The organism is Bacillus sp. 5w2 (genome assembly GCF_054353775.1).
On sequence record NZ_JBTIWT010000013.1, the window covers coordinates 1 to 57,671 of the forward strand.

The window sequence follows — 57,671 nt, forward strand, 5'->3', positions numbered from 1 at the left end:
ACAGATCCGAAAGATCCAAGCACAGATCCAAAAGATTCAAGTACAGATCCGAAAGATCCAAGTACAGATCCGAAAAATCCAAACACAAATACAGGCAACAATAGCGATTCAAAAGTTCCACCTACTACAGAAAATGATAAGCCAACATTACTTCCTAACACAGGAGGAACATCAGCAGGAATGAGTTCAATTCTTGGAGGTATGGTATTGTTCCTTTTAGGTGGAATCCTACTCGCTCGTCAGCGAATTAAATAATAAAAAAGCTTTAGATTATTGATTACACTGTAAACTGAGTAGCTGACAAATTAAAAAATTACTATTGATATTGCTCCCTTTAGGTAAGTATTCAAAAACACTTCACAATAAGGTGAAGGGAAGAATGCAGCCTGAAGGGTTTTTTTTATAGAAAAAAGGGAACAATTTCAAGGTGGACTCAATCAGTGGCTCTAAAACGATAACAAAACCGTTTTTAAGAAGCCCATTATCATTGGACCATAAGCTTAGAGCGTGGTATCTCATGTAATTTAAGGTCAATGCTATGTTTCATTAAGTTTTTGATGAATGCATAGCCATTTTTATGGCTAATTTAGAAATAGCATATTGTAAAGCTTTGTTCTTGAGTAGCTGATGCAACGTTTATTTTAGGAATGAAGGCATTAGTTCCTAAAGTTCAAGTTAACACAACTGCAAGAGCACCTTTTTATAATTGAAAAACCTTCTCATTAGATGTAATCAATAGTATTTAAATTTTTTATTCTACATAATGCTATGTGATTGATATCTTTTATTTATATATTACGATTTTAATTATACACCATAATACCATGTAATGAATATGCTTTTATGCATATTTATTTTTTCTTAATAAACAGCCACCGATTAATCGGTGGCTTGAAATAGTATTAAGCGGCTTTCTCTCCTGTTTTTACGGTGGAATGAAGGCTATTATAGATGCCTGTACCAATAACCTCTAATGCCATTTTCATACGTTCAGGTGAAATGTTCTCAAATACGTTATCTTGAGGTGTGTGATATACCTTCTCGATATGATAGATTAATGGATTCCAGCTATCGACACCCATCCAAATAAATAGAGCGGCAGGAATACCAACTTCAGCAAATGGTACGTGATCACTAGAGCCGAATTTTCCTTGCAGTACGAGGTCATTATTTAACTGTTTACCTGCTTGCAAGGCTGCGTCTGTTACAAGGTTTGGAGAACCGTTAGGCGTCATAACATATAAATTCTTTGCCTTATCGTAATTTGTTGCAACCATGTCTGCGTTAAAGACACCTAAAATTCGATCGCGTTCTTTTTGGGATAGACTATTAACGTAATAATCGGAGCCAAGTAAGCCAGTCTCTTCAGAACCAAAAGCAATAAAACGAATTTCTTTATCAGTTTCTACATTTTGAAAAGCACGAGCTAACTCTAATACTAATCCTGTACCAGAAGCATTATCGTTTGCTCCAGGTGCTCCAACTACACTATCATAGTGCGAACTTACAACGACAGCTTTTTCATTACCTGTACTGTTTTTTGGTTTCTTTTTAGCGATGACGTTTAAGGATTTTAAATTAGATTCATGTCTCGCTTTTAGGGAAAGAATTGTTGTCCCTTTTTTAGCGATTTCTTCTTTAAATGCATTTCCTTGCGCATAAGCAAGACCAAAGACAGGAATAGATTGCTTTTTCGTTAGGCGGGGATTGAAGGTTTGTCCATAATTTCCGCGTCCACCAATTAAACTGTATAAAAGAACACCTTTTGCTCCTTTGCTAACAGCATTTTCAACTTGTTTATTGTAGTCTGCTACTGTTGTTCCCCTTTCAAATAGAACAATCTTTCCATTTACTTCATTTGGAATATCCTCTAATTTTGTCCCACCTTGAACAAAGATAAGAGGAGCTGTAACAGCTTCTGTAGAAATTAGTGCGTTAGGAGCAGCGCCAGCTTGCCAATTACGCTTTGTGGATAATGGGGATTCAATAAAGCCAACGTACTGATCTGGCACTTGAAATGGTTGATAGTCTACTTCATAGCCCATTGATTTAAGTTGCATACCAACGTAGCGAGAAGCCCATTCTTCTGATTTTGTCCCACCAGGGCGAGGACCAATTGTTTCGGATAAGAAACGGATGTGTTCGATGGCGCGGCTTGCATCAACTTGTTTTGTGATAGGTGAAGTCTGTGTGATTTCTGACGTGGAATCAGCTTTGGCTTGTCCAATTGGAGCCAAGCTAACAGCGAGTGATACAGCAAGCAAAGAGCTTACTATTTTTTGTTTTAAAGATTTTTTCATTTTTTCCTCTCCTATTCTTCTATTCTCTCTGACTGACAAAAGAAGACGGATAACGACTTTATTTTACCTTTACATTTTTTATTTTTCAATATTCTGACATTGAGAAATAAAAAATACTATATGCATATTTGCATATTTTTGGTGGAGATATGTATGCTATCATTTTAAATGAAGGTTCGCTTTCTGCTTGGAAAGCTCCTACATTGCATGAATCTAGTGTACCCAAACTTTAGATTATGTAGAGAAAAGAATCCACTGTAGGGTTTCTTTTCTCGTGTTTGAATCATGTGATGATAAATATGTTTCCGCATTTCATAATTATCATCAGTGATATATGTAAGGCATCCATATGAAAATAAGAGGCTGTTCAATGGTTTTCCGTACTTTTGGGCAGCCTCACCCCGTTAAAAAGGTGGTGCCTTGATGCACCACCTTTTATTTATATAAATTTTTGCATACCTAAAAGTAATAAAAAATAGCCGTTTGGTAGGTTTCTGCTACCAAACGGCTATTTTTTATATTTCTGTTAAAATAATCGGTTCGCCGCGTGTTACGACAACCGTATGTTCACATTGTGCAACAAGGCTTTTATCAGGTGTAACGAATGTCCAACCATCATCGCCGCGCTCAATAATGTGATCAGCTTTCATAGAAATGAATGGCTCTACAGCGATAACAAGACCGTCTTTTAGAAGTGCATTATCCATTGGGTCAAAGTAGCTTAAAATGTGGTTTGGTGCTTCATGTAAGCTAAGGCCAATACCGTGACCAGTTAAGTTTTGAATCACATTGTATCCATTTTTATGTGCGAAGTTTGAAACAGCACGACCAATTTGATTTTGCTTTGAACCAGCTTTAACCTTTTTCATTGCTGCCCAAAATGCATCAACAGCTGCTTGGCAAAGCTTTTCTTTTGCTTCATCTTCTCCAAGTACAAATGAAATACCTGTATCTGCATAATAGCCATCAAGTGCAGCAGATACGTCGACGTTTACTAAGTCGCCGTCTTTTAATACACGCTCTCCTGGAATACCGTGAGCAACTTCTTCGTTTACACTGATGCAAGTTACGCCAGGGAAATCATATTCTTTTTCAGGTGCAGAAATAGCACCATGCTCATCTAATACTTTTTTACCGATCAAATCTAGCTCTTTCGTTGTCATGCCTGGCTTTGCTTGTTTTTTCATTTCTTCACGTGCAAGCGCAACGATGCGGCCGATTTTTCGTAAGCCTTCTAAGTCTTGTTCATTACGAATAATCATGAAAACCACTGTCCTTCCTCGAATATATATCTTATCCGATTGTATCATGTTTATTTTCGTCCTGCTACTCGCTTGCGGTATGCGGATTGATTCCTCTCACAAAGAATACATGACAATTGTCATATCGATGTTATGACGCATCATACTGTTTCCTAACTTTTCCAACACATACAATGTAAATATAAGAAACAGCGGGGGTGGAGAGATGGAAAAGATTATTGAAGTAAATGGTGTTTCTAAAACATTTAAACATAAAAGTGCAGTAAATAATGTTTCATTTCATGTAAATAAGGGGGAAATCGTAGCACTACTTGGACCGAATGGTGCAGGGAAAACGACGACGATGTCGATGATGCTTGGATTAAAGGATCCGACGGAAGGAACTGTTTCTATATTTGGAAAGAGTCCCAAACATAGAGATGTTCGTAATAGCCTCGGTGCGATGTTACAAGAAGTAAGTGTCATTGATAGCATTACAGTGGAAGAGGCAATTGAGTTATTCCGTAGTTATTATACAAATCCGGTAGCGAAAGAAACGTTGCTACAGTTATCAAATTTAGAATCGGAGCGAAAGCAAAGGTGTGAGAAATTATCAGGTGGGCAAAAAAGAAGGTTAAACTTTGCACTCGCACTTGCAGGTAATCCAGATTTGTTATTTTTAGATGAGCCGACAGTTGGAATGGATATTACGTCTCGAAGAACGTTTTGGGAAACAATTCGAAAGTTAGCAAGTGAAGGGAAAACAATTATTTTAACGACACACTATTTAGAAGAAGCGGATGCGTTGGCGGATCGTATTTTATTGTTTGCAAACGGAAAGATTATCGCAGATGGTACACCAGATGCGATGAAGGCGACGATTTCGCGAAAAACTATTACGTTTTATTCGAAGGAAAGTATTCCTGCAAAATTACTAAAAGAATTACCAAACGTAACAGAAGTACAGTCAAACGAAGGGCACTTCACTTTAACAACTGAAGATACAGATGCAACTTTAAAAGCAATTTATCAAAAGAACTTACCTGTAACAGATGTTTCGGTCGAACGTGGAAGCCTTGATGAAGCATTTGAACAGTTTGTCGCAAATCAGAAGGGGGAAATCGCATGATAGCGTTTTTGATGCAATGTAAGATGGAGATATTACGTACGTTTCGCAATAAATTATTTATCTTTTTCTCATTACTAATGCCAGTTATGTTTTACTACATTTTCACAAATGTTGTTCAAGTGCCACAGAACGGGAATGAATGGAAAGCTCACTATTTAATTTCTATGACTTCATTCAGTATTATTGGAACAGCACTTTTTAGCTTTGGTGTTCGTCTTTCTGAGGAAAGACAAAAAGGTTGGGCACAACTGTTGAGAATTACACCTTTGCCAGAAGGGGCATATATTTCTGCGAAAATTGTTTCACAAACAGTAGTAAATGTGTTTTCAATCGTAGTTATTTTTATAGCAGGTATTTTAATTAATGATGTTCAGTTAACGTTTGGTCAATGGATAGGCGCTGGTTTATGGCTATTACTAGGTGTAACACCATTTTTAGCGCTTGGATCGATAGTCGGTTCTATTAAAAAGGTTGATGCAGCAGCGGGTTTAGCAAATATTTTAAATATGTGTTTAGCAATTCTTGGTGGTCTATGGATGCCGATCGAAGTATTCCCGAAAATATTAAGATCTATCGGTGAATGGACGCCAACATACCACTTCGGAAGCGGTGCATGGGACATTGTAGCTGGAAAATCAGTTGGTTGGGAAAATATCGCGGTATTAGGAGGTTATTTCCTTATATTTGTTGTAATATCAATATATATAAGAAAAAGACAGGAAGCGGTATAAATGATAGAGAAGAAGAGGATTGAGATTTTTCCGAAACATATGGGTTTCTTCCCGTATATGTGGTTCGTTTATCTGTTATTTCCAATTTACCATTTAGTGCAGTCGTCAGGGTGGAAGCTTGTAATTGGAAGCGGTATGTTGATAGTTTTTATCATCACATACCGTCAGCTTTATTTTGTACAGAGGACGTTTGTTTTTTGGGCATGTGTTCAAATGGTACTCATCTTTTTATTTGCTTTATTTTACAATCCTTTCATGATATTCTTTGGCTTTTTCACGGCAAGTGCGATGGGATTTACGCCAAATAAGAAAGTGTTTCGAGTGCTATTATGTTTGTTGGTTATTATGCTTGGGGCATTTTTATTTATAAATATGAATCAACTAACGACTACAAGTTTAGTAAATATCGTTCCGATGTTTATTTTAATGCTCCTTACGCCATTTGGAATGCGTAATTTTAATCAGAAAAAGATGTTAAGAAATCAATTAAACGAAGCGAATGAGCAAATTAAAGACTTAGTAAAACGTGAAGAACGTCAGCGGATTGCAAGGGATCTTCATGATACGTTAGGGCACACGTTATCACTCATTACTTTAAAAAGTCAGCTTGTGGAGAAGTTAATTGTAAAAAATCCGGAGCGTGCAAGTGTGGAAGCGAAGGAAATTACACAAACATCTCGTACCGCTTTAAAGCAGTTAAGGGAATTAATTTCTGATATGCGCATGATTACAGTAGAAGAAGAGCTTGAGCAAATAAAAGCGATCTTACAAGCTGCTACTATTGAATTAGAAATAAAACAAGAAACAAGTGCAAGTTCGTTATCACCGATTGAACAAAATATTTTAGGAATGTGTTTACGTGAGGCTGTGACGAATGTTGTAAAGCATAGTAAGGCGACGCATTGTACAGTTTCTGTACTAGAATCACAAGGTGAATTAATTTTGACGGTAGAAGATAATGGAGTTGGCTTAACGGATCAAAACCATGATGGAAATGGCATTCGTGGTATGAAAGAGCGTATCGCTCTTATTGATGGATTTGTTGAACTGGGTACGATTAATCCAGGGACACTATTAACAGTAAAAGTTCCAGTTGTTATTCGAACAGGAAAAGATGAGGTGAGGGCATGATTCGAATTATTATTGCAGAAGATCAGCGGATGCTTCGTGGTGCATTAGGGGCCCTGCTTGATCTAGAAGATGATATTGAAGTAATTGGGCAAGCTGCGAACGGGGAAGAGGCGCTAAAATTAATTGAATCGTTAAAACCGGATGTAAGCATTATGGATATCGAAATGCCGATTCAAAGCGGATTAGATGTTGCGGAAACGTTAAAGAAAGAACAATCAGCATGTAAAGTAATGATTTTAACAACATTTGCACGCCCTGGATATTTTGAACGGGCAATGAAAGCTGGCGTGCACGGATATTTATTAAAAGATAGCCCAAGTGAAGATTTAGCTGCAGCGATTCGTAATGTGATGAAAGGAAAACGAGAGATCTCTCAAGATTTAATGTTCGGCTTATGGCAGGAGCAAAATCCATTATCGGATCGCGAAAAAGAAGTATTGTTACTTGCGAAAGAAGGAAAGACGGCAAATGAAATTGCGAAGGCACTTTATCTTTCACCTGGTACAGTACGTAATTATATTTCTGAAGTATTAACGAAGCTTGATGCGAAAAATAGAATTGAGGCAATTACAATTGCGGAGGAAAAGGGATGGATATGAAAAGAAGTTTACCTACGAGTGGTAAACTTCTTTTTTTTATAAATAAGTATTTCAATAGAGAGTTTCGTCGCAGTCGCATCGCTTAGAATTTGAAGTATATCGCGTAATTTAGATTTTACTTCATTTTTCGACAAAAAATTTGTTATAGTAAGATTAGGTTGTTGGTCTAAATTTTGGACAACTTTACCACTAACAGTTGTAATTACTCCATTTTTATCTACTTTTACAATAAAATCTGGGCAATATACTTTGTAATTTTTGTAAGTTTGTGCAAGGTGAACTTCGGTTTGATTTTCTTTTGTTTCTTTATTTGTAGGTTGGGAATCTACATTCATTTCAGTTGTCACTCACTCTTGTTGAGCTTTAGCCTCGTTTATCTCACCCTTTAAATACTTTTTCGCCATATAGTTTTGTATCATTTTGAGGTTGTGTTAATTTTTAAATCATTAAACTAGGCTGAGTGATTTCAACTTTTACTTCATTTCTATTTAGTTCTTGGGTGTGAATAGCTTCTGCTGATAAAGGATAAAGAAGACCGAATGTAACGAAAGCATGGGCAAATTTTCTATAATTTATCTATAAAATTACTAGTCTATTATATTATGTGAGATGGATTGTATGAAAAATTTGCCGAATTTTATATATATTATGCATTATTTCATATCAAAAATTGTCGAATTCACATTATTGTAGTGGTATGACAACTTAAAAAATTAGATTGTTATAATGGGATGGTGAGTAAGTATGCACGCAGAAAAACTAGGAAGTGAAATTAAGAAAATTAGGGTGATGAGAGGATTAACACAAAAGCAGTTATCCGAGAACATATGTCATCAATCGGAAGTGAGTCGAATTGAATCGGGCACGGTATACCCAAGTATGGATATATTGCAAGGCATTGCAGCGAAGTTACAAGTTCCCATTATTCATTTTTATGAGGTACTCATTTATTCTGATATTGAGAGGAATAAGCAGTTAAAAGATCGAATTATTATGCTTTGTAAGCAAAAGAAATATAAAGAAATTTATAATAAAGTATGGAATGAGTTGAAAAAGGAAGAATATCATCCTGAGCTGCAGCAATTTCTTCAATGGCAATATTATGTAGCTGCTTACATATTGAAAAAAATCGATTACGAATATTGTATTTTAGAATTAAAGAAATTGCTCAATCAACAATTGGCAGGAATAGATGTATATCAGAACCTTTATATTGAAAACGCAATTGCAAACATTTACGCTGAAAATGGCTATTTTAAGAAGAGTATTGAGTTATTTGAAAATATATTAAAACAATTAGAGGCATTACATGATAATAAAGAGTTTGATGTGAAGGTGAGACATAATCATGCAAAAGCATTATACTTAGACAATCAATACGAAGAAGCGCTTTGTCACGCAAATAAAGCCATTGAACTATCGTGTCGAATTAATAGTATGACATTGATTGGACAGTTATATTATCGAAAAGGTGAATGCCTAGAAAAGCTCGAGTGTGATAGAGCAGAAATTGAAGATGCTTACGAAAAAGCGTGCTTCTTTTTCGATATATTAGGAAACCATACGTTAAAGGAATCAATTATAAAAAAAATGAATAAATAAAAAAACAAATATGCATAATTGCATAAGATGTGGATAAATTTTCATGATATATTTAAAGAAAAAATGCGGGTGATGGAATATGAAGAAACTACTTATTGGTAGTCTATTAACGTTAGCGATGGCATGGGGTATTTCATTAGGAGATACAGTTTTAGAGAAAAATCAAGTAATTTCTTATAATGATCAAGAGATACAAGTAGCTTCAGATGTACCTTTTGAGTATTAAAAAACAACCGTCTTACTTAGACGGTTGTTTTTTTGTGGAGTAACATCCAAACATCCTTACTAGAAACAGGTTTGCTAATAAAGAATCCTTGAATGTGGTCACAGTTTTGTTCATATAAAAACTTCCATTGTTCTTCCGTCTCTACACCTTCTGCAATAACTTCTAAATTTAATTCTTTTGATAGTGTAATGATGGAAGAGATAATCGCTTCCTCTAAAGGGCTAGTTGTAATGCCGCAAATAAACTCTCGAGCAATTTTTAATGTGTTGATTGGATATTTTGTTAAATAAGCTAAAGAACTATAACCAGTTCCAAAGTCATCGATTGAAATTTGAATACCGAGATTTTGAAGCTGTTCTAACTTTGCCACTACAGATTGATTTTGATTAATTGCGATACTTTCTGTAATTTCAATATCTAATGCTTCTGGTTTTAGCTCTGTTTCTTCTAATACTTTTGAAATGGTTGGGATTAAATCTGCATGGTTAAATTGAACAACAGATAAATTCACACCAACTTTCAAGTGAGAAAAACCTTGATTATGCCATCTTTTTGCCTCTAAGCAAGCGGTACGTAAAATCCAATTTCCAAGTTCAATAATAAATCCTGTTTCCTCCGCTAGCGGAATGAACTGGGCAGGAGATACGATTCCGAGTTTTGGATGCTTCCAACGAATTAATGCTTCAAAACCGATAATTTGTTTTGTTTTTGTGCTTACTTGTGGTTGGTATTCAAGGAAAAATTCATTTTGTTGTAGTGCTTTTGAAAGTTCTCCTTCTAAGAAGTTACTCTCATTTTGAGCAATACTCATTTCTTTTGAGAAGAAAACGAATCTGTTTTTTCCATTTGCTTTTGCGCGATACATAGCCATATCAGCATTTTTCATTAATTCTGTTACATCTGTTCCATAATCAGGGTACATTGCAATTCCGATACTCGGTGTAATAGACAGTTCTTCATCTTTAATGAAGAACGGTTTGTTTAAAATGGTTAAAATCTGTTCAGCTATAAATATTGCACTCTTTTCTGAGTACATATCTGGTAATAGAATTGTAAATTCATCTCCGCCTTGGCGAGCAACGACATCCTTTGAACGCAAGCAACTGCGTAATCTTTTTGCTACTTCAATTAATAATAAATCACCGACGTCGTGACCAAGTCTATCGTTAATTTTTTTGAATCGATCTAAATCAAGGAACATGACGGCAACATCATTTGCGCTAGTTTGAGTTGTATTTAAAATATTTTTTAAGTCTTTTTCAAACTTTCGGCGATTTGGTAATCCAGTAAGTGAATCATGAAAGGCTAAATGTTCTACTTGTTTTTGTTTTTCATATAAAGTTGTAATATCACGTGCTATGCCGAACATCCCAACAACTTCTTTGTTTATGAAAGTAGGGATGAGTGTAATGTGAAGGTAATAGTAATAGCTTTCTTTTTCTTTTGTGCGAACTTCTAAAGTTTGTGGTCTACCTTCTGTTGTCATTTGTAAAGCTTTCTTTAGTAGATCATGGTCTTTTGAGTCAATAAAGTGTAGAAGAGAATAGCTTTCTACTTCACAATAGTAGGCAGTAAATAAGCTTTCACATGCTGTATTGGATTGTTGGAAAATACCATTCATATTTAAAGAAAAAACGGCATCAGGATGATCTTCGAATAAAGATTTATAGCGTTGTTCACTCTTTGATAACGCAGATGCACCTTCTTCTACTTTACCTTCTAGTTGTGTAGTCAACTGTTCGTATGTATCGATTAGTGCTTGATTATCTTTCCACATGTAAAGTTGTCGTAGGAATAATAAGATGAGTGATAATACGAGACCGATTAACATGAACTTATCATCCCAAGGTTGAAAGACAATGAAAGAAAAAGTAATGATTATACTAAAGTAAGGTAATATAAAGCGCACATAGTCAAATCGATAATACTTCGTTTTCGTTTCATGCTGCATTGGTTTATCCACAATGTATAGTATGGACGACAAACCAATTAATAAAATTGAAGCAGTATGTATTAAGTAAGAGACTTCAGAAGAAGTTTCTATCCCTGCGTTTAATTGGAACAGATGTATATATCCGTACACAAGTATGATAGTAAAGCCGATAATTAATGAGATTCTGCTAGAAGAATATTGTTCTCGTCTATATAGGCTAATAACGGCGTAAATTACTAATGCTTGTGCAATAAAGTATCCAATTAAAACCCAGTGATCGGTTGTTAACATACGAAAGCTTGAAAGGTCCAAAATAAAAGTTAAGGTAAAATAAATATTCATGATAACAATAAAGATGCTATCGAATGAAAATTGAGCAAGACCTCTAATAGAGTAATGTTTTATGAATTTGATAGCAAACCCAGAAAAGAGCAAAATATATTGTATGATGAAAAAAGGTAGTGCCTTATATGAGAATATGACTTGATCATATATAGAAAGTGAATGAAGAAATAAAGTTATCTCCATAGTTAGTCCGCATATGCAAGTGCATAGTAATAAAACCCAAAATAATTTATCAGTATGCTTCATTTTCTTAATAGCTTTATATAAGCAATAGCAAGAAAAGAGCGCGGCAAAACAAAATAAGAAGAGAATTCCAATTTCTTTTATATTCAAGTCCTTAGGGATCAGAAATATCCAAAGAGAAAATATAACTATATACATTATGACAAATTGTACATATTTTTTTTGATTAATCATATTATGACTCCGTTTCAATAAATTTGAATCGCAGGTGGAAAATGCTAACTCCAATCATAGCATATAAAATAGGGTGTTTTTTACTATAAAAATTACTTTTTTTGAAAAAAATAGCGCAAGATTACAATTTACCATTGTAATGTTGCGCCATGTATTCTTTTTATCCCTCTTATAGAGGATAGTTCACGTATTAATTGCAGCATTGCTAAATCTTTCTGTTTACTTTCAATCATAATATCGAAATTGTGATTGTTTTTTTTTGCAATGTGTAAGAAAGGTTTAATAAAATCTAAATCAATATATTCAGCATGAGCCCTAAATTCTTTTTCTGATTTAGGGGAGGAAATGTGAACTTTAGGAGGGATATTTGTATGTGACCAAGTTTCAAAAATTGCAGGAAGTAACTCTTCTAGCGGTTCCTCGCAAGGGTTTGCCATGTGATGGTGATAATCAAATACGAATGGGACCTTTTCTTTTTGACAAATAGATAGAGTTTCAGCAGTTGTATATGTTTTATCATCATTTTCAAGTGTCATTTGTTTTTTTATATGTGCAGGAAGTTTTTTTATGTTTTCATGGAAACGTCCAATGGCTTTTTCTTTATTTCCATAGGCACCCCCTACATGGATGTTAATATAAGAAGTATCTGCAACTCCTATTGCATCTAATACTTTATAATGATAGATCATATCTATAATAGCGTTAGTTGTAATATGTGGTTTATCACTTGTAAATAGCGTAAATTGATTTGGATGAAAACTTACTCGTAAATTGTGTTCTTTAATTAATGCCCCAATTTTACGCCAAAGCGGTATAAATGCCCCGATATAATCAAATTCAACTTCGGGATGTGTTGCAAGTGGGACAATGGAAGATGACAAGCGATATAACGGAATTTCATGCGCTATATTGTAATGAAGAATACGTATTGTATGCTCAAGATTTTGCTTTGTAACATCGTATAGTTTATCTTCTCGCTCTTGTTTACTGAGCTTTTGAAAGCTTGTAAATGTCATCGTTTTAGCCGGAGAGCAATCCCAGAGTGCCATTGCATGTGAGACATATCCGAACCGCATAATCATAATGAACGCATCTCCTTTATTCATTATCTTTCCTATAGGAAGAAAGCAAGTATCGTTCCTACCCATTCTTTTCCTCTATCAATAAGAGAATGCGGGCTAACATCTTTAAAGGAAAGTAATGACGCGTTTTCTAGATCTTCATGGAATTTGTTTTTTACTGTTTGTATAAAAGGTTTATCATATAAAAGACAGTTGATTTCATGGTTAATATATAAACTTCTCATATCAAAGTTTGCAGTTCCGATATCACAAATATAATCGTCCGCTATAATAACTTTAGCGTGAAAAAAACCTTGTTGAAATGCGTAAATATTACACCCGGCTTGTATTAACTTTCGGCAATACGGGAATTTCGCTTCTCGAACAAGGGCGTGATCAGCTTTTTCTGGAACGAGAATCGTTATTTGAACCCCACGTTTTCGTGCTTGTAATAATGCGTTCATAATTTTTTTTCCAGGAATGAAATATGGTGTACCGATAAAGAGTTCTTCTTTCGTATTTTCAATTAAGTCTAAAAAAGTATGTTGTAAATATGCCCCATCGGTTGGAATAAATTGATGTAGAATGATTCCTGGTTGTTGCTTAGGAAAATAAATAGGTGAATCTAATAAATTTTGACCCGTATCGTCGAGCCAATCATGTAAAAATTGCTTTTGTAAATCTTGTACTCCTTCGCCTGTAAGACGTAAATGATAATCGCGCCATAATCCTAATTTTTGATTATGCCCTAAATATTCTTCTCCAATATTAAATCCGCCAATATAACCAATTTTCCCGTCAATAACTGTAATTTTTCTATGGTTTCTTTGATTTGCAGAAAAGAAAGGAAAAGGAAATTTCACTTTGTGACAAAATGAAAAAGAGACACCATGTTTTTGTAGGGAGCGAATGTCCTCGTTTGATAAATGATGGCTCCCAAATCGATCGAGTAAAAGTCTTACTTCAATTCCTTCCTGTGCCTTAACGATAAGTAGCTTTAAAAATTCCCGACTAATCTTATCGTTTTTTACAATGAAGAACAAAACGTGCACATGGTGTTTCGCTTGTTTTATATCAGTAAATAGGGCGTCATACAAATCTTTTCCGTATGTATAAAGGTGAAAATCACTTTGGCGTAAAGGGAAAGTACGAGAGCGCACACGTTTTAAATGAAGAAGCCTCCCATATAAAAGGTCAATTGTGATCCAAAGAGTAACGCATATTAACAAGAGAGATACGAAGAACATGAGTGAATTCCCTCCTTTGCATTCTTTTCACCTTCACTTTTCCGGCTAATTAAAGTTTCACTTTATAGTTTCACCGAAATAAACAGCTTTATGAAAAAATATGTTGTTGTATAACAAAAAACTGTTGACTGAATGCTCACTCATTATATAATGAAGGTAGGGGATAAAATTCAGAAAATTATATGTTTTTGAAGATTCTAAAAAAGAAAGAGGGCTTACAAAGAGAGGGGTAGCATAAAAATGAATAGCTTACTGATCATGAATTGGCTGGCTGCCATTGCTGTTATTGCTTATGCGGGATATTTGTTTGTATATCTTATACGAACGAGAATGGCCTACATACAGTTAGGAAAAAAGATTGAATTTGACCGTCGTTTTAAAGAGCGTTGGGATCTTCTTAAGGTAAATGTTTTCGGTCAGAAAAAGCTGCTGAAAGATAAGAAAAGCGGCATTATTCACGTTATGTTCTTTTACGGATTTATTCTTGTCCAATTTGGAGCAATTGACTTCGTTTGGAAAGGACTCGCACCAGGATCACATCTTCCACTTGGACCACTATACCCTGCATTTACATTCTTCCAGGAAATTGTCACACTTGTTATTTTAATTGCAGTCTTTTGGGCTTTTCATAGACGTTATGTCGAGAAGCTAGTTCGTTTAAAACGTAATTTCAAATCAGGCCTTGTCCTTATCTTTATTGGTGGCTTAATGATTTCTGTGCTACTCGGTAATGGAATGGGGATTATATGGCACGGCGAGGAGCTTTCATGGAGTGAACCAATCGCTTCTGTAATCGCTTACGTTTTCTCGGGTATAAATGAAACCGTAGCCATTTCTGTGTTCTATTTCTCTTGGTGGGTGCATCTACTAATTTTGTTAACGTTTTTAGTGTATGTACCACAATCAAAACACGCGCATTTAATTGCAGGACCAGCTAATGTATTCTTCGGTCGTCTTTCAAACCCAGGGAAACTTGAAAAGATCGATTTTGAAGATGAAACACAAGAAACATTTGGTGTTGGTAAAATTGAAGACTTTAGACAAAATCAGCTTATCGATTTATACGCTTGCGTAGAGTGTGGTCGCTGTACAAATATGTGCCCGGCAACCGGAACAGGGAAAATGTTATCGCCGATGGATTTAATTTTAAAACTTCGCGATCATTTAACTGATAAAGGAGCGGCTGTAACATCAAAAGCACCGTGGGTTCCAGTAGTTGCTTTTAATAATACACAAGGAAATCAGTTAGCGATGATGGCAGCTGGGAAAGGGCAACAAGAATCAGCAGCTACAACACTCGCTTACGATCCGAGTTTAATCGGAGACGTTATTACAGAAGAAGAGATTTGGGCTTGTACAACGTGCCGTAACTGTGAAGACCAGTGTCCAGTTATGAATGAGCATGTTGACAAAATTATTGATTTACGCCGCTATCTTGTTTTAACAGAAGGAAAGATGGACGCGGAAGCGCAGCGTGCGATGACGAACATCGAGCGTCAAGGGAATCCGTGGGGTCTAAACCGTAAAGAGCGTGAAACATGGCGCCAAGGTGATGATGAAGTAACAGTTCCAACTGTAAAAGAAAAATCGAAAGCTGGCGAGGAGTTTGAATATTTATTCTGGGTTGGTTCGATGGGATCATACGACAATCGTAGTCAGAAGATTGCGATATCGTTTGCGAAGTTAATGAACGAGGCAGGCATTTCATTCGCGATTCTCGGTAATAAAGAAAAGAACTCTGGAGATACACCGCGCCGCCTTGGAAATGAATTCATCTTCCAAGAAATGGCAACAAAGAATATCGAAGAATTTGAAAAAGCAGGAGTGAAGAAAATCGTTACGATTGATCCTCATGCTTATAACACATTTAAAAATGAGTATCCAGACTTTGGCTTGCAAGCAGAAGTCTATCATCATACAGAATTGTTAGCTCAGTGGGTGAAAGAAGGACGCTTAAAACCTGTTCACGCAATTGAGGAAACAGTTACGTACCATGATTCCTGTTACTTAGGAAGATACAACGAAGTATACGAAGCACCACGCGATATTTTGAAAGCAATTCCTGGTGTGAATCTTGTAGAAATGGCACGTAACCGTGAAACCGGAATGTGCTGTGGCGCAGGTGGTGGCTTAATGTGGATGGAGGAAACAGCAGGTTCTCGTATTAACGTTGCTCGTACAGAACAAGCACTAGCTGTGCAGCCATCCATTATCGGTACAGGTTGTCCATATTGCTTAACGATGATTAGTGATGGGACGAAAGCGAAAGAAGTAGAAGAGAAGGTTCAAACTCTTGATGTAACAGAGATTTTAGAACGCTCTGTTATCGGACAGAAGAAAGAAGCGATGTAATCTGCAAGCATGTATACAACTTTAGAGAGAGGTGCAATGGTTGCACCTCTTCTCAACGTAAGAATACCGAGCGAGCGCTCAGTGCTAAAAAATGAAATGGGGGAAAGAAACATGAGTAAAACAGTTATTTTAAGTGCTGCAAGAACACCGGTTGGGAAATTTGGAGGATCTTTAAAAGACGTAAAAGCAACAGAACTTGGAGGAATTGCAATTAAAGCCGCGCTTGAAAGAGCAAATGTTTCTGCTAATGATGTTGAGGAAGTTATATTTGGAACGGTTATTCAAGGTGGACAGGGACAAATTCCATCGCGCCAAGCTGCGAGGGCTGCTGGAATCCCTTGGGAAGTCCAGACGGAAACAGTGAATAAAGTTTGTGCATCAGGGCTTCGTGCGGTTACGTTAGCGGATCAAATTATTCGTACTGGTGATCAATCACTGATTGTAGCTGGCGGTATGGAGTCGATGAGTAACAGTCCTTACATTTTACGCGGAGCAAGATGGGGATACAGAATGGGCAACAACGAAGTTATTGATTTAAACGTAGCTGACGGTTTAACATGCGCATTTTCAGGTATACACATGGGTGTTTATGGCGGAGAAGTTGCGAAGGAAGATGGAATCTCTCGCGAAGCGCAAGATGAATGGGCATATCGTAGCCATCAGCGTGCGGTTTCAGCGCATAAAGAAGGACGTTTTGAAGAGGAAATTGTGCCAGTAACGATTCCGCAAAGAAAAGGCGATCCTATTGTCGTTGCAAAGGATGAGGCACCACGCGAGGATACAACAATTGAAAAATTAGCGAAATTAAAACCTGTATTTGATAAGACAGCGGCGGTGACAGCTGGTAATGCGCCAGGACTAAACGATGGTGGTGCTGCACTTGTACTAATGAGCGAAGACAGAGCGAAGCAAGAAGGAAGAAAGCCATTAGCAACGATTTTGGCGCACGCGGCAATCGCGGTAGAATCAAAAGATTTCCCAAGAACGCCAGGTTATGCAATTAACGAATTGTTGAAAAAAACAGGCAAGACAATTGAAGATATCGATTTATTCGAGATTAATGAAGCCTTTGCGGCGGTAGCAATTGCAAGTACAGAGATTGCAGGAATTGACCCAGAAAAATTGAATGTAAATGGCGGCGCAGTGGCGATGGGACATCCGATTGGAGCAAGCGGAGCGCGCATTATTGTTACACTTATCCACGCCCTGAAGCAGCGCGGAGGCGGAATTGGAATTGCTTCGATTTGTAGCGGTGGCGGTCAAGGTGATGCAGTGATGATTGAGGTTCATTAATTTACGGCGAGAAAACGATTCATTTATTACAGACTTATATTAAGGGGGAAGAAAGAATGGGTGTACAAAAAATAGTTGTAATTGGTGCGGGACAAATGGGATCGGGAATTGCGCAAGTATGTGCAATGGCAGGATATGATGTGAAGGTACAAGATTTAAAACAAGAGCAATTAGACAGAGGATTGGCTATTATTACGAAAAACTTAGCGCGCCAAGTAGAAAAAGGACGCATGAAGGAAGAAGAGAAGGAAGCAACGTTAAATCGTCTTACAGTAACGCTTGATTTAGATTGTGTGAAGGAAGCGGACCTTATTATTGAAGCGGCTGTTGAGAAAATGGATATTAAAAAGAAAATCTTTGCGAATCTAGATGAAATTGCTCCAGAACACGCAATTTTAGCGACGAATACGTCATCTCTGCCAATTACAGAAATTGCAGCGGTAACGAAACGTCCAGAAAAAGTAATCGGTATGCACTTTATGAATCCCGTTCCAGTTATGAAACTTGTTGAAATCATTCGTGGTTTGGCTACAGATGATGCAGTATATGAAACGATTGAAGACATCACGAAAAAGATCGGGAAAGTCCCAGTTGAAGTAAATGATTTCCCTGGATTTGTATCGAACCGTATTTTATTACCGATGATTAACGAAGCAATTTATACGTTATATGAAGGTGTAGCGACGAAAGAAGCCATTGATGAAGTAATGAAACTTGGTATGAATCATCCGATGGGGCCGCTTACGCTAGCTGATTTTATCGGTTTAGATACATGTTTATACATTATGGAAGTGTTACATGAAGGCTTAGGTGATAGTAAATATCGCCCGTGTCCATTACTACGTAAGTACGTAAATGCAGGATGGTTAGGACGTAAAACAGGTCGTGGTTTCTACGTTTACGAATAAATTCCCCTTTGTTACAAAACAGTGGTCTTACCAAATTATTAAAAGGGTATATAGCAAATGGAGGCGGAGTATATGAACTTTCGTTTTAATGAAGAGCAGCAAATGATGAGGAAAATGGTTCGAGATTTTGCACAGAAGGAAATAGCTCCCTTTGTTCCTAGTATGGAACAAGGGGTGTTCCCGAAAGAGATTTTGCAGAAGATGGGTGAGCTTGGACTAATGGGTATTCCAGCGCCTGCAAAATACGGCGGCGCAGAAATGGATTTTATTTCTTACATTTTAGCAATTGAAGAAATTTCAAAGGTAAGCGCAACAGTTGGTGTAATTTTAGCTGTACATACGTCAGTTGGAATGAACCCAATTTTATATTTCGGAACAGAAGAACAGAAAGAGAAATATGTTTCTAAACTTGCGACTGGTGAATATTTAGGCGCATTTGCATTAACAGAACCCAATGCAGGATCAGATGCAGGGAGTTTGAAATCAAGAGCTGTGAAGAAGGGTGATCATTACATTATTAATGGATCGAAAGTGTTCATTACAAATGGCGGTGAAGCAAGTACATACATTGTATTCGCTTCTACAAACCCAGAGGCAGGAAAAAGTGGGATTTCTGCATTTATAGTAGAAAAAGATACACCGGGCTTAATTATCGGCAAAGATGAGCATAAAATGGGCCTTCTCGGTTCTCGTACAGTACAACTTACGTTCGAAGATATGAAAGTGCCAGCTGAGAATTTACTTGGTGAAGAAGGACAAGGATTTAAGGTAGCGATGGCGAATTTAGATGTTGGACGAATTGGAATCGGTGCACAGGCGTTAGGGATCGCTGAAGCGGCGCTTGCATGTGCAATTGATTATGCGAAAGAACGTGAGCAATTCGGAAAGCCAATTGCGGCGCAGCAAGGAATCGGATTCAAACTTGCGGATATGGCAACTAGTGTAGAAGCAGCGCGATTACTCGTATATAGAGCGGCATCGCTAAGAGCACAAGGATTACCATGCGGTAAAGAAGCTTCTATTGCGAAATTATTCGCTTCTAAGACGGCTGTTGAAGTTGCGATTGAAGCGGTGCAAGTATTTGGTGGTTACGGTTATACGAAAGACTATCCAGTAGAACGATTTTTCCGTGATGCAAAGATCACGCAAATATATGAAGGAACGAGTGAGATACAGAAACTTGTTATTAGTCGATCTTTATAAAAGGATAAGGGGGAGACGGGAATGCATTTTAAACTATCAGAAGAACATGAAATGATAAGAAAGATGGTTCGGGATTTTGCTAAGAACGAAGTAGCACCGACGGCAGCTGAGCGTGATGAAGAAGAGAGATTTGATCGTGCACTATTTGATCAAATGGCAGAGCTTGGTTTAACCGGTATTCCGTGGCCTGAAGAATACGGCGGAATTGGAAGCGATTACTTGGCGTATGTAATCGCTGTCGAAGAATTATCTCGCGTTTGTGCTTCAACAGGTGTAACACTGTCTGCACATACTTCGCTTGCTGGTTGGCCGATTTTTAAATTTGGAACGGAAGAGCAAAAACAAAAGTTTTTGCGCCCAATGGCTGAAGGGAAGAAAATTGGTGCATATGGCTTAACAGAACCAAGCTCTGGATCAGATGCTGGTGGAATGAGGACGACTGCAAAACGAGATGGAGACCATTACATTTTAAATGGTTCGAAAATCTTTATTACAAATGGTGGCATTGCCGATATTTATGTTGTTTTTGCATTAACAGATCCTGATTCGAAGCAGCGCGGCACGAGTGCATTTATTGTGGAGAGTGATACGCTAGGATTTTCGGTTGGGAAGAAGGAAAGCAAGTTAGGGATTCGCTCTTCACCAACAACTGAAATTATGTTCGAAGATTGTCGTATTCCTGTAGAGAATTTACTTGGTGAAGAAGGACAAGGGTTTAAGGTAGCGATGCAAACATTAGATGGTGGTCGTAATGGTATTGCGGCGCAAGCGGTTGGTATTGCACAGGGGGCTTTAGATGCTTCTGTAGAATATGCAAGAGAGCGTCATCAGTTTGGGAAACCAATTGCAGCGCAGCAAGGAATTGGCTTTAAACTTGCAGATATGGCAACGGATGTGGAGGCGGCGCGTCTTCTAACATACCAAGCGGCTTGGCTTGAATCGGAAGGGCTTCCGTATGGGAAAGAGTCAGCGATGTCAAAAGTATTTGCTGGCGATACAGCGATGAAGGTGACGACTGAAGCGGTACAAGTATTTGGTGGTTACGGTTATACGAAAGATTATCCAGTAGAGCGTTATATGCGAGATGCAAAGATTACACAGATCTATGAAGGAACACAAGAGATTCAAAGGCTCGTAATTTCTCGTATGTTAACGAAGTAGGAGCAAAAGCGTAGGTATTTTCCTACGCTTTTTCCTTCCAAAAAATAATAGAGAGAGGTGAAGGGGATGGTTAAACATAATGTACATGCGTCCGTGAAAGATGAAAAATTAGTCGCGTTAAGGCGTGAACAAATGATTAAAGGTGCGGTGCAATTGTTTAAGCAAAAAGGATTTCCACGTACAACAACGAGAGAGATTGCAAAGGCAGCTGGATTTAGTATAGGGACGCTTTATGAGTACATTCGTACGAAAGATGATGTTTTGTATTTAGTTTGTGATAGTATTTATGAACATGTAAAAGAAAGATTAGAGGAAGTAGTGTGTACAGAGAAGGGAAGTATAGAAAGCTTAAAGATAGCGATAACGAATTACTTTAAAGTGATGGATGAATTGCAAGAAGAAGTATTAATTATGTATCAAGAGGTACGTTTTTTACCGAAAGAATCACTCCCGTATGTATTAGAAAAGGAGTTTCAAATGGTAGGAATGTTTGAGAATATTTTAGAACAGTGTACGGAAAATGGTACATTTACATTAAATAAAAAGGAAATACAGCTTCTTGCACATAACATTTTCATACAAGGACAAATGTGGGGATTTAGACGTTGGGCCCTGCAAAAACTGTATACGCTTGAAGAATATACAGAAATGCAAATTAGGTATGTACTGCAAGGAGCGCATATGTTTCCGAAATAAGGAATAGACAAATTATAATTTTATTACCATATTAAAGTTTCCCGTTTTTTTTGTAGCATATTTGTGCGACTTTTGTTTATAATGAATAGTATGGATTTTTTTAAGCAGACCGTTATATATAAGGTTATATTTGAAGAAAGGAAGTGCCGCATAAGTGAATTTTAAGCAATATTCACCAGAAGAGCTAAAAGAATGTTCAATGATTGAAGTTGTACATAGCGTTTTAGGGGATAAAAGACAAGCAACGACATTCAACGAGTTGGTTCGAGAAATCGCTCAAGTGCTGGGACTATCTCAAGAGCAAGTTAATGCGAAACTCGCACAATTTTATACAGATTTAAACATCGATGGACGTTTCATTAATTTAGGAGAAAATCGTTGGGGGCTACGCAGCTGGTACCCATATGAGCAAATTGATGAAGAAATCTTACCTCAGCCAAAACCGAAGAAGAAACGTAAAGTTGAAGAGGACGGTTTTGACGACTACATCGAAGAAGATGAAGACTTCGACGATGCAGACGGAAATGAAGAAGAGGTAGAAGATTTGGACAAGGTTCTTGAAGAAGAAGACGGAGATGACGATGATCTTGATGATTTAGATGAAGATGATGAAGATGACTTCGCCGAAGAAGAACTTGAGTACGATGAAACTGAAGAAGAAGAAGAGGAAGAACTGTAGTTCTTGACTTTTCATTATCGTCCATGTAGAATCATTTTTGGGCTCTTTAAAAAAGGACGATAATACTTTTAAAGTGTAAATATAAAAGAAAATTGCTCCCTACTTATTACTTTATGTGATGAGGGGAGCAATTTTCTTTTTTGTTTTTTGTTTAGAAAATAAAAAGAGTCTAACAATAAGATGGATACAGTGTTATCTACATACGTTGCGCTTTGCAACGGTGATTATATAACAGCAAAATAGGAGGGAGCTTTTTCATGACTAAGTATATTTTTGTAACAGGCGGTGTAGTATCGTCTTTAGGAAAAGGTATTACAGCAGCATCTCTTGGAAGACTTTTAAAAAATCGTGGTTTAAACGTAACGATTCAAAAGTTTGATCCATACATTAACGTAGACCCAGGGACTATGAGCCCATACCAACACGGTGAGGTATTCGTAACAGACGATGGTGCAGAAACTGACTTAGACCTTGGTCACTATGAGCGTTTCATCGACATCAACTTAAACAAATATAGCAACGTAACAACAGGTAAAATTTACTCTTCAGTTCTTCAAAAAGAGCGTCGTGGTGAATACCTAGGAGGAACAGTTCAAGTTATTCCTCACATTACTAACGAAATTAAAGAGCGCGTATACCGTTCTGGTCGCGAAACAAACGCGGACGTTGTTATTACAGAAATCGGTGGAACTGTTGGTGACATCGAGTCTCTACCATTCTTAGAAGCAATCCGTCAAATTAAGAGCGACATCGGTCGTGACAATGTAATGTACATTCACTGTACGTTAATCCCGTACTTAAAAGCAGCGGGTGAAATGAAAACAAAACCAACGCAACATAGCGTTAAAGAGCTTCGTAGCTTAGGTATTCAACCAAATATTATCGTTGTTCGTACAGAACTTCCTGTTTCTCAAGATATGAAAGACAAGCTTGCATTATTCTGTGACATTGATACAAAAGCAGTTATCGAAGCACGCGATGCAGATACTTTATATGCAGTTCCATTATCTCTTCAAGAGCAAAATATGGACCAAATCGTTTGCGATCACTTAAAATTAGACAATCCAGCTGCAGATATGACAGAGTGGACTGCGCTAGTTGATAAAGTACGTAACCTTTCTAAGAAAACAAAAATCGCTCTTGTTGGTAAATACGTAGAGCTTCAAGATGCATACATTTCTGTTGTAGAAGCGCTTCGTCATGCGGGTTATTCATTCGACACAGATGTAGAAGTGAAATGGGTAAACGCTGAGCACGTAACAGCAGAGAACGTACAAGAATTAGTTGGTGACACAGATGGTATCCTTGTACCAGGTGGCTTCGGCGATCGTGGTGTAGAAGGTAAAATCGTTGCAATTCAATATGCTCGTGAAAACAAAGTACCATTCTTAGGAATTTGCTTAGGTATGCAACTTGCATCAATCGAATTTGCACGTAACGTATTAGGATTAGAAGGAGCTAACTCTTCTGAAATTAATCCTGACACACCTTATGCAATCATTGACTTATTACCAGAACAAAAAGATGTAGAAGACTTAGGCGGTACACTTCGTCTTGGCCTATACCCATGTAAGCTTACTGAAGAAACAAATGCTTACAATGCTTATAATGAGCCGGTTGTATATGAGCGTCATCGTCATCGTTATGAGTTCAACAATCAATTCCGTCCGGATATGGAAAAAGCAGGATTTGTATTCTCTGGTACAAGCCCAGACGGCCGTCTAGTTGAAATCATTGAATTAAAAGACCACCCTTGGTTCGTGGCAGCACAGTTCCATCCAGAACTTGTATCTCGTCCAAACCGTCCACAACCATTGTTCCATGATTTCGTAAGTGCTTCTATTACGAATAAAGAGAGCAAGTAATAAAAAAAAAGCGCCTGAAATAGGGCGCTTTTTTTAATATTCATTTAACATTTCATCGATTGTAAATTTGATCCCGTGATATGCAAATATAGCTATCATTAAACTTGGGAATCCGTAGCGATTGCCTTCATCGTCTGGAATAAGACCTTTTAACAGCTTTGTATCAATATGTATATCTGTATATTGTTCTAGTGATTCAGTACCTTCTTGAATAGCAGAGATGCCGACAATAGAGTGTCCATTTGCTTGAAGTTTTTTTGCAATTGCTACAACTTCTTCATCTGTTGAAAAACGGCTAATAAGAAGTACACGATCTGCAGAAGTTACTTCTACTTCTTTACCATCTTCAAATAATCGTTTTGCTTGCTTCATTGGTTCAGCGCCAAATAGCGCCTCAGCAATAACGCCCTCCATTTCGTTTGTACCATGTAAATAAATGAAGCCGTCGCCAACTAATGCTTGAGCAAGTAGACGGGCGCTATCTTCTATATTCATTTCTTCTTTTTGAGAAACTCTGGAGAAATAACCACTTAATTGAGTTGAAAAAATTTTTAACATAATGTTACTCCCTTTCGTACGTGTTTACCGGCTTTCATTATAGTTTATTTTTTTAGAAAGGTGAAATCGAAGGGTAGCATAACAAAATAGGAAACGGTAAAATAAGAAAGAATAGGAAGGAATTTGCCAAAGAATATCGAAAATTAATCGTTAAGATATAAGAAGCTTTAAATCTTGTATTTATACAGAAAGGTTGGGAGTTATGGAAGGGAAAATTTTAATCGTTGATGATCAGTATGGCATTCGTGTGTTATTACATGAAGTGTTCCAAAAAGAAGGTTATCAGACATTCCAAGCAGCGAATGGATTTCAAGCTTTAGATATCGTGAAAAAAGATAATCCAGATTTAGTAGTGTTAGATATGAAAATTCCAGGTATGGATGGTATAGAGATTTTAAAACATGTAAAGGAAATTGATGAGAGTATTAAAGTAATTTTAATGACTGCTTATGGAGAGCTTGATATGATCCAAGAAGCAAAAGATTTAGGAGCTTTAATGCACTTTGCTAAACCGTTTGATATTGATGAGATTCGTCAAGCAGTGAGAGATCAGCTTGCTGTAGAGGCGTAAAAAATGAATTTTTTATAAAAAATATGGAAAAAAGCGTTTACATGGACTATTGAGCAGGTGAATACGGTTGAGTTTTTGAGTACAAGTTGTTATCCTATTGAGTGTAGAAAAAAGTCCGGTATGTAAATATACATATTTTACCTTATTCTGGTCATACTACCAGCGATAAGAACTTATCGGATACAAAAAACGTTTTTTAGGAGGATTCACCATGCCTTTAGTTTCTATGAAAGAAATGCTAAACACAGCACTAGAAGGAAAATACGCAGTTGGTCAATTCAACATGAACAACTTAGAGTGGACTCAAGCTATCTTAGCTGCTGCGGAAGAAGAAAAATCTCCTGTAATCCTAGGTGTATCTGAGGGTGCAGCTCGTCATATGACTGGTTTCAAAACAGTTGTAGCTATGGTTAAAGCTTTAATCGAAGAAATGAACATCACTGTTCCTGTAGCGATTCACCTTGACCATGGTTCAAGCTTCGAAAAATGTAAAGAAGCAATCGATGCAGGTTTCACATCTGTAATGATCGACGCTTCTCACCACCCATTCGAAGAAAACGTTGAAACTACTAAAAAAGTAGTAGAATACGCACACGCTCGTAACGTATCTGTTGAAGCTGAGCTTGGAACAGTTGGCGGACAAGAAGACGACATCATCGCTGAAGGCGTAATTTACGCTGATCCAGCAGAGTGTAAGCACCTTGTTGAAGCAACAGGTATCGATTGCCTAGCTCCAGCTTTAGGTTCTGTACACGGTCCTTACAAAGGTGAGCCTAACTTAGGATTCGCTGAAATGGAACAAGTTCGTGACTTCACTGGTGTACCTTTAGTATTACACGGTGGTACTGGTATCCCAACTGCTGATATCGTAAAAGCTATCTCTTTAGGTACTTCAAAAATTAACGTAAACACTGAGAACCAAATCGAGTTTACAAAAGCTGTTCGTGAAGTATTAAACAAAGACCAAGAAGTTTACGATCCACGTAAATTTATTGGACCTGGCCGCGACGCTATTAAAGCAACTGTTGCTGGTAAAATGCGTGAATTCGGTTCTAACGGTAAAGCGTAAGAATAAAATTCCGTTTTGGAAACCGTCTAGTCTTTTAGACGGTTTCCTTTCGTTGTATAATGAAAGCGTGAACAAGTCTAAAGATTTTTATCATTTTGTTTTTGAAATAGAAAATAATGTGCATAGTCCTATTAATAAATGTGATAATGTATCTAAGTTTATAAAGTAAATTCGATGAATAGTTAATCTTTATCTATTCGTATTACGGGAGAAATGAAGATAATGGTTTCCTATTTATTGAGTTTTAGGGTGGAAGAGTGAGTGAGTGAGATTCTTAAGGGGAGCTTTCTATAAAGATATAGAAAGTAAATACATTCACAAGAAGGGAGCTCAATATGGAAAAATTGCTAATTGAAGGCGGAAGAGCTTTAAATGGAACAATTCGAGTGAGTGGTGCAAAGAACAGCGCCGTTGCACTAATTCCAGCGACAATTTTAGCAGATACTCCAGTAACTATTGGTGGTGTCCCTAATATTTCGGACGTGAAAATGTTAGGAGACTTGCTAGAAGAAATTGGAGGAAGAGTAACTTATGGACAGGAGGAAGAGATGGTAGTCGATCCTTCTAACATGGTTGCGATGCCTTTACCGAATGGAAAAGTGAAAAAATTGCGTGCTTCTTATTATTTAATGGGTGCGATGCTTGGCCGTTTTAAAAAAGCTGTTATTGGGCTTCCGGGTGGATGTCATTTAGGACCGAGGCCGATTGATCAGCATATTAAAGGGTTTGAAGCGTTAGGTGCACATGTTACGAATGAACAGGGTGCGATTTATTTAAGAGCAGATGAATTGCGCGGGGCACGTATTTATTTAGATGTTGTTAGTGTAGGAGCTACGATTAATATTATGCTAGCAGCTGTGCGAGCGAAAGGTAGAACTGTTATTGAAAACGCAGCGAAAGAGCCAGAGATTATTGATGTAGCTACATTGTTAACAAGCATGGGTGCACGCATTAAAGGTGCTGGCACAGATGTAATTCGAATTGATGGTGTGGATTCACTGCATGGTTGTCACCATACTATCATTCCGGATCGTATTGAAGCGGGTACGTATATGATTTTAGGAGCTGCATCAGGAGGAGAAGTAACGGTTGATAATGTTATTCCTCAGCATTTAGAGTCAGTTACGGCGAAGTTAAGAGAAGCTGGTGTCCAAGTTGAAACGAATGATGACCAAATTACAGTGAACGGTAATAGAAGGTTAAAAGTAGTTGATATAAAAACGCTTGTATATCCAGGATTCCCAACAGATTTACAACAACCATTTACGACGCTTTTAACAAAGGCGCATGGGACGGGTGTTGTAACGGATACGATTTACGGCGCGCGCTTTAAACACATTGATGAGTTACGTCGTATGAATGCACAAATTAAAGTAGAAGGTCGTTCGGCAATTGTAACTGGTCCCGTTTTATTGCAAGGTGCAAAAGTGAAAGCGAGTGATTTACGAGCTGGAGCGGCCCTTGTTATTGCAGGGTTAATGGCGGATGGAATTACAGAAGTAACCGGACTTGAGCATATTGATCGAGGTTATGAAAATATAGTAGACAAGCTTAAAGGGCTTGGCGCAAACATTTGGCGAGAACAAATGACAAGTCAAGAAATTGAAGAGATGAAGAACGCATAAGTGATATTTCCGCAAGGGGGAAGCGAAGCATCACTACTTGCGGAAGTACACTTTATAGAAAAACACGGTTCACAAAATACGGCAGAAATATAAAGACTTAAAGGAGAGGGATTATCGTGGAAAGAAGTTTATCTATGGAGTTAGTACGTGTAACAGAGGCTGCAGCATTATCATCAGCGCGTTGGATGGGGCGCGGGAAAAAGGATGAGGCAGACGGTGCAGCAACATCAGCTATGCGTGATGTATTTGATACAATTCCGATGAAAGGTACAGTTGTAATTGGTGAAGGTGAGATGGACGAAGCACCAATGCTGTATATCGGAGAGAAATTAGGTACAGGATATGGACCACGTGTAGACGTTGCAGTTGATCCTTTAGAAGGGACAAATATTGTAGCAGCTGGTGGATGGAATGCTCTTGCTGTTATTGCAATTGCAGATCATGGTAATTTGTTACATGCTCCTGACATGTACATGGATAAAATCGCGGTTGGCCCAGAAGCGGTTGGGGCGGTCGATATTGATGCGCCTATTATCGATAACTTACGTGCGGTTGCGAAAGCGAAAAATAAAGATATTGAAGATGTTGTAGCGACAGTTTTAAACCGTCCACGTCATCAAGCGATTATCGAAGAAATTCGTAAAGCTGGTGCTCGCATTAAATTGATTAATGATGGAGACGTAGCTGGCGCAATCAATACTGCATTTGATCGCACAGGTGTAGATATTTTATTCGGCTCTGGTGGAGCACCTGAGGGTGTATTAGCGGCAGTTGCATTAAAATGTTTAGGTGGAGAAATCCACGGAAAGCTTCTGCCTCAAAATGAAGCTGAATTAGCTCGTTGTAAAAAAATGGGTATTGAAGATATAAATCGTATTCTGCGTATGGAAGACTTAGTAAAAGGTGACGATGCAATCTTTGCAGCAACAGGCGTAACAGACGGAGAACTATTACGCGGCGTTCAATTTAAAGGTAGCGTTGGAACAACACAATCCCTTGTTATGCGCGCGAAATCAGGCACAGTACGCTTCGTAGACGGACGTCATAGCTTGAATAAAAAACCGAACTTGGTTATTAAGTAAAAAGTGGAAGCGGCTCGTTCAGAATGGGAGGGGGAAGAAGTGAAGCCACCGACCATTCTAGCTGCTGAAGCTGGATTGAATAAAAAGTGGAAGCGGTTCGTTTAGAATCGCAGGGCATTGGAACTCTCGACCTTGAAGCGCTCTTTGCTTCGAGTGAGAGAGTGAAATGACCAGAGATTCTAGCCGCTGGAACTGGATTAGATAAAAAGTGGAAGTGGCTCTTTTAGAAGCATAAATACCTTATTTATTGCCATTTAAAATAGGGTAAGTAGAAAAAAGAGAGAAATATAAAAAGCGAAGACAAATTTTCTTGTCTTCGCTTCTTGTATTTGTGTTTCAACGTATTGATTAAAACTAGATAAAAGGGTTACAATAGTGAATATTACCCTACTTGAACTTATTGCCTTTCATTATTAATTATTTGCCTTCCGTATTTTTTCCCTTTACCCATGTGAAAAGAGAATAACGTTAAAGTGTGGTGTCTGAATGAATTTGTCAATTGCAGCATTAGAAAACATGAAATTAAAAGAGTTATACGAGCTTGCGAAAGAATTTAAGATTTCGTATTATAGCAAATTAACGAAAAAAGAGTTAATCTTCGCTATCTTAAAAGCTCGAGCAGAAAAAGAAGGTTTCTTCTTCATGGAAGGCGTATTAGAAATTATTCAATCAGAAGGATTTGGATTCCTACGTCCTATCAACTATTCTCCAAGCTCAGAAGATATTTATATCTCAGCTTCGCAAATTCGTCGTTTCGATTTACGTAATGGAGATAAGGTTTCTGGTAAAGTACGACCTCCGAAAGAAAATGAACGCTATTTTGGATTATTACAAGTTGAAGCTGTAAACGGAGATGATCCAGAGTCAGCAAAAGAGCGTGTACATTTCCCTGCATTAACACCATTATACCCAGATCGCCAAATGAAATTGGAAACGGAACCGAAAAAGTTACCGACACGCATCATGGATTTAATCGCACCAGTTGGATTTGGACAACGTGGTTTAATTGTCGCGCCTCCAAAGGCTGGTAAAACAAGTCTATTAAAAGAAATCGCACACAGTGTTACAACAAATCACCCGGAAGCTGAATTAATTGTACTTTTAATTGATGAGCGTCCAGAGGAAGTAACAGACATTGAACGTTCTGTTAAAGGAGATGTTGTAAGTTCTACTTTTGATGAAGTACCAGAAAATCATATTAAAGTAGCGGAGCTTGTGTTAGAACGTGCAATGCGTCTTGTAGAGCACAAAAAAGATGTTATCATTTTAATGGATAGTATTACCCGTTTAGCGCGAGCTTACAACCTTGTTATTCCGCCAAGTGGTAGAACATTATCGGGTGGTATCGACCCAGCTGCCTTCCATAGACCGAAGCGTTTCTTTGGAGCTGCACGTAATATTGAAGAAGGCGGTAGCTTAACGATTTTAGCAACAGCGCTTGTTGATACAGGATCTCGTATGGACGATGTAATTTACGAAGAATTTAAAGGAACTGGAAATATGGAACTTCACTTAGATCGTTCATTAGCTGAGCGTCGTATCTTCCCGGCAATTGATATTCGCCGTTCTGGTACACGTAAAGAAGATCTATTAATTCCGAAAGAACATTTAGACAAGCTATGGGGTATTCGTAAAACAATGCGTGATACACCAGACTTTGTCGAAGGTTTTTTACGTAAACTTCGTCAAACAAAGACAAATGAAGAATTTTTACAAAACATTGTTGCAGACTCGAAAAGGTATGTAACAACTAAGTAAAGGGAAAAGATTGGGACTCGCTTATTTTGTGATAAGCGAGTTTTTTATGTTTTTTAAGGGGATATTAGAGAGAGTAATATATGGGGAAAATTTTGTTTTTTGAGATAAAAATCATATTTGGGTCGAGAGCTTGAAGTGTCCTGGATTCTGAACGAGCCGCTTGTGCTTTTAACTAATATCCAGCTCCAGCGGCTAGAATGGTCGGTGGCTTCACTTCTTCCTACGAGGCAAAAAGCGCCTCTACGTCAGAAGCTCCATCCCCCTCCCATTCTGAGCGAGCCGCTTGTGCTTTTAATTGATATCCAGTTCCAGCGGCTAGCTCTTCGTGTCTAAGAACCGCTCACACTAAAGGTAAAGAGCACATTTTGTGCGAGCGAACCTTAGCCAGTCAGAGCTGAACGAGCCGCCTCCACTTTTAATTTTAAAAAGACAAAAACAGGTAGTTGCAAAATGGAGTTAGCCTTGTTATAATTTCATCATATGTGTTTCATCAATATAGTTGTGTAAGCAGCTGAAGATGAAAAACTCTGTTTCGAAAATGATTCAGGGCGGAAGGAGATGAAAAGAATGAAAGCAGGAATCCATCCAAATTACAATAAAGTTGTATTTATGGACACGAACACAGGCTTCAAATTCTTAAGCGGGTCTACTAAAGGCTCTAGCGAAACTGTTGAGTGGGAAGATGGTAACACTTATCCATTACTAAAAATTGAGATCAGTTCTGATTCTCACCCATTCTACACTGGACGTCAGAAGTTTGCTACTGCAGACGGACGTGTTGACCGCTTCAATAAGAAATACGGTATCAAGTAATAAAGAACATAAAACAGGCAAGTGTATGTATTCGCTTGTCTGTTTTTTTTGCAAAAAATATTAAACCTTTACCCTACTTTGGATTAGGAAAGTAGATGAAAGGAGAGCTCAATGTACTTAATGAATCAAAATGGTTGGATTGAAGTGATTTGCGGGAGTATGTTTTCTGGAAAATCAGAAGAGCTCATCCGCCGTATACGCCGTACACAATTTGCGAAACAACATGCGATTGTATTTAAACCATGTATTGATAATCGTTATAGTGAAGAAGATGTTGTATCACATAATGGATTGAAGGTTAAAGCAGTTCCTGTTTCAGCTTCAAAAGATATATTTAACCATGTAACAGAAGAAATGGATGTTATTGCAATCGATGAGGTACAATTTTTTGATGGGGACATTGTGGAAGTGGTGCAAGTATTGGCAAATCGTGGCTATCGTGTCATTGTAGCTGGATTAGACCAAGATTTCCGTGGTCTACCATTTGGACAAGTTCCTCAGCTGATGGCGATTGCTGAACATGTAACTAAATTGCAGGCAGTTTGTTCTGCATGCGGATCTCCTGCAAGTCGTACGCAACGTTTAATCGATGGAGAACCGGCGGCATTTGATGATCCAATTATTTTAGTTGGGGCTTCAGAATCGTATGAACCACGTTGTCGTCATTGTCATGCAGTACCTACAAAACAAAGATAAATGAAACTCGCTATGTAGAGCGGGTTTTTTTCGAAAATAGATGAAGATTGGGGCCAGCTCTTCGTATATATAGCTAAGAACCTTAGGCAGTCAGAGCTGAGCAAGCCGCCTGCGCTTTTAATATTATCTAGCTCCATTGGCTAGAATGGTCGGTGGTTTCGCTTCTTCGTGCGAGGCAAAGAACGCTTCAAGGTCGAGAGTTCCAAATAGCCTGCGATTCTGAGCAAGCCGCCTGCGCTTTTAAATATAATTTGCGTTTTTTTGATTAAGTACCATATACTATTTGTATTAGATACTAGGATGTAGAGGTGAATGGTGTGTTAGATCGTTTGCAAGCTGTAGAAGATCGTTATGAGAAGTTAAATGAATTGTTAAGTGACCCAGAGGTTATTAGCGATACAAATAAGCTTCGTGAGTATTCAAAGGAACAATCTGATATGCAGGAAACGGTAGAGGTGTACCGTGAGTATAAAGATGTTCGTGAGCAATTAAGAGATGCAAAAGCAATGTTAGAAGATAAGTTAGACGCTGATATGCGTGATATGGTAAAAGAAGAGGTTTCTGAATTAGAAGGACAAGAGAAAACATTATCAGAACGTCTGAAAATTTTACTTGTTCCAAAAGACCCTAATGATGATAAGAACGTTATCGTTGAGGTTCGTGGAGCTGCTGGTGGCGACGAGGCCGCTTTATTTGCTGGTGACTTATACCGTATGTATAGCCGTTATGCTGAGGTACAAGGTTGGAAAACTGAAATTATCGAAGCGAGCTATACAGAGTTAGGTGGATATAAAGAGATTATCTTTATGATTAACGGTAAAGGTGCTTTCGCGAAGCTGAAATTCGAGAATGGTGCTCACCGTGTACAACGTGTTCCTGAAACGGAATCTGGTGGACGTATTCATACATCTACAGCAACTGTAGCTGTATTACCAGAGGCAGAAGAAGTAGAAATTACTATTCATGAAAAAGATGTTCGTGTTGATACATTTGCTTCTAGTGGTCCTGGTGGACAAAGTGTTAATACAACAATGTCAGCGGTACGTTTAACGCATTTACCGACTGGTGTAGTTGTATCTTGTCAGGACGAGAAGTCACAAATTAAGAACAAAGAAAAAGCAATGAAAGTATTACGTGCACGTGTTTATGATAAGTTTAGACAAGAAGCGCAAGCTGAATATGATCAAAACCGTAAGCAAGCTGTTGGTACAGGTGATCGTTCAGAGCGTATTCGTACGTATAATTTCCCGCAAAACCGTGTTACAGACCATCGAATCGGTTTAACGATTCAAAAGCTAGATCAAATCTTACAAGGTAAGTTAGATGACTTCATCAATGCCTTAGTGATGGAAGATCAGGCTCAAAAGATGGAGGCAGCTGAGTAATGCGTGTCTATGAAGCCCTGAAATGGGCTTCTTCTTTTTTACAGGAAAATGGACGAGATGAAAATGCGGGAGAAATTGTCCTTTGTCATGTATTAAAGACGAATAGAACCGGGATGCTCATGAATATGCGTGAAGAAATAACTGCGGAACAAGAGAAGAGTTTTGCAGAATTTATCCACAAGCACGTAGAAGGTACTCCGATCCAGTATATGCTCGGTTATGAAATGTTTTATGGCCGATCATTCTTTGTGAATGAAGAAGTATTGATACCAAGACCGGAAACAGAGGAACTTATAGTTGGAGTGCTAGAGAGAATTAAGCGCCATTTCGGTAATGAGGAGCTTCACATAGCGGATATTGGAACAGGTAGTGGAGCGATTTCTATTACGCTTGCTTTAGAAAATACAAATCTTCATGTGTATACGGTAGATATTGCGCAGGAGTCGATTGAAGTTGCAAAAGAAAATGCAAAGACTTTAGGGGCGGATGTAACTTTCTATCACGGCGATTTACTGTCTCCGTTTTATGAAACAGGTCAGCAGTTAGATGTTGTTGTTTCCAATCCTCCGTACATACCAGAGGAAGATTGGCGTGGTCTTTCTACTGTTGTGAAGGAGCATGAGCCAAAGAGAGCGCTTGTTGGCGGTGAAGACGGATTAGATTTCTATCGCCGTTTTATGGAAGAATTGCCGAATGTGTTGCAGAAGAAAGCAATTGTGGCATTTGAAATTGGAGTAGGACAAGGTGAGGATGTAAAGGGACTGTTACAACAAGCTTTTCCACATGCTCATGTTGAGGTTGTTTTTGATATTAATGGGAAAGACCGTATGGTATTTGCAGAGATGGAGTAAGGTTCACACCTTACTCTATTTTTTTGTGGGAAAATTTATATAGATTTTGAATTTAATAGTTTAGAAAGATGAAAGTCTGTCCACACTGTTTGTAGAAGGGACGGTGGAGGAAATGAAAAAACAAGTTATTGCTTATCTTCTTCTATTATTAATTGGTGCACAGTTGCTTGTGCAGTTTGGATATATGAAAGCTGATGCGAAAGGGCCTTCAGTTATTCCGAAAGAGGCCGTTCGATTACGGATTTTAGCAAATAGTGATTCAGATAAAGATCAGGCGCTAAAGCGCAAAGTGCGTGATGAAGTAAAAGCACAAATTGATGGATGGGTAGCGGATTTAACTTCATTTGAAGAGGCGCGTAAAGTCATTCAAAGTCATATTCCAGAAATCGAAAAAACAGTGGCAAATACGTTAAAAGAAGAAGGAAGTAAAGATTCATTTCAAGTGAAATTCAGTAAGAATGTAAAGTTTCCTACAAAGGTATATGGGAATTTTATTTATCCAGCAGGGGAATATGAGGCAGTATTGATTACGATTGGGGAAGGTGAAGGGGCAAACTGGTGGTGTGTATTATTTCCACCGATGTGTTTCTTAGATTTTTCAAGTGGTACAGCTGTAAGGAAAGAAGAACATGTGGTGAAGGCTGAATCTCCTGAAGAGGAGCAGGGAAAACAATTAGATGAGGAAGTAGTAGATACACAAGAGAAAAAAGAGGGTGCGGTGAAAGAAGAGAAAGTTGTAAAGCAGGAAGTAGCAAAAAAAGTAACAGCGTCTGAAAAGAAAGTAGTAAAAAATGAAATGAAGGTAGAAGAACAACCTGTAAGTAAAGAAGAAACAAAAACTGTGGATAAAATGGAGAAACCTGTGGAACAAAAACAAGAAAAGAAAAATGAGTATGTAAAAGTAGAGGAAGAAGAAAAGCCAGAAGTTAAGTTATTTATTGTAGAAGCTTTTACATCTTTATTCTCTAAATAGTACTATTAATAGGTCCCTTCTCATATATAAAAAAGAGGAGGGATTTACTATGAAGAAGGTATATTTTGCTACGAAAGCGGATGTGGAAAGATTGCATTCTTTTTTCGGACAAGCTAATAAAAAAGATGATAAAATAAATGAGTTATACGCGCAATTTATGATTTTGGAAGAGGCGGAAGAAATACGAGCTGTCATTGGATATGAACAAAGTGAAGAAAATGCACTTATTCGTTCTTGTTTATTCACACCTAATGTGGATAAACAGACTTTCCTATATTTTTTTGAAATGTTTTTGCGGTATATGAAAGAAAAAAATATTCGACAATTGTACTTACTAACAAATCATCCACAATCTATAACAATCTTTCAGTTTTTTGACTTTATTACTATAGAGAAAGAAAACGTACCAGAGGGAATTCGACAGTTAGAACACTTTTGTAAAAATATAAAAGAGCCAAATGCAATAATACTAAATTGTCAGCTATTCACAAAGTTATCCACGGATTAATTAGGTTTATCCACATTTTGTGGATAAACCTTGTTTGTCTTTTGGATAAATCTCATAGTAAACTAAAAATAGACAAGTATTTCAGGGTAGAAAAGGACGTGGGAAAAAATGCATACAAATATGTGGGTTGTGGATAATGTTGTGGAAAGAAAAAAATATTATCCACAGTTACAAGAAGCAGCAAAATTATTAAGGGAAAACGAGGCAATTGCCTTCCCAACAGAAACGGTATATGGACTAGGTGCGAACGCGATGAATGACGAAGCAATCGCGAAAATTTTTGAAGCGAAAGGAAGACCGAGTGATAATCCACTTATTGTCCACATCGGTACAAAATCGCAATTAGATGGAATTGTGAAGGAAATCCCGCCAGTTGCAGAGAAGTTAATGGAGCATTTTTGGCCAGGCCCGTTAACAATTATTTTACCTAGAAAAGAGGGGATTTCAGAGAAGGTGACGGCAGGACTTAATACGGTTGGAGTAAGAATGCCTGATCATCCAGTAGCGCTTGCTCTTATTGAGGAGGCAAATGTACCTGTTGCGGCACCGAGTGCGAATCGTTCTGGGCGCCCAAGTCCGACGCTAGCGTCTCACGTATATGAAGATTTAAATGAGAAAATCGCAGGTATTGTAGATGGTGGTGCAACAGGAGTAGGTGTGGAATCGACTGTAATTGATTGTACAAGCGCTGTTCCAACGATATTACGTCCAGGTGGGATTACGAAAGAACAATTGGAAGCGGTGATTGGCACTGTTTCTTTAGATCCGGCTTTAAAGGACGAGAAAGAAAAACCAAAATCACCTGGAATGAAATATACACATTATGCACCGAAAGCGCCACTTAGTATTATTGAAGGGTCACGTGAGTTTATTCAGCACCTTGTGGATGAGAAAAAGGAAGAAGGATTTAAAGTAGGGGTATTAACGACAGAAGAGTATCAGCATATGTATAGCGCGGATGTTATATTATCTTGTGGTGTTCGAAGTGATTTAGCTAGCGTTGCGACTAAATTATATGATGTACTTAGAACGTTTGATGCAAGTGAAGTGGATGTTATTTTTAGCGAATCATTCCCGAATGAAGGAATAGGAAATGCAATTATGAATCGCTTAACAAAAGCGGCAGGACATCATATTATTACTGAATGATAAGGTAAGATTAGCAAACAGAATATTTCTCCTCGGATAAGCATATTGTGAAGTAGCACGTCCGAGGAGGGACATGAATGACGTTTGAACAGCTACTACCTTTAATAATTATGGCATTCGCCTTAGGAATGGATGCGTTCTCGGTGAGTCTTGGTATGGGAATGATGACCTTAAAGGTAAGACAAATCCTGTATATCGGTATGACGATAGGGATTTTTCATATTATCATGCCATTTATAGGAATGGTATTAGGTCGTTTTTTATCAGAGAAGTATGGAGATATGGCACATTTTGCAGGTGCTATTTTATTAATTGGACTAGGATTCTATATTGTATATTCCTCTATTTTGGAGAATGAAGAGACTAAAACGGCCCCTATTGGAATTAGCTTATTCGTATTTGCATTTGGCGTTAGTATAGATAGTTTTTCAGTAGGGCTTAGTCTTGGTATTTACGGAGCACAGACAATTATTACGATATTACTTTTTGGATTTGTTAGTATGTTATTAGCATGGATTGGTTTATTAATTGGTAGACATGCGAAAGATATGCTCGGTACATATGGTGAGATAGTAGGTGGTATCATTTTGGTTGGATTTGGATTATATCTCCTTTTTCCTATATAATTTTAAGGGTGAGGGCGCTATGAAAAAGTTATTGGAATGGTATATTCAATTTGTAACTTTCTTTCCTAGATGGTTACGACTGCTTATTATTTGGGGTATTATTTTGCAAATTTCAATTTTAGGTTGGATGAAGTTAATTCGCGAATGATAAAATAGTTCCTTTCTGTACATAGTTTTGTTTGTACTATACTCATTGCGCTAAAAAATTACATATATAGAAAGGATGAGATAGATGACGAGATTGAAACAAGTTTTTGGTATTATTATTAGTTTTTTTGTTTTTTGGTTTAGTATGCTCGGTGTACAAATGTTTGCTGAGTTTTTAGATATTGAGTCATTGAAGTTTGTCGCGGGAAAAACGGAGGCAGCGCGTGCTTTTTATTCTCCATACCCGTTTTTAATTGTTTTTCTTATTACATTGCTTTCCCTATACTTCTTAGTAATTAAGCTTGGGAAACCGAAAAAAGAGAAAATGCCTACTGTAGAAGAAAAGAAGGAAGAATTACAATGATAAAATCCCCTGCTATTTAGCAGGGGATTTTATGTTTAAGTGATGGAAGGAATCGAGCCGCTTCCGCTTTTAGGTATTATCCAGCTCCAGCGGCTAGAATGGTCGGTGGCTTCGCGTCTTCCTACGAGGCGAAAAGCGCCTCTACATCAGAAGCTCCAATGCCCTGCGATTCTGAGCGAGCCGCTTCCGCTTTTAGATATTATCCAGCTTCAGCGGCTAGAATCTCCGGTCATTTCGCTCTCTCGCATGAAGCAAAAAGCGCTTCAAGGTCGAGAGCTCCAATGCCCTGCGATTCTGGGCGAGCCGCTTCCGCTTTTAAACAGGCCTCACCAATTCAAATTGTTCTCCTAGTTTTGCGTAGTTGTGTCCTGCTAGGCGGCTTACTGGTTTTAGTCCTTCTGCATGAATGCGGCCATTTTCGTATAGGTGTTCTGCGACGTGGAAACGAACGACGCGTCCGATTAGTAGATCACAAGCTGGTGAGTCTTCTGTTCCACCAAGAGGGATTGCGCGTTCTAGTACGCATTCCATTCGAATATTTGCTTCTTTCACACCTGGAACAGAGATGACATCACTTTCAATTGGTGTTAGTTTTGCTAGTTCAATTTCACTCTCATTTGGTGGGAGGTTAGCTGCTGTTTCGTTAATTGCTTCTACGTAAGATTCATCAGAAATATGTACGACAAACTCACCCTTTTCGATTGCGTTTCGAGAAGTATCTTTCGGTGTTCCTGCTTTTCGTTGTACAGAAACTGAGATAAGTGGTGGATTAGCAGCGACAATATTGAAATAACTATATGGTGCCCCGTTTAATACGCCGTCTTTTGTTACAGAAGTAACGAACGCGACAGGGCGTGGAATAATACTTCCCGTTAATAATTTGTAATTATCTTTTTCCGTTTGTTCATTTGGATTAATGGATAACATGTTTAAAATCCCCTTTCTAAATATGACGACTTATTGTTTGTTTACAAGATGTTAGTGGAAAACTCCTGCTGAAAATAATATTTTTATTACATAAAAAGAACTTACTTCAACCGCAATGAAGTAAGTTCCGTCTAAATAATCTCGAGTTCAAGATAAAAATTATAATAAAACGTATGCACCAGGTCCGATTAAAGCTACCCCGATAGCAACGGCGATTAACATTAAGTTGTATTCATATCCGTTTTGGGTTACCCAGTAACCATTTTTTCCGTGAACAGTGAAGATTGCCATTAACATTGTTCCAACGATAAAAAATGAGCCGATTGCAGTGAAAATACCTGATGCGAATAAGAAACCACCTAATAATTCAGTTGCGCCAGCCATAAATGCCATGAATACGCCAGGGCGTAAACCGATTGATTCCATCCAGCCGCCTGTTCCTTTCAGGCCGTAGCCACCAAACCAACCAAATAATTTTTGAGCACCATGACCCATGAATGTAATACCTATAATAAGACGAATAATAAGAAGACCGAAATCCATCATTTTTGAAAACCTCCTAAAAGTTATTAACTTACCTTATGTAAGTAATGATAAAATAGTTACTTACTTTAGTCAAGTGGGTTTTGAAAAAAGTTTGAAAAAATTTTACAAATTAACAACAAAAAACAAAATGTAGTAAAGACCTCTAGACAAGTCGGACGAAAAAAGAGAAAATATAAGTAGAAGTTAACTTTCTTATTGTTATTCAGACAATCAGAATTGACTGGAATTTTATGAAGCGCTACAATAAGAGTCTATTAGTAATGACGTAATTTATTTCGAAAGCGTTTTTACAGTATAATATTCGAAGTATGAAGTCTTACATGTATCCCGATCTTTACTAGGGATTGCCCTATAAACTTTTAGGTAAATTATAAGGAGGACTATCCTATGTTTAAAAAATTATTCGGTCTTGGTTCAAAAACAAATGAAGAAACAATCGTAGCTCCATTAACTGGAGCAGTGAAAAATATTGAAGAAGTACCAGATCCAGTATTCGCTGGTCGTATGATGGGTGAAGGTGTTGCAATCGATCCTACTGAAGGTGTAGTTGTATCTCCAGTTGATGGTGAAATCGTACAATTATTCCACACAAAACATGCTGTAGGAATTAAAGCGAAAAACGGTACAGAAATTTTAATCCACGTTGGATTAGAAACTGTAAAAATGGAAGGCGAAGGTTTCGAAGCTCACGTTTCTGAAGGCCAAGCTGTAAAAGCGGGAGATAAATTAATCTCATTCGACTTAGACTTAATCCGTGAAAAAGCGAAAAGTACAATTACTCCAATCGTTATTACAAACACAGATGCAGCTGAGTCTATTAAAACAACTGTAGGCGTAACAGCTACAAAAGGTTCAACAGAAGTAATGAAAGTTACAATGAAATAATTATTGTATAAGAGGAATCCGTTTCGTATGAAATGGATTCCTTATTTTGTTTTGTAGTACGCTTGCTATGTATGTTAAAATACTCTAGGCACTTGGAAATAGGGTTTCACATATATGTGGATAAGGCGCATTTTTCTTAGAAAAAATATAAGAGAAATGCGCCTTTTGTATATTCACATTTCTTTTGTTCTATTCTTATGTACGCTATGATAAAGGAAAGGAAGCAGAGAAAAGAGGTGGGTTTAGATGAAACGAGTATTATTTGTTTGCACTGGAAATACATGCCGTAGCCCGATGGCTGAGGCGTTACTTCGTCATCATGGAAAAGGTAAGTTTGAAGTGCAATCTGCTGGTGTTTTCGCCTATCCTGGAAGTGATGCGTCGGTACATGCAAAGGAAGCTTTAGCGGAAAAGGGAATTGCAATCGATCATGCCGCGCAGCAGGTGAACGAAACCTTGATTGATTGGGCAGATATTGTCGTAACAATGACGGAAAACCATAAGCAAATTGTGCTTGGGCATTATCCGAGTGTTGAAAAGAAAGTAGATACATTATATGGAGTAACTGAGGGGTAACTAACTGTTACAATTTATTTAACCAATTATAATCAAAGTTAATTAAATATATCAGTAAGCCCTGCTAGTCAAGTAATTGGCTAGTAGTGAGGGTTAACTGCGGGCAATCCCTAAAGCTGATTGAACTACAACGTGGCTAGAAATAGCGAGCGTGAATGTCGCGAAAGCAGAAAAAATCAATCAGATGGTGCAAGGTTAAATCCTAAACACTAGAACAATGGGTCTTCCGCCTCGAATCATCTAAGTTAAAATGGATAAGATGAACGTTCAACGACTATCTCGTATAACTGACGAGAGTACACCACAAGCCTATGGTGGTGGAAAAATCCTCTATCTCTAAGGAGATAAACATATAGTCTGCGCTCATGTGAAAACATGAGAAGTTCATAAGAGAACTGGCTAAGGAATTGCGCCCTTAGTTGAACGAGATACATTTAATTAAATCTATCAAGTCTCATTGAATCTACCGAACCTATGCATGATGGTAAATGCATAGGGGTGAGAATAATAATGAAATTTTCACGAGTTAGTCAAGTATCAGAATTAACAGGTTTGCATCCGAGTAGTCTAAGGAGAATGCTGGTGGAACACGCTACGATTCAGAAGAACAAATCTTTCATTGTTTATCATACAAGTGCGAGAAGTATGGCATTGAGTATGTAAAAGCTGATAAATGGTTCGCCTCAAGCAAGATTTGTTCATGTTGCGGAGTGAAATACGACCATTCAGTTCAACCAGAAGGACAGTGGAGTTTAAAAATACGTGAGTGGCATTGTGCTTCATGCAATAGCCATCACGATAGGGATGTAAATGCGTCGATAAATTTATCAAGATGGGTAAAATAAATGCTTGATAATAGGAGGTAACGATACTGCCTCGTGTGGAGTGTTATACCCCTCGTCCCTTCGGGGTTGCGAGAACACGATGAAGCACTAACTCGTGTAAATTTGATTGAATTGTATAGATTTAGTTAAGTTTATCGTATCGGATAAGTAAGGATATTTCAGATCCATTTGGGGGCTCTCTCTATACTTATAAAGAAACGTTAGAAGAGATGGAAAAACTTGTACAAACTTTACTGAAAAAACATTCAGAAGGTTGATGTTTCGTGTATAATACGATATTGGAGATCACTTCGTTCCATTAAGGTAGCGAGTGAGAAATGAAGATAATGGATTGAAACTTTGGAGGGGTAAAAATGAAAGTAGTAGTAGCATCTGATCACGGCGGTATGAATATCCGTAAAGAACTTGTAAGTTTATTAGAAGAGTTAAATATTGAATATATTGATTTAGGTTGTGAATGTGAAGCTGGTTCTGTTGATTACCCTGATTTTGCGTTTCCAGCAGCGGAAATGGTAGCAAATGGCGAAGTAGATCGTGGTATTTTAGTTTGTGGGACAGGCATCGGTATGTCAATTGCGGCAAACAAAGTAAATGGTATTCGTTGTGCGTTAGTTCATGATACTTTCAGTGCGAAAGCAACAAGAGAGCATAATGATACGAACATGTTAGCAATGGGCGAGCGTGTAATTGGTGCTGGTCTAGCACGTGACATCGCAAAAATTTGGTTAACAACTGACTATGAAGGTGGCCGTCACGAAAACCGCGTAGGAAAAATTAAAACATACGAAGCAAAGTAATAGATTCTAACTAGAAGCAGTATGAAATATAATTTGGTGAACCAACCTGTGAAAGGAAGAGGCGTAATGACAGAAATCGTAAAGGTAAGAGAACAGTTACAAATGTCGCTTTCTGATTTCCAAGAACAAGCTTCATTACAAAGTGGTCAAATTTTTGTAGTGGGGTGTAGTACGAGCGAAGTGCTAGGAGAAAGAATTGGAACATCAGGAACGATGGAAGTAGCAGAGGCGATTTTTTCTGAGTTAAAACAATTTCAAGAGCAAACAGGTATTGAGTTGGCGTTTCAATGTTGTGAGCATTTAAACCGTGCTTTAGTAGTTGAGAGAGAGTTGGCGATGAAATATCAATTTGAAGTTGTAACAGTTACGCCTGTTAGATCAGCAGGTGGTGCATTAGCAACATATGCTTATCACAATTTGAAAGATCCGGTAGTAATTGAGTTTATTAAAGCAGATGCAGGAATGGATATTGGCGATACATTTATCGGTATGCATTTAAAGCATGTAGCTGTTCCGGTTCGTACAAGTGTGAAGGAAATTGGAAGTGCGCATGTAACGATGGCAACAACACGTGGAAAACTAATTGGTGGAGCACGTGCTGTTTATGCGGCGAAGGAAGAGACTATCACTTGCCGTTAAAGTTTCATTGTATCCTACGAATAAGGTATGTTGTCTGACTTTATCATAGAAGAAAGAAAAGACCGATTTTCGGTCTTTTTTTTCTTTTATGATATAGAAAGTCATGTTAGAATGTAGTTGAAAACATGAAGGTTCGAAAGAATTACAACCTGAATTTTCGTTTTTTCTGAATAAATGAGAAAAAACTATTGGGAATCGATGTAATTCGTTCAGAAAAGGGGGATTTTGGTGGATCATTTAAAACGTCAAGATGAAAAGGTATTTGCTGCAATTGAGGCAGAACTAGGAAGACAGCGTTCAAAGATTGAGTTAATTGCTTCGGAAAACTTCGTAAGTGAATCAGTAATGGAGGCACAAGGTTCTGTTTTAACGAATAAGTATGCTGAAGGATATCCTGGAAAACGTTACTATGGTGGCTGTGAGCACGTAGACGTAGTGGAAGATATCGCACGTGATCGCGCGAAAGAAATTTTTGGTGCAGAGCATGTAAATGTTCAACCACATTCTGGTGCGCAAGCGAACATGGCAGTATACTTCACAATTTTAGAGCAAGGCGATACAGTACTTGGTATGAATTTATCCCATGGTGGTCACTTAACACACGGAAGCCCTGTTAACTTCAGTGGAGTACAATATAATTTCGTAGAATATGGCGTGGATGCTGAGTCTCACCGTATTAATTACGATGATGTATTAGCAAAAGCGAAAGAACATAAACCAAAATTAATCGTTGCAGGTGCAAGTGCATATCCTCGTGTTATCGATTTCAAACGATTCCGTGAGATTGCAGATGAAGTGGGTGCATACTTTATGGTTGATATGGCACATATCGCTGGTTTAGTAGCTGCTGGTTTACATCCAAACCCAGTACCGCATGCACATTTCGTTACAACGACAACACATAAAACATTACGTGGTCCACGTGGTGGTATGATTTTATGTGAAGAGCGATTTGCAAAACAAATTGATAAATCAATCTTCCCTGGTATTCAAGGCGGTCCACTTATGCACGTAATTGCTGCAAAAGCTGTTGCGTTTGGTGAGACACTACAAGATGAGTTTAAAACATATGCACAAAATATCATTAATAATGCGAATCGCTTAGCTGAAGGTCTTCAAAAAGAAGGACTTACACTTGTTTCTGGTGGAACAGACAATCATTTAATCTTAATTGATGTTCGTAACTTAGAAATTACAGGTAAAGTAGCAGAGCACGTATTAGATGAAGTTGGTATTACAGTGAACAAAAATACAATTCCATTTGAAACAGCAAGCCCATTTGTAACAAGCGGTGTACGTATCGGTACGGCAGCTGTAACATCTCGTGGTTTCGGTTTAGAAGAAATGGATGAAATTGCATCACTTATTGCTTACACATTAAAAAATCATGAAAATGAAGTTGCATTAGAAGAAGCACGTAAGCGTGTAGAAGCGTTAACGAGCAAATTCCCAATGTACACAGACCTATAATAAATGGAAGAAGACTGCTGAGACGTAATTGTTTTGGCAGTCTTTTTTTTGGACATATATTGTTCTTTAAGTATGTATACAAATGATGAATAAATTTTGGCGATATAATGAAGGATACAGCTCCCATAATTGGTAAAGATACTAGATAGATTCATCGTAAAATCATGATTTTGCCAAATTTGCCCTTGAATATTAGTAGCGTTTTCTTTACAATCGTAAATAGTGTAAAAAAGCGTGTAAACGCATGAATATCATCTAAAGGAGAGATTCACATGGGAAAACTGTATGTATTTGATCACCCGTTAATTCAACATAAGATTACATATATTCGCGATAAGAATACAGGTACGAAAGATTTTCGTGAATTAGTGGACGAAGTAGCAAGCTTAATGGCTTTCGAAATTACTCGCGATCTTCCACTTAAAGACATTGAAATTGAAACACCTGTAAGCAAAGCGACAACAAAAGTGATCGCTGGTAAAAAACTTGGTTTAATTCCGATTTTACGTGCAGGTTTAGGAATGGTTGATGGAATTCTGAAATTAATTCCAGCAGCAAAAGTAGGACACGTTGGTTTATACCGTGACCCTAAAACATTGCAACCGGTAGAATACTATGTGAAACTTCCAACGGATGTAGAAGAACGTGACTTTATCGTACTAGATCCGATGCTAGCAACAGGTGGTTCTGCAGCTGAAGCAATTAATTCTCTGAAAAAGCGCGGTGCAAAACAAATCAAATTAATGTGTATCGTTGCAGCTCCAGAAGGAGTAAAAGTAGTACAAGAAGAACATCCTGATGTTGATATTTATGTAGCAGCATTAGATGAGAAATTAAATGACCACGGATATGTAGTACCAGGTCTTGGTGATGCTGGTGACCGTTTATTCGGAACGAAGTAAGACAACTGACGAGAGGGATTCCCCTCTCGTTTTTTTATGTCTCGATTAGGTAGGGGAGGGGGGATAAATATACATAGTATATACAACATAAGTTGCATACACTTCACATATAATATAGAAGTCTTACGTCTAAAGAGCACTATATTATGGAAGGAAAGCGTTATATCTTAAAAATATAATAGTGACAAACTTGTGAACATTCTCTTCTATTATAAAGAGAAAACTGTTAGAAATTGCATATCTCTAACCAGTATTTAGAAGGGGAACGTTTTCATTTTTGGGAGGAAATGACTAATACTCAAATTTTTTGATTTTTTACGATTTCTCGTTGACACTGTTAATACCCTATTGTATGCTAACAACGGGGATAGATGGTAGGGCTTTCAGTGACAAAAATACATCTATTCCGTGACGAAAATGTAAACTTTTTATTTTGTATAGGATTTATGCAAAAAAATGAGTTATTATTAACACATCGTGAATGAGGGTTACATATTGGAGGGATGAATCCTTGCAAAAAAACGATCGCAGCCATATAAAAGCTTATGCTTTAATGTCAGGTATTCTTGCTCAGTTAGTCGGTTCTATTCTTGTTGGAATCTTTGGTGGGCAGTGGATTGATAATAAGGTTGGAACGTTTCCATTGTTTCTTATTATAGGGTTATTACTTGGATTAGGAACAGGGGTATACGCAATGATTCGACTCATTCGACATTACTATTCGGGAGAGCAATGATGATAGACGTACATGGACTTGTCCAAAGACAAAAGAAATATATGTACTACTTGCTTGCGCTTCTAGTGCTAGGATGGGGATTCACCTCTTACAAGGATGTGTTTCTTGGGCTGATTATCGGAACGATTTTCAGTTTTCTTAGTTTGCGCATCATTGCACGTAGAACAGACAAGCTGTTGGATCGCGTAACAAATGGAGAAAATGTGAAGTTTAAAGCAACAGCGGTAAGTACATATTCGAGATTCGCCACGATTGGGTTATTAATTTTATTTGCAGCCAAATATCAAGAGTTAATTGCGATGTGGGGCTTAGGTGTGGGATTGCTGACAGGATACCTTGTCATGATCATAGATTTTCTTTATTTAGAGTATAAGAGCAGGGAAGAGAGGTGAATTACTAGTGGAACACGGTAGATTAGTTGAATTTCTAGGTTTAACGTTCGATTTGTCATCAGTTATGATGGTTACTGTAGCAGCAGTTATTGTTTTCTTAATCGCTGTTATCGGAACTCGCAGCTTAGCTCTTCGCCCAACAGGAATGCAAAATTTCATGGAATGGGTGTTTGACTTCGTGAAAGGGATTATCAATAGTACGATGGACTGGAAAACAGGTGGACGTTTCTTAACGCTTGGCGTTACGCTTATCATGTTTATCATCGTATCGAACTTCCTTGGTTTACCATTCATGTATTCAACAGTTGAGGCTGGCGAACATATTGCATGGTGGAGATCACCAACGTCTGATCCAGCAGTTACATTAACATTAGCCGTGATGGTAGTTACCCTCACCCATTATTATGGAATTAAGATGAAGGGTACGAAAGAATACGTTAAAGGTTATTTCCAACCGATGAAATTCTTATTCCCATTAAAGGTTATTGAGGAGTTTGCTAACACATTAACGTTAGGTCTTCGTTTATTCGGTAACATTTATGCAGGTGAGATTTTATTAGGATTACTTGCTAAGTTAGGCGGGGCATCATTCCTTGGAGCATTGGGTGCGCTTGTACCAATGTTAGCATGGATGGGATTCAGCGTATTCGTTGGATCAATCCAGTCATTTATTTTCGTTATGTTAACGATGGTTTATATGGCTCATAAAGTCAGTCATGACCATTAATATAATTTAAGTAAGAAAAAAATTATTTTTTTATAATACAAAGGAGGACAAATTAAATGAGTTTAGGTGTAATCGCAGCTGCAATTGCAATTGGTTTATCAGCATTAGGTGCAGGTATTGGTAACGGTCTTATCGTATCACGTACAATCGAAGGTGTTGCTCGTCAACCAGAATTAAAAGGCGCACTTCAAACAATTATGTTCATCGGGGTTGCTTTAGTTGAGGCACTTCCAATCATCGGTGTAGTTATTGCTTTCATCGTAATGAACAAATAAGGGAGACTCCCCTTACATAGATGGCGAAGAGTGTTTTTCCGAACTTTCTTCGCCATTGCTTTATGAATGAAACGTATGTCTTTTTTTTTCATATGATCAATTTAGATATTTTGAAGGGAGTGAATCCTTGTGCCAACTTTATTATTAGGGGCTGCCATTCCATTTGGAACGATTGCTTATACATTGTTCATTTTCTTACTTCTATTAGTAATGCTACGCAAATTTGCGTGGGGTCCTTTAATGGGAATTATGAAAGAACGTGAAGAGCATGTTACTAATGAAATCGACGCTGCAGAAAGAAGTAACGCTGAAGCGAAGAAGTTAGTAGAAGAACAACGTGAAATGTTAAAACAATCACGTGTTGAAGCACAAGAGTTAATCGAAAGAGCGAAAAAACAAGCTGTAGATCAAAAAGATGTTATTGTTGCTGCTGCGAAAGAAGAAGCAGAATCAATTAAAGCATCTGCTGTACAAGAAATTCAACGCGAAAAAGAGCAAGCGATTGCTGCTTTACAAGAACAAGTTGCTTCTTTATCTGTTCAAATTGCTTCTAAAGTAATTGAAAAAGAATTAAAAGAAGAAGATCAAGTGAAGTTAATTCGCGATTATATTAAAGAAGTAGGAGAAGCGCGATGAGCAATGGGATTGTAGCAAAACGTTATGCTGTCGCTCTTTTTAAAATTGCTAAAGAAAAACACGTATTAGAAATGTTTGAAGAGGAATTACGCCTTGTACAAAACGTTTATGTAAAGAACGGAGAACTACATAGCTTTTTAACGCAACCGAACATTTCAAAGGAACAAAAGAAAACGTTTCTTGCAAACGTATTCGGATCTGTTTCTGAATCTATTTTAAATACGTTATATATTTTAATTGATAACAAACGCATTGATATTTTACCTGAAATTGCAGATGAATATGTTGTTCTTGCTAATGAAGAACGTAACGTAGCGGACGCAACTGTATATTCTACTCGTCTTCTATCAGAAGAAGAGAAGCTTAACATTGCAGAAGCATTTGCAAAGAGAACGGGAAGAGATGCAATTCGCGTGAAAAATGTTGTAGATGAAGATTTACTAGGCGGCATTAAAGTACGTATTGGAAATCGCATTTATGACGGAAGTTTACAAGGCAAATTAGCACGTATTCAACGTGAATTAATGAAGAATAGATAGGGGTGAAGCACATGAGCATCAGAGCTGAGGAAATTAGCGCACTGATAAAGCAACAAATCGAGAACTATCAGTCTGAAATCGAAGTTAGTGATGTTGGTACAGTTATCCAAGTTGGTGACGGTATCGCGCGTGCTCATGGTCTTGATAACGTTATGGCTGGTGAACTTGTAGAGTTCTCTAACGGCGTTATGGGACTAGCACAAAACTTAGAAGAAAACAACGTAGGTATTATTATCTTAGGACCTTACACAGAAATCCGTGAAGGTGACGAAGTTCGTCGTACTGGTCGCATCATGCAAGTACCAGTAGGAAAAGAACTAATCGGTCGTGTTGTAAACCCATTAGGTCAACCAGTTGATGGTTTAGGCCCAATCAATACAACAAACACTCGTCCAATCGAAAGTCCAGCACCAGGTGTAATGGATCGTAAATCTGTTCATGAACCACTTCAAACAGGTATTAAAGCGATCGATGCTCTTGTACCAATTGGCCGTGGACAACGTGAGTTAATCATCGGTGACCGCCAAACAGGTAAAACAGCAGTTGCACTTGATACAATCATTAACCAAAAAGATGAAGATATGATTTGTATCTATGTAGCTATCGGACAAAAAGAATCAACTGTACGTAACGTAGTAGAAACACTACGTAAGCACGGTGCATTAGAGTACACAATCGTTGTAACTGCATCTGCTTCTCAACCAGCTCCATTATTATACTTAGCTCCTTATGCTGGTGTAACAATGGGTGAAGAGTTCATGTACAATGGTAAACACGTATTAGTAGTATATGATGACTTATCAAAACAAGCAGCGGCTTACCGTGAGCTGTCATTACTATTACGTCGTCCTCCAGGTCGTGAAGCTTATCCAGGGGATGTATTCTACTTACATTCTCGCTTATTAGAGCGTGCAGCAAAATTAAGTGATGCAAGAGGCGGCGGTTCTTTAACTGCACTACCTTTCATCGAAACACAAGCAGGGGACGTATCAGCATACATCCCAACAAACGTAATCTCTATTACGGATGGACAAATCTTCTTACAATCTGACCTATTCTTCTCTGGCGTACGTCCAGCGATCGATGCGGGTACTTCTGTATCTCGTGTTGGTGGATCTGCTCAGATTAAAGCGATGAGTAAAGTATCAGGTACACTTCGTCTTGACCTTGCATCTTACCGTGAGTTAGAAGCGTTCGCTCAGTTCGGTTCTGACCTTGATAAAGCAACTCAAGCGAAACTAAACCGTGGTGCTCGTACTGTTGAGGTATTAAAACAAGGATTACACAAACCGTTACGTGTAGAGAAACAAGTTATCATTCTTTACGCTTTAACACGTGGATTCCTAGATGATATCCCAGTAGTAGATATCACTCGTTTCGAAGAAGAATTCCATGCTTGGTTAGATTCTAATGCGACTGACTTATTAGAAGAAATCCGCACAACTAAGAAACTTGCGGATGACGACAAATTTGCAGCAGCAATTAACGGATTTAAAAAAGTATTCGTAGCTTCTGAGTAATAAATAAAAGCTCCAGGGGCTCGTTCAAGCCGCTGGAGTTAGATAATATATAAAGGCATCTCAATTTTTGAGATTGCTGACGGTTATGTAAAGGAAAAGAGTAGGTGCACCTATTCTTTTCCTTCAATCATGAGCAAGAATATCTTGCAACGTAGATTAGGAAGAGGATTCTTACTAATCGTGCCAACTTCCGGAAAAAAGGTGGTGAAAACCTGTGGCATCTTTACGCGATATAAAAGCGAAGATTACCTCGACAAAGAAAACGAGTCAAATTACGAAAGCGATGGAGATGGTATCTGCATCTAAGTTAAACCGTGCAGAGCAAAATGCTAAATCTTTCGTTCCGTATATGGAAAAGATTCAAGAAGTAGTAGCGAGCATTGCGCAAGGAAGCAAAGGAATTAATCATCCAATGCTAAATGCGCGTCCTGTAAAGCGTACAGGATACATCGTTATTACATCGGATCGCGGACTAGCAGGTGGTTATAACAGTAACGTATTACGTACAGTTAGTAACGTAATTCGTGAACGTCATAATATGGATTCAAACCAATATTCTATTATTGTGCTTGGACGACTAGGACGTGATTATTTAAAACGTCGCGGCTTTAACATCATTGATGAAGTAGTTGGACTATCTGACCATCCATCATTTACTGATATTAAAGATCTTGCTTCTCGAGCAATTGCGATGTTTGCAGATGGAGCTTATGATGAGCTGTATATTTACTACAACCACTATGTAAGTAAAATTTCACAAGAAGTAACGGAAAATAAAATTTTACCGCTTACTGATGTGGCGTCTGATAAAAAGACGACAGCTTATGAATTCGAACCTTCTGAAGAAGAAATTTTAAAAGTACTATTGCCACAATACGCAGAAAGCTTAGTGTACGGTGCATTACTAGACGGTAAAGCAAGTGAACACGCAGCGCGTATGACAGCAATGAAGAGTGCTACAGACAACGCAATGGAAGTTATCGATTCACTTACACTTTCATTCAACCGTGCGCGTCAAGCAGCGATTACGCAAGAGATTACGGAAATCGTTGGTGGAGCAGCAGCGTTAGAATAGTATTAAAAAGCGTAGGCGGCTCTTTCAAAAGAGTCGCGTAAGCATAAACCAATAAAAAATTAAAAGCTAACTGCTCGTAGCGAGTTGGCTAATTAAAAGAAAGCTAGGAGGGAACCCGATGAATAAAGGGCGCGTTACGCAAATCATGGGTCCGGTTGTAGACGTTAAGTTTGATGGCGGAAAGCTACCAGAAATCTACAACGCCCTTACGGTAAAACAAAGCAACGAAAACGGAGCAAGCATTAACTTAACATTTGAAGTTGCACTTCATTTAGGTGATGATACAGTTCGTACAGTTGCAATGTCTTCCACAGATGGACTTGTTCGTGGCACAGAAGTAGAAGATACTGGTAAAGCAATCTCTGTACCAGTTGGTGATGTAACACTTGGTCGCGTATTTAACGTATTAGGTGATGCAATTGACTTAGATGGTGAAGTTCCAGCCGATGTACATCGTGATCCAATTCACCGTCAAGCACCTGCATTCGAAGAATTATCTACTAAAGTAGAAATTCTTGAAACTGGTATTAAAGTAGTAGACTTACTTGCTCCTTACATCAAGGGTGGTAAGATCGGTCTATTCGGCGGTGCCGGCGTAGGTAAAACGGTATTAATTCAGGAATTAATTAACAACATCGCACAAGAACACGGTGGTATCTCTGTATTCGCTGGTGTAGGTGAGCGTACTCGTGAGGGTAATGACTTATACCACGAAATGAGCGATTCTGGCGTAATTAAGAAAACTGCGATGGTATTCGGACAAATGAACGAGCCACCTGGAGCACGTCAACGTGTTGCATTAACAGGTTTAACAATGGCTGAACATTTCCGTGATGAGCAAGGACAAGACGTACTATTGTTCATCGATAACATCTTCCGTTTCACGCAAGCAGGTTCTGAAGTATCTGCCCTTCTTGGTCGTATGCCATCTGCGGTAGGTTACCAACCAACTCTTGCGACAGAAATGGGTCAATTACAAGAGCGTATTACATCTACAAATAAAGGGTCTATCACGTCTATCCAAGCGGTATATGTACCAGCCGATGACTATACGGATCCAGCACCAGCTACAACGTTCGCTCACTTAGATGCAACAACAAACTTAGAGCGTCGTTTAACACAAATGGGTATTTACCCAGCCGTAGATCCATTAGCATCTACATCTCGTGCACTTTCTCCAGAAATCGTAGGAGAAGAGCATTATGAAGTAGCTCGTCAAGTACAGCAAACTTTACAGCGTTATAAAGAGCTTCAAGACATCATCGCTATCTTAGGTATGGATGAGTTATCTGAAGAAGATAAGTTAGTTGTACATCGTGCTCGTCGTATTCAATTCTTCTTATCTCAAAACTTCCACGTAGCTGAGCAGTTTACAGGTCAAAAAGGTTCTTACGTACCTGTAAAAAATACAGTTAGTGGTTTCAAAGAAATTCTAGAAGGAAAATATGATGACCTTCCAGAAGATGCATTCCGCTTAGTTGGTGGCATTGAAGAAGTTATTGAAAACGCGAAGAAAATGATGGCGTAAGGCCTTAGGAGGGACGAAGTATGAAGACATTTCCAGTCAGTATTGTAACTCCTGATGGACCGGTTTACGAAAAAGAAGTAGAAATGGTAAGCGTAAAAGCAGAGAGTGGGGAAATGGGGATCTTACCGGGTCACATTCCAACTGTTGCACCATTAAAAATTAGTGCAGTTCGTCTGAAAAATGGTGGGCACACTGATTATGTAGCAGTAAGCGGTGGCTTTATCGAAGTTCGTCCAGATAAAGTAACTGTATTATCATCATCTGCTGAAGAAGCAAACCATATCGACATCCATCGTGCAAATGAAGCGAAGCGTCGTGCTGAGCAACGTATGCAAGATAAACAAGCACATGTTGACTTTAGACGTGCAGAAATGGCCTTACAGCGTGCTGTGAACCGTTTAAACGTTTCCGATATGAAATAAAAAATCCGTAAAGGCTTTGCCTTTACGGATTTTTTTATGTAATTCATGGATAATTTTACAAAAATGGTATAATTATATTGATGCTTGTATAAGTAGAGAATGTACAACAATTAATAAAGGGGATGAATAAATGATTGGTGAAATGAAACGAGAAGCGTTGCACTCTTTAAAGGGAAAATGGGGGCTAGGAGTCGGATCAACGATTTTATATTTTATTTTAAGTTATGTTGTTTCAATGGCTGCAATGCTTATACTTTTAATTCCAGGAATTATTATATTTTTCTTATTTGCTGGTTTAACAGGATCAATTGAAGAGGAAGCGATGTCAATCGGAGCAGGTATTACATTTGGGATTTTTTATTGCATTATGATAATTTTAAGTAATGCATCGTATGGAATTACATCATACGGTTATATAAATGTATTTCTACAGATTAGTAAAAGAGAAGGTGCTAAAGTAGATCATTTATTTGAAGGGTTTCGTGGTTTTAAAAGAATGATGAAAACGATGTGGGCGATGCTTGCGATTTTATTATATACAGGTACATGGATTCCAATGTTGCTAGTAGCCTTATTCGCATTTTTGGGTGAAGAAGGAAATACGTCGTTTACTATCGCCTTCTTTGTACTAGTAGCTATTTCAATCGTTGTTATGATTGTGATGTATTTTTCTTATGCGATGACGTACTATGTAATGGTTGAAAATCCAGAGTATAGTGTGTCACAAGCAATGAAAGAAAGTAAGCGTCTTATGAAGGGACATAAATTAGATTTGTTTCTTTTATGGCTTAGTTTTATAGGATGGGGTATTTTAGCGATTTTAACACTTGGAATAGGTTTTCTTTGGCTTAGCCCGTATATGAGTACAACGACAGCGCATTTTTATCGCTATCTTTCAAAAGATGAATTGTAGTAGGAACATGCTATACTAATAGAGTTATTGTGTATAGGAGGCTACGTATGATTGGTGATTTAAAAGGAGAAGCATTAGATTCATTAGAAGGGAAATGGGGATTAGCTGTCGGGGCAACATTACTCATTTCAATTCTTATCACGATTTTTAGTTTTAGTATTGAGTGGGGATTTTCTACAATGATTGGTGGAAAAGAAACAAGTGGTTCACTTTCAATGAATATCCTTACAGTTTTTGTTACGGGACCGTTAACTTTAGGTGGATATTATCTTGCTTTAAATATTCTTCGTGAAAAGCAAGCTAGTATCGGTAATATATTCATTTGGTTTTCAGAGGGAAAAAGATTTCTAAAATCATTTTTATTATATTTATTAGTAAATCTTTATCTTTTCTTATGGATGTTACTATTTATTATCCCAGGCATTATTAAATCATTTTCTTATGCGATGACGTACTTTATTATAAACGACCATCCTGAGTATTCACTGAACCAAGCTATTACAGAAAGCCGTCGTATGATGGATGGACATAAGATGGAGTATTTCATTTTATGTTTAAGCTTTATTGGTTGGTTTATATTAAGTTGTATTACATTAGGGATTGGATTCCTATGGTTAATTCCATATTTTTATACGACGTCAGCAGCTTTTTATGAAGAGGTTGCAGAGGAATATTACGAGAAAACAATTCCGACACTATAAAGTGGGGCATCTCACGTTGATGACTAGTTTTACTGTCAGCAAATAGTATGATAAAAACACCGAGTATGAGCTATTGGTTCATACTCGGTGTTTTTTGTAGGAATTTTATAAATTGATGACTAGTAAGTGGTTTACTGAAATAGTAACCTTGCATGTATTTACAGTTGTTCTTTTGTAGAAACTTAAGTTGTTTTTCTGTTTCAATTCCTTCAGCAACGACAGAAAGGTTTAAAGTATTTGCAAGGGAAAGGATAGTGGAAACGATGGCTCTTTCTTCAGGTCGATGATCGGCTAGTTGTGTAAATTCTCTCGGTACTTTTAATGTATCGATAGGGAAAAGTGATAAATAAGCGAGAGAAGAATAGCCGGTACCGAAGTCATCAATGGACGTTTGAATACCATATTCCTTTAGTTGCTTTAGTCTGGATAATGTTTCTTTTTCATTGATCATCGCAATTCGTTCTGTTAACTCAAGTGTTACATATTTTGGATCAACTTTAACATCTGTTAGTATTTGTGAAATGTTCTCGATTAAATGCTCTTGCTGGAATTCTTTTGCTGATAAGTTAACACTTATTTTTAAATCTTGGTAGCCAAAAGTATGCCATATTTTTAACTGAAGACAAGATTCTTTTAATACCCAATGACCGAGTGGAACGACTTGTGGCGTCTCTTCTACAATTGGAATGAACTCACATGGTGGTATTTCACCTAGGAGGGGGTGTTTCCAGCGTATTAATGCTTCAGCACCAATAATCTTTTTCGTCGTAATATCAATTTGTGGTTGATAGACGAGATAAAATTCTTTGTTTACTAAAGCGAGTGGTAAATCTTTTTCAATTCGAGCTTTTCGTTCCATTTTTTTATACAATTCTTTCGTGTACAGAGAGCTACCGTTTTTTCCTTTACTTTTTGCTTCGTACATGGCCATATCAGCATGCTGCAAGATTGATAATGGATCTTCACCTGCTTCAGGATAGATTGCAATCCCGATGCTCGGTGAGATTTGTAAGTGTTGATTTTCGATTTCGAATGGTTCGTTCATGGCCGCTACAATCGTATCAGCTATTTTTTTAACATCTGGCCTTTTTTTATAATTTTCGATAAGAATTGTGAACTCATCCCCAGCTAATCGGGCAAGCTTCATATTTGGTGTCGATATTTCTTCGAGTCTTTTTGCTACTGCAATTAATAGAAGGTCTCCTACCCTATGACCGAGAGTATCATTAATAACTTTAAAACGGTCTAGGTCGAGAAACATAACAGCAAAAGGCCTTTTTGATAATTCAGATCGAGCAATTGCTTGTTCTACATATTGATGAAATGCACGGCGATTTGCAAGCTCTGTTAAAGTATCACGATAGGCTAGGAAATTAATTTGCTCTTGTTGTTGTTTACTTTCCGTAATATCTTTAATCATTAAATAAACACCAGAAATATGATCCTTTAAAAAGATAGGAACAGCGGTAACATGCAAGTAGTAAATATCTCTGTTCTTATGATACGCCCGTACTTCTAAAGAAATAGATTTCCCCTTTTTTACATGACGAAAGGCATTAATGATGTCTTCCAAATCTTCTTCATACGTAAGTGAATAGTATGGTTGCTTTAATAATTCATTTGTTTGATAACCGAGTAAAGTAGTACCAGCGTTGTTCACGTTGAGAAAATTACCATACAAGTCTAATGTGAAAATTGGATCTGGATGATGCTCGTATAAAGATTTAAACATTTGTTGGTTATGATATAGTTCATTTTTTTGTTCTACTAAATCTTCTGTACGTAATTCGATTTGTTTCTCGAGTTCTAAGTTGAATTGCATTTGGGCTAGTAATAATATTTTATTTTGTTTTCGAACTAAACTATGGCGTATGAGAACGAAGGAGAAAGTTATCATAAGCCCGATTACTACAATAGGTGCAAAAACGTATTCAACTAATATAAAAACAATAAGCATGACTACAGAAATATAAGGTAATGACAATCTGATCGATTCCCCAAGTTTAGGTGTTAATAGTACTTGCTCTTGTTTTTCAGGTTCTTTTGTATGCAGAATACAGGCGATCGCTACTAGTACTAAAGTTACTTGATAGAGAGGGGTAACTGTAAACATAGAATACTCGGGTGTGAAGTATTTGATATAAGCATAAATCGCATCAGTAGTAGCATATAAAATTAAAGCACTGCCAAGAAGCGCACCAACTTTTTGGGGTAATAAGGATAATGGCTTGAATAACAGATTGATTCCTATGAGAAGAAAGAGTAAATCAGCCATTGGATAGGTAAGTTGAACAAATATGTCGATATAGGATGTTGAAGAAACGTG

The 57,671-nt window shown here is 37.8% G+C and carries 58 protein-coding genes and 4 pseudogenes (1 of these 62 running past the window's edge); 52 read left to right on the forward strand and 10 right to left on the reverse strand.

Going from position 1 to position 57,671, the window contains the following annotated elements; all coding sequences use genetic code 11:
- Positions 1–255, forward strand: a 255-nt coding sequence (locus ACXY7N_RS19820; RefSeq protein ID WP_488592573.1) for an LPXTG cell wall anchor domain-containing protein, incomplete at its 5' end; no start/stop codon positions are given.
- 647 nt (positions 256–902) lie between these two features.
- Here ACXY7N_RS19820 and ACXY7N_RS19825 read toward each other — a convergent pair.
- Together ACXY7N_RS19825 and map are read right to left on the reverse strand one after the other, a co-directional pair.
- The gene (locus ACXY7N_RS19825; protein WP_016085443.1) at positions 903–2,300 is read right to left on the reverse strand and encodes a M28 family metallopeptidase; all 1,398 of its coding nucleotides are present in this window, start codon (positions 2,298–2,300) and stop codon (positions 903–905) included.
- A 515-nt stretch (positions 2,301–2,815) separates the two neighbouring features.
- On the reverse strand, positions 2,816–3,610 hold the full coding sequence (map, locus tag ACXY7N_RS19830) for a type I methionyl aminopeptidase (protein WP_016085444.1): 795 nt from the start codon (positions 3,608–3,610) through the stop codon (positions 2,816–2,818).
- A 157-nt stretch (positions 3,611–3,767) separates the two neighbouring features.
- Here map and ACXY7N_RS19835 point away from each other — a divergent pair, with 157 nt between their 5' ends.
- From ACXY7N_RS19835 to ACXY7N_RS19850, 4 genes are read left to right on the forward strand one after another with little or no spacing between them, the layout of a single operon-like run.
- Positions 3,768–4,670 (forward strand): ABC transporter ATP-binding protein, encoded by a 903-nt coding sequence (locus tag ACXY7N_RS19835; protein ID WP_071743637.1) that lies wholly within the window; start codon positions 3,768–3,770, stop codon positions 4,668–4,670.
- Complete coding sequence (locus tag ACXY7N_RS19840; protein ID WP_088084628.1) at positions 4,667–5,401, forward strand: ABC transporter permease; 735 nt, start codon at positions 4,667–4,669, stop codon at positions 5,399–5,401. The genes ACXY7N_RS19835 and ACXY7N_RS19840 overlap by 4 nt, the downstream gene beginning before the upstream one ends.
- Positions 5,402–6,532: a sensor histidine kinase gene (locus ACXY7N_RS19845; RefSeq protein ID WP_071743638.1), complete on the forward strand. Its 1,131-nt coding sequence runs from the start codon at positions 5,402–5,404 to the stop codon at positions 6,530–6,532.
- Entirely contained in the window at positions 6,529–7,131 is a 603-nt protein-coding gene (locus ACXY7N_RS19850; protein ID WP_016085448.1) for a response regulator transcription factor, read from the forward strand. The genes ACXY7N_RS19845 and ACXY7N_RS19850 overlap by 4 nt, the downstream gene beginning before the upstream one ends.
- 29 nt (positions 7,132–7,160) lie before the next feature.
- Here ACXY7N_RS19850 and ACXY7N_RS19855 read toward each other — a convergent pair.
- Positions 7,161–7,707, reverse strand: a pseudogene (locus ACXY7N_RS19855) (M4 family metallopeptidase); the annotation flags it as partial.
- Between the two features lie 168 nt (positions 7,708–7,875).
- Here ACXY7N_RS19855 and plcR point away from each other — a divergent pair.
- Complete coding sequence (plcR, locus tag ACXY7N_RS19860) at positions 7,876–8,733, forward strand: transcriptional regulator PlcR (RefSeq protein WP_088084626.1); 858 nt, start codon at positions 7,876–7,878, stop codon at positions 8,731–8,733.
- 79 nt (positions 8,734–8,812) lie between these two features.
- The gene (locus tag ACXY7N_RS19865) at positions 8,813–8,959 is read left to right on the forward strand and encodes a quorum-sensing peptide PapR (RefSeq protein ID WP_000734736.1); all 147 of its coding nucleotides are present in this window, start codon (positions 8,813–8,815) and stop codon (positions 8,957–8,959) included.
- 16 nt (positions 8,960–8,975) lie between these two features.
- Here the strand turns inward: ACXY7N_RS19865 and ACXY7N_RS19870 are convergent, their stop codons facing one another.
- From ACXY7N_RS19870 to cls, 3 genes are all read right to left on the reverse strand, one after another.
- Positions 8,976–11,654, reverse strand: a complete 2,679-nt coding sequence (locus ACXY7N_RS19870) for a DUF4084 domain-containing protein (RefSeq protein WP_088084625.1) — start codon at positions 11,652–11,654, stop codon at positions 8,976–8,978.
- Between the two features lie 128 nt (positions 11,655–11,782).
- Positions 11,783–12,736 (reverse strand): UV DNA damage repair endonuclease UvsE, encoded by a 954-nt coding sequence (gene uvsE, locus ACXY7N_RS19875; RefSeq protein WP_116363634.1) that lies wholly within the window; start codon positions 12,734–12,736, stop codon positions 11,783–11,785.
- 32 nt (positions 12,737–12,768) lie between these two features.
- Positions 12,769–13,962 carry a cardiolipin synthase gene (gene cls, locus ACXY7N_RS19880; protein WP_088084623.1) on the reverse strand — a complete coding sequence of 398 codons (1,194 nt, stop codon included), beginning with the start codon at positions 13,960–13,962 and terminating at the stop codon, positions 12,769–12,771.
- 240 nt (positions 13,963–14,202) lie between these two features.
- Between cls and ACXY7N_RS19885 the strand changes: the two genes are divergently transcribed.
- The 8 genes from ACXY7N_RS19885 (at position 14,203) to pyrG (ending at position 24,119) form a co-directional block, all read left to right on the forward strand.
- Positions 14,203–16,314 (forward strand): (Fe-S)-binding protein, encoded by a 2,112-nt coding sequence (locus ACXY7N_RS19885; RefSeq protein ID WP_488592574.1) that lies wholly within the window; start codon positions 14,203–14,205, stop codon positions 16,312–16,314.
- Between the two features lie 9 nt (positions 16,315–16,323).
- A complete protein-coding gene (locus tag ACXY7N_RS19890) occupies positions 16,324–17,607 on the forward strand; it encodes an acetyl-CoA C-acetyltransferase (protein ID WP_098413044.1) in 1,284 nt (427 codons plus the stop codon).
- Between the two features lie 56 nt (positions 17,608–17,663).
- A complete protein-coding gene (locus ACXY7N_RS19895) occupies positions 17,664–18,515 on the forward strand; it encodes a 3-hydroxybutyryl-CoA dehydrogenase (protein WP_000538860.1) in 852 nt (283 codons plus the stop codon).
- A gap of 72 nt (positions 18,516–18,587) precedes the next feature.
- Entirely contained in the window at positions 18,588–19,718 is a 1,131-nt protein-coding gene (locus ACXY7N_RS19900) for an acyl-CoA dehydrogenase (RefSeq protein WP_016085456.1), read from the forward strand.
- 21 nt (positions 19,719–19,739) lie between these two features.
- The gene (gene acdA, locus ACXY7N_RS19905; RefSeq protein WP_016136097.1) at positions 19,740–20,879 is read left to right on the forward strand and encodes an acyl-CoA dehydrogenase AcdA; all 1,140 of its coding nucleotides are present in this window, start codon (positions 19,740–19,742) and stop codon (positions 20,877–20,879) included.
- 66 nt (positions 20,880–20,945) lie between these two features.
- Positions 20,946–21,575 carry a TetR/AcrR family transcriptional regulator gene (locus ACXY7N_RS19910; protein ID WP_000238598.1) on the forward strand — a complete coding sequence of 210 codons (630 nt, stop codon included), beginning with the start codon at positions 20,946–20,948 and terminating at the stop codon, positions 21,573–21,575.
- Positions 21,576–21,729: 154 nt separating this feature from the next.
- The gene (gene rpoE, locus ACXY7N_RS19915) at positions 21,730–22,254 is read left to right on the forward strand and encodes a DNA-directed RNA polymerase subunit delta (RefSeq protein ID WP_016136942.1); all 525 of its coding nucleotides are present in this window, start codon (positions 21,730–21,732) and stop codon (positions 22,252–22,254) included.
- A gap of 257 nt (positions 22,255–22,511) precedes the next feature.
- Positions 22,512–24,119 (forward strand): CTP synthase, encoded by a 1,608-nt coding sequence (gene pyrG / locus ACXY7N_RS19920; protein WP_016085459.1) that lies wholly within the window; start codon positions 22,512–22,514, stop codon positions 24,117–24,119.
- Positions 24,120–24,152: 33 nt separating this feature from the next.
- Here the strand turns inward: pyrG and ACXY7N_RS19925 are convergent, their stop codons facing one another.
- Positions 24,153–24,677 carry a DUF2529 domain-containing protein gene (locus ACXY7N_RS19925; RefSeq protein WP_488592575.1) on the reverse strand — a complete coding sequence of 175 codons (525 nt, stop codon included), beginning with the start codon at positions 24,675–24,677 and terminating at the stop codon, positions 24,153–24,155.
- A 202-nt stretch (positions 24,678–24,879) separates the two neighbouring features.
- Here ACXY7N_RS19925 and spo0F point away from each other — a divergent pair, with 202 nt between their 5' ends.
- From spo0F to ACXY7N_RS20000, 15 genes are all read left to right on the forward strand, one after another.
- Positions 24,880–25,248 (forward strand): sporulation initiation phosphotransferase Spo0F, encoded by a 369-nt coding sequence (gene spo0F / locus ACXY7N_RS19930; RefSeq protein ID WP_000398592.1) that lies wholly within the window; start codon positions 24,880–24,882, stop codon positions 25,246–25,248.
- 211 nt (positions 25,249–25,459) lie between these two features.
- Entirely contained in the window at positions 25,460–26,317 is an 858-nt protein-coding gene (locus tag ACXY7N_RS19935) for a class II fructose-bisphosphate aldolase (RefSeq protein ID WP_001131859.1), read from the forward strand.
- 335 nt (positions 26,318–26,652) lie between these two features.
- Positions 26,653–27,942, forward strand: a complete 1,290-nt coding sequence (murA, locus tag ACXY7N_RS19940; protein WP_000413265.1) for a UDP-N-acetylglucosamine 1-carboxyvinyltransferase — start codon at positions 26,653–26,655, stop codon at positions 27,940–27,942.
- Between the two features lie 116 nt (positions 27,943–28,058).
- Positions 28,059–29,024 carry a class II fructose-bisphosphatase gene (glpX, locus tag ACXY7N_RS19945; protein WP_000442336.1) on the forward strand — a complete coding sequence of 322 codons (966 nt, stop codon included), beginning with the start codon at positions 28,059–28,061 and terminating at the stop codon, positions 29,022–29,024.
- Between the two features lie 486 nt (positions 29,025–29,510).
- Positions 29,511–30,782: a transcription termination factor Rho gene (rho, locus tag ACXY7N_RS19950; RefSeq protein WP_001053898.1), complete on the forward strand. Its 1,272-nt coding sequence runs from the start codon at positions 29,511–29,513 to the stop codon at positions 30,780–30,782.
- Between the two features lie 567 nt (positions 30,783–31,349).
- Positions 31,350–31,595 carry a type B 50S ribosomal protein L31 gene (locus ACXY7N_RS19955; protein WP_000643447.1) on the forward strand — a complete coding sequence of 82 codons (246 nt, stop codon included), beginning with the start codon at positions 31,350–31,352 and terminating at the stop codon, positions 31,593–31,595.
- A 111-nt stretch (positions 31,596–31,706) separates the two neighbouring features.
- Positions 31,707–32,291: a thymidine kinase gene (locus ACXY7N_RS19960; protein WP_000281086.1), complete on the forward strand. Its 585-nt coding sequence runs from the start codon at positions 31,707–31,709 to the stop codon at positions 32,289–32,291.
- 317 nt (positions 32,292–32,608) lie between these two features.
- Complete coding sequence (gene prfA / locus ACXY7N_RS19965; protein ID WP_016085462.1) at positions 32,609–33,676, forward strand: peptide chain release factor 1; 1,068 nt, start codon at positions 32,609–32,611, stop codon at positions 33,674–33,676.
- Positions 33,676–34,527 carry a peptide chain release factor N(5)-glutamine methyltransferase gene (gene prmC / locus ACXY7N_RS19970; RefSeq protein WP_016136096.1) on the forward strand — a complete coding sequence of 284 codons (852 nt, stop codon included), beginning with the start codon at positions 33,676–33,678 and terminating at the stop codon, positions 34,525–34,527. Before prfA ends, prmC begins: the two co-directional genes overlap by 1 nt.
- 112 nt (positions 34,528–34,639) lie before the next feature.
- Complete coding sequence (gene spoIIR / locus ACXY7N_RS19975) at positions 34,640–35,500, forward strand: stage II sporulation protein R (protein ID WP_016136095.1); 861 nt, start codon at positions 34,640–34,642, stop codon at positions 35,498–35,500.
- Positions 35,501–35,549: 49 nt separating this feature from the next.
- A complete protein-coding gene (locus ACXY7N_RS19980; protein WP_016085465.1) occupies positions 35,550–36,008 on the forward strand; it encodes a GNAT family N-acetyltransferase in 459 nt (152 codons plus the stop codon).
- A 108-nt stretch (positions 36,009–36,116) separates the two neighbouring features.
- Complete coding sequence (locus ACXY7N_RS19985) at positions 36,117–37,157, forward strand: L-threonylcarbamoyladenylate synthase (RefSeq protein WP_016136094.1); 1,041 nt, start codon at positions 36,117–36,119, stop codon at positions 37,155–37,157.
- A 77-nt stretch (positions 37,158–37,234) separates the two neighbouring features.
- Positions 37,235–37,783, forward strand: coding sequence for a manganese efflux pump MntP (locus tag ACXY7N_RS19990; RefSeq protein WP_016136093.1), 549 nt, complete (start codon positions 37,235–37,237; stop codon positions 37,781–37,783).
- A 19-nt stretch (positions 37,784–37,802) separates the two neighbouring features.
- Positions 37,803–37,931 (forward strand): hypothetical protein, encoded by a 129-nt coding sequence (locus tag ACXY7N_RS19995; protein ID WP_255290081.1) that lies wholly within the window; start codon positions 37,803–37,805, stop codon positions 37,929–37,931.
- A gap of 84 nt (positions 37,932–38,015) precedes the next feature.
- Entirely contained in the window at positions 38,016–38,294 is a 279-nt protein-coding gene (locus ACXY7N_RS20000) for a DUF3935 domain-containing protein (protein WP_016136092.1), read from the forward strand.
- Positions 38,295–38,609: 315 nt separating this feature from the next.
- On the opposite strand, the gene ACXY7N_RS20005 is transcribed toward ACXY7N_RS20000, so the two are convergent.
- Together ACXY7N_RS20005 and ACXY7N_RS20010 are read right to left on the reverse strand one after the other, a co-directional pair.
- Positions 38,610–39,221 (reverse strand): flavin reductase family protein, encoded by a 612-nt coding sequence (locus ACXY7N_RS20005; protein ID WP_016136091.1) that lies wholly within the window; start codon positions 39,219–39,221, stop codon positions 38,610–38,612.
- 159 nt (positions 39,222–39,380) lie between these two features.
- Complete coding sequence (locus tag ACXY7N_RS20010; protein ID WP_016136090.1) at positions 39,381–39,767, reverse strand: DoxX family protein; 387 nt, start codon at positions 39,765–39,767, stop codon at positions 39,381–39,383.
- A gap of 387 nt (positions 39,768–40,154) precedes the next feature.
- Between ACXY7N_RS20010 and ACXY7N_RS20015 the strand changes: the two genes are divergently transcribed.
- The 22 genes and pseudogenes from ACXY7N_RS20015 (at position 40,155) to ACXY7N_RS20120 (ending at position 55,345) form a co-directional block, all read left to right on the forward strand.
- Entirely contained in the window at positions 40,155–40,652 is a 498-nt protein-coding gene (locus ACXY7N_RS20015) for a PTS sugar transporter subunit IIA (RefSeq protein ID WP_016085471.1), read from the forward strand.
- A gap of 246 nt (positions 40,653–40,898) precedes the next feature.
- Positions 40,899–41,225 (forward strand): annotated as a pseudogene (locus ACXY7N_RS20020) (low molecular weight protein arginine phosphatase); the annotation flags it as partial.
- Positions 41,226–41,738: 513 nt separating this feature from the next.
- On the forward strand, positions 41,739–41,891 hold the full coding sequence (locus ACXY7N_RS20025; protein WP_179197212.1) for a hypothetical protein: 153 nt from the start codon (positions 41,739–41,741) through the stop codon (positions 41,889–41,891).
- A pseudogene (locus tag ACXY7N_RS20030) lies at positions 41,843–42,073 on the forward strand (zinc ribbon domain-containing protein); the annotation flags it as partial. The gene ACXY7N_RS20025 and the pseudogene ACXY7N_RS20030, both read left to right, overlap by 49 nt.
- A gap of 131 nt (positions 42,074–42,204) precedes the next feature.
- Positions 42,205–42,330: pseudogene (locus ACXY7N_RS20035) on the forward strand (low molecular weight protein arginine phosphatase); the annotation flags it as partial.
- 96 nt (positions 42,331–42,426) lie between these two features.
- The gene (rpiB, locus tag ACXY7N_RS20040) at positions 42,427–42,870 is read left to right on the forward strand and encodes a ribose 5-phosphate isomerase B (RefSeq protein ID WP_016085473.1); all 444 of its coding nucleotides are present in this window, start codon (positions 42,427–42,429) and stop codon (positions 42,868–42,870) included.
- A gap of 21 nt (positions 42,871–42,891) precedes the next feature.
- Positions 42,892–43,509 (forward strand): TIGR01440 family protein, encoded by a 618-nt coding sequence (locus ACXY7N_RS20045; RefSeq protein WP_016136088.1) that lies wholly within the window; start codon positions 42,892–42,894, stop codon positions 43,507–43,509.
- Positions 43,510–43,737: 228 nt separating this feature from the next.
- The gene (gene glyA / locus ACXY7N_RS20050; RefSeq protein WP_016085475.1) at positions 43,738–44,979 is read left to right on the forward strand and encodes a serine hydroxymethyltransferase; all 1,242 of its coding nucleotides are present in this window, start codon (positions 43,738–43,740) and stop codon (positions 44,977–44,979) included.
- Between the two features lie 272 nt (positions 44,980–45,251).
- A complete protein-coding gene (gene upp, locus ACXY7N_RS20055) occupies positions 45,252–45,881 on the forward strand; it encodes a uracil phosphoribosyltransferase (RefSeq protein WP_000517539.1) in 630 nt (209 codons plus the stop codon).
- 371 nt (positions 45,882–46,252) lie between these two features.
- Entirely contained in the window at positions 46,253–46,366 is a 114-nt protein-coding gene (locus ACXY7N_RS20060; protein ID WP_000232961.1) for a DUF4024 domain-containing protein, read from the forward strand.
- A 26-nt stretch (positions 46,367–46,392) separates the two neighbouring features.
- On the forward strand, positions 46,393–46,617 hold the full coding sequence (locus ACXY7N_RS20065) for an AtpZ/AtpI family protein (protein WP_001171223.1): 225 nt from the start codon (positions 46,393–46,395) through the stop codon (positions 46,615–46,617).
- Positions 46,617–47,009 (forward strand): ATP synthase subunit I, encoded by a 393-nt coding sequence (locus ACXY7N_RS20070; RefSeq protein ID WP_000567600.1) that lies wholly within the window; start codon positions 46,617–46,619, stop codon positions 47,007–47,009. Before ACXY7N_RS20065 ends, ACXY7N_RS20070 begins: the two co-directional genes overlap by 1 nt.
- A gap of 7 nt (positions 47,010–47,016) precedes the next feature.
- On the forward strand, positions 47,017–47,736 hold the full coding sequence (atpB, locus tag ACXY7N_RS20075; RefSeq protein ID WP_016085476.1) for a F0F1 ATP synthase subunit A: 720 nt from the start codon (positions 47,017–47,019) through the stop codon (positions 47,734–47,736).
- 56 nt (positions 47,737–47,792) lie between these two features.
- Entirely contained in the window at positions 47,793–48,011 is a 219-nt protein-coding gene (gene atpE, locus ACXY7N_RS20080; RefSeq protein WP_000052064.1) for a F0F1 ATP synthase subunit C, read from the forward strand.
- Positions 48,012–48,140: 129 nt separating this feature from the next.
- Positions 48,141–48,647 carry a F0F1 ATP synthase subunit B gene (gene atpF, locus ACXY7N_RS20085; RefSeq protein ID WP_001142618.1) on the forward strand — a complete coding sequence of 169 codons (507 nt, stop codon included), beginning with the start codon at positions 48,141–48,143 and terminating at the stop codon, positions 48,645–48,647.
- Positions 48,644–49,186: a F0F1 ATP synthase subunit delta gene (gene atpH / locus ACXY7N_RS20090; protein WP_016085477.1), complete on the forward strand. Its 543-nt coding sequence runs from the start codon at positions 48,644–48,646 to the stop codon at positions 49,184–49,186. The genes atpF and atpH overlap by 4 nt, the downstream gene beginning before the upstream one ends.
- Positions 49,187–49,197: 11 nt before the next feature.
- A complete protein-coding gene (gene atpA / locus ACXY7N_RS20095) occupies positions 49,198–50,706 on the forward strand; it encodes a F0F1 ATP synthase subunit alpha (protein WP_000027521.1) in 1,509 nt (502 codons plus the stop codon).
- 214 nt (positions 50,707–50,920) lie between these two features.
- A complete protein-coding gene (atpG, locus tag ACXY7N_RS20100; protein WP_016085478.1) occupies positions 50,921–51,781 on the forward strand; it encodes a F0F1 ATP synthase subunit gamma in 861 nt (286 codons plus the stop codon).
- A gap of 118 nt (positions 51,782–51,899) precedes the next feature.
- Entirely contained in the window at positions 51,900–53,309 is a 1,410-nt protein-coding gene (gene atpD, locus ACXY7N_RS20105; protein ID WP_016085479.1) for a F0F1 ATP synthase subunit beta, read from the forward strand.
- A 20-nt stretch (positions 53,310–53,329) separates the two neighbouring features.
- Entirely contained in the window at positions 53,330–53,731 is a 402-nt protein-coding gene (gene atpC / locus ACXY7N_RS20110; protein ID WP_000847215.1) for a F0F1 ATP synthase subunit epsilon, read from the forward strand.
- Between the two features lie 130 nt (positions 53,732–53,861).
- Complete coding sequence (locus ACXY7N_RS20115) at positions 53,862–54,644, forward strand: DUF975 family protein (protein ID WP_016085480.1); 783 nt, start codon at positions 53,862–53,864, stop codon at positions 54,642–54,644.
- Between the two features lie 47 nt (positions 54,645–54,691).
- Complete coding sequence (locus tag ACXY7N_RS20120) at positions 54,692–55,345, forward strand: DUF975 family protein (RefSeq protein ID WP_016085481.1); 654 nt, start codon at positions 54,692–54,694, stop codon at positions 55,343–55,345.
- Between the two features lie 70 nt (positions 55,346–55,415).
- On the opposite strand, the gene ACXY7N_RS20125 is transcribed toward ACXY7N_RS20120, so the two are convergent.
- Positions 55,416–57,671, reverse strand: partial view of a putative bifunctional diguanylate cyclase/phosphodiesterase gene (locus ACXY7N_RS20125; protein WP_488592576.1) — the 3' portion only. Its footprint extends 474 nt past the window's final position; only the last 2,256 of its 2,730 coding nucleotides appear in the window; its start codon lies off the right edge, out of view; it ends in the stop codon at positions 55,416–55,418.

Bases quoted from the DNA above. Each gene is read 5' to 3' on its own strand.
- ACXY7N_RS19850 (WP_016085448.1), top strand. From the start codon at position 6,529: ATGATTCGAATTATTATTGCAGAAGATCAGCGGATGCTTCGTGGTGCA.
- acdA (WP_016136097.1), top strand. From the start codon at position 19,740: ATGCATTTTAAACTATCAGAAGAACATGAAATGATAAGAAAGATGGTT.
- map (WP_016085444.1), bottom strand. From the start codon at position 3,610: ATGATACAATCGGATAAGATATATATTCGAGGAAGGACAGTGGTTTTC.
- upp (WP_000517539.1), top strand. From the start codon at position 45,252: ATGGGAAAACTGTATGTATTTGATCACCCGTTAATTCAACATAAGATT.
- ACXY7N_RS19900 (WP_016085456.1), top strand. From the start codon at position 18,588: ATGAACTTTCGTTTTAATGAAGAGCAGCAAATGATGAGGAAAATGGTT.
- pyrG (WP_016085459.1), top strand. From the start codon at position 22,512: ATGACTAAGTATATTTTTGTAACAGGCGGTGTAGTATCGTCTTTAGGA.
- ACXY7N_RS19990 (WP_016136093.1), top strand. From the start codon at position 37,235: ATGACGTTTGAACAGCTACTACCTTTAATAATTATGGCATTCGCCTTA.
- cls (WP_088084623.1), bottom strand. From the start codon at position 13,962: ATGTTCTTCGTATCTCTCTTGTTAATATGCGTTACTCTTTGGATCACA.
- ACXY7N_RS20120 (WP_016085481.1), top strand. From the start codon at position 54,692: ATGATTGGTGATTTAAAAGGAGAAGCATTAGATTCATTAGAAGGGAAA.
- ACXY7N_RS20060 (WP_000232961.1), top strand. From the start codon at position 46,253: ATGGTAGGGCTTTCAGTGACAAAAATACATCTATTCCGTGACGAAAAT.
- ACXY7N_RS19840 (WP_088084628.1), top strand. From the start codon at position 4,667: ATGATAGCGTTTTTGATGCAATGTAAGATGGAGATATTACGTACGTTT.
- ACXY7N_RS20005 (WP_016136091.1), bottom strand. From the start codon at position 39,221: ATGTTATCCATTAATCCAAATGAACAAACGGAAAAAGATAATTACAAA.
- spoIIR (WP_016136095.1), top strand. From the start codon at position 34,640: ATGAAAAAACAAGTTATTGCTTATCTTCTTCTATTATTAATTGGTGCA.
- spo0F (WP_000398592.1), top strand. From the start codon at position 24,880: ATGGAAGGGAAAATTTTAATCGTTGATGATCAGTATGGCATTCGTGTG.
- rpiB (WP_016085473.1), top strand. From the start codon at position 42,427: ATGAAAGTAGTAGTAGCATCTGATCACGGCGGTATGAATATCCGTAAA.
- ACXY7N_RS19985 (WP_016136094.1), top strand. From the start codon at position 36,117: ATGCATACAAATATGTGGGTTGTGGATAATGTTGTGGAAAGAAAAAAA.
- prmC (WP_016136096.1), top strand. From the start codon at position 33,676: ATGCGTGTCTATGAAGCCCTGAAATGGGCTTCTTCTTTTTTACAGGAA.
- ACXY7N_RS20010 (WP_016136090.1), bottom strand. From the start codon at position 39,767: ATGATGGATTTCGGTCTTCTTATTATTCGTCTTATTATAGGTATTACA.
- ACXY7N_RS19835 (WP_071743637.1), top strand. From the start codon at position 3,768: ATGGAAAAGATTATTGAAGTAAATGGTGTTTCTAAAACATTTAAACAT.
- ACXY7N_RS19870 (WP_088084625.1), bottom strand. From the start codon at position 11,654: ATGATTAATCAAAAAAAATATGTACAATTTGTCATAATGTATATAGTT.
- ACXY7N_RS19955 (WP_000643447.1), top strand. From the start codon at position 31,350: ATGAAAGCAGGAATCCATCCAAATTACAATAAAGTTGTATTTATGGAC.
- ACXY7N_RS19895 (WP_000538860.1), top strand. From the start codon at position 17,664: ATGGGTGTACAAAAAATAGTTGTAATTGGTGCGGGACAAATGGGATCG.
- ACXY7N_RS20070 (WP_000567600.1), top strand. From the start codon at position 46,617: ATGATAGACGTACATGGACTTGTCCAAAGACAAAAGAAATATATGTAC.
- ACXY7N_RS19980 (WP_016085465.1), top strand. From the start codon at position 35,550: ATGAAGAAGGTATATTTTGCTACGAAAGCGGATGTGGAAAGATTGCAT.
- ACXY7N_RS20000 (WP_016136092.1), top strand. From the start codon at position 38,016: ATGACGAGATTGAAACAAGTTTTTGGTATTATTATTAGTTTTTTTGTT.
- plcR (WP_088084626.1), top strand. From the start codon at position 7,876: ATGCACGCAGAAAAACTAGGAAGTGAAATTAAGAAAATTAGGGTGATG.
- ACXY7N_RS19865 (WP_000734736.1), top strand. From the start codon at position 8,813: ATGAAGAAACTACTTATTGGTAGTCTATTAACGTTAGCGATGGCATGG.
- murA (WP_000413265.1), top strand. From the start codon at position 26,653: ATGGAAAAATTGCTAATTGAAGGCGGAAGAGCTTTAAATGGAACAATT.
- ACXY7N_RS20045 (WP_016136088.1), top strand. From the start codon at position 42,892: ATGAAATATAATTTGGTGAACCAACCTGTGAAAGGAAGAGGCGTAATG.
- ACXY7N_RS19925 (WP_488592575.1), bottom strand. From the start codon at position 24,677: ATGTTAAAAATTTTTTCAACTCAATTAAGTGGTTATTTCTCCAGAGTT.
- uvsE (WP_116363634.1), bottom strand. From the start codon at position 12,736: ATGATTATGCGGTTCGGATATGTCTCACATGCAATGGCACTCTGGGAT.
- atpC (WP_000847215.1), top strand. From the start codon at position 53,330: ATGAAGACATTTCCAGTCAGTATTGTAACTCCTGATGGACCGGTTTAC.
- atpH (WP_016085477.1), top strand. From the start codon at position 48,644: ATGAGCAATGGGATTGTAGCAAAACGTTATGCTGTCGCTCTTTTTAAA.
- ACXY7N_RS19890 (WP_098413044.1), top strand. From the start codon at position 16,324: ATGTATACAACTTTAGAGAGAGGTGCAATGGTTGCACCTCTTCTCAAC.
- ACXY7N_RS19910 (WP_000238598.1), top strand. From the start codon at position 20,946: ATGGTTAAACATAATGTACATGCGTCCGTGAAAGATGAAAAATTAGTC.
- ACXY7N_RS20025 (WP_179197212.1), top strand. From the start codon at position 41,739: ATGAAATTTTCACGAGTTAGTCAAGTATCAGAATTAACAGGTTTGCAT.
- atpD (WP_016085479.1), top strand. From the start codon at position 51,900: ATGAATAAAGGGCGCGTTACGCAAATCATGGGTCCGGTTGTAGACGTT.
- atpA (WP_000027521.1), top strand. From the start codon at position 49,198: ATGAGCATCAGAGCTGAGGAAATTAGCGCACTGATAAAGCAACAAATC.
- ACXY7N_RS20115 (WP_016085480.1), top strand. From the start codon at position 53,862: ATGATTGGTGAAATGAAACGAGAAGCGTTGCACTCTTTAAAGGGAAAA.
- ACXY7N_RS19885 (WP_488592574.1), top strand. From the start codon at position 14,203: ATGAATAGCTTACTGATCATGAATTGGCTGGCTGCCATTGCTGTTATT.
- ACXY7N_RS19825 (WP_016085443.1), bottom strand. From the start codon at position 2,300: ATGAAAAAATCTTTAAAACAAAAAATAGTAAGCTCTTTGCTTGCTGTA.
- ACXY7N_RS19935 (WP_001131859.1), top strand. From the start codon at position 25,460: ATGCCTTTAGTTTCTATGAAAGAAATGCTAAACACAGCACTAGAAGGA.
- ACXY7N_RS20015 (WP_016085471.1), top strand. From the start codon at position 40,155: ATGTTTAAAAAATTATTCGGTCTTGGTTCAAAAACAAATGAAGAAACA.
- atpE (WP_000052064.1), top strand. From the start codon at position 47,793: ATGAGTTTAGGTGTAATCGCAGCTGCAATTGCAATTGGTTTATCAGCA.
- ACXY7N_RS19960 (WP_000281086.1), top strand. From the start codon at position 31,707: ATGTACTTAATGAATCAAAATGGTTGGATTGAAGTGATTTGCGGGAGT.
- ACXY7N_RS19845 (WP_071743638.1), top strand. From the start codon at position 5,402: ATGATAGAGAAGAAGAGGATTGAGATTTTTCCGAAACATATGGGTTTC.
- ACXY7N_RS19995 (WP_255290081.1), top strand. From the start codon at position 37,803: ATGAAAAAGTTATTGGAATGGTATATTCAATTTGTAACTTTCTTTCCT.
- rho (WP_001053898.1), top strand. From the start codon at position 29,511: ATGAATTTGTCAATTGCAGCATTAGAAAACATGAAATTAAAAGAGTTA.